The sequence below is a fragment of the Streptomyces sp. NPDC059455 genome, from assembly GCF_042750115.1.
GTDB classification, from domain to species: domain Bacteria; phylum Actinomycetota; class Actinomycetes; order Streptomycetales; family Streptomycetaceae; genus Streptomyces; species Streptomyces endocoffeicus.
In genome coordinates this window covers 9,545-62,450 of sequence record NZ_JBHYVB010000038.1, presented here as the reverse complement: position 1 = coordinate 62,450, position 52,906 = coordinate 9,545, and the positions used below count along the sequence as shown (strand labels likewise).

At 70.9% G+C, this 52,906-nt stretch carries 49 protein-coding genes and 1 pseudogene; 11 read left to right on the top strand and 39 right to left on the bottom strand.

From position 1 onward, the window contains the following. Window positions 1-118 precede the first annotated feature (118 nt). From ACFXB5_RS16375 to ACFXB5_RS16340, 8 genes are all read right to left on the bottom strand, one after another. Window positions 119-688 (bottom strand): cysteine hydrolase family protein, encoded by a 570-nt coding sequence (locus ACFXB5_RS16375; protein WP_385207892.1) that lies wholly within the window; start codon window positions 686-688, stop codon window positions 119-121. Then, a complete protein-coding gene (locus tag ACFXB5_RS16370) occupies window positions 685-2,052 on the bottom strand; it encodes an MFS transporter (protein WP_385207890.1) in 1,368 nt (455 codons plus the stop codon). Before ACFXB5_RS16370 ends, ACFXB5_RS16375 begins: the two co-directional genes overlap by 4 nt. Before the next feature lie 104 nt (window positions 2,053-2,156). Next, window positions 2,157-3,890, bottom strand: coding sequence for a hydantoinase B/oxoprolinase family protein (locus ACFXB5_RS16365; protein WP_385207887.1), 1,734 nt, complete (start codon window positions 3,888-3,890; stop codon window positions 2,157-2,159). Beyond that, a complete protein-coding gene (locus tag ACFXB5_RS16360) occupies window positions 3,887-6,001 on the bottom strand; it encodes a hydantoinase/oxoprolinase family protein (protein ID WP_385207884.1) in 2,115 nt (704 codons plus the stop codon). The genes ACFXB5_RS16365 and ACFXB5_RS16360 overlap by 4 nt, the downstream gene beginning before the upstream one ends. A gap of 159 nt (window positions 6,002-6,160) precedes the next feature. Next, window positions 6,161-7,324, bottom strand: a complete 1,164-nt coding sequence (locus tag ACFXB5_RS16355) for a pyridoxal phosphate-dependent aminotransferase (RefSeq protein WP_385207881.1) — start codon at window positions 7,322-7,324, stop codon at window positions 6,161-6,163. Between the two features lie 10 nt (window positions 7,325-7,334). Further along, window positions 7,335-7,778, bottom strand: a complete 444-nt coding sequence (locus tag ACFXB5_RS16350; protein WP_385207878.1) for an ATP-binding protein — start codon at window positions 7,776-7,778, stop codon at window positions 7,335-7,337. A gap of 147 nt (window positions 7,779-7,925) precedes the next feature. Further along, on the bottom strand, window positions 7,926-8,639 hold the full coding sequence (locus ACFXB5_RS16345; RefSeq protein WP_385207875.1) for a GntR family transcriptional regulator: 714 nt from the start codon (window positions 8,637-8,639) through the stop codon (window positions 7,926-7,928). 105 nt (window positions 8,640-8,744) lie between these two features. Further along, window positions 8,745-9,668, bottom strand: a complete 924-nt coding sequence (locus ACFXB5_RS16340) for an MBL fold metallo-hydrolase (RefSeq protein ID WP_385207872.1) — start codon at window positions 9,666-9,668, stop codon at window positions 8,745-8,747. Window positions 9,669-9,768: 100 nt separating this feature from the next. On the opposite strand from ACFXB5_RS16340, the gene ACFXB5_RS16335 reads away from it, so the two are divergent. Continuing rightward, window positions 9,769-10,695 carry a cupin domain-containing protein gene (locus ACFXB5_RS16335; protein ID WP_385207870.1) on the top strand — a complete coding sequence of 309 codons (927 nt, stop codon included), beginning with the start codon at window positions 9,769-9,771 and terminating at the stop codon, window positions 10,693-10,695. Here the strand turns inward: ACFXB5_RS16335 and ACFXB5_RS16330 are convergent. The 19 genes from ACFXB5_RS16330 to ACFXB5_RS16240 all read right to left on the bottom strand — a co-directional run bounded on the left by ACFXB5_RS16330 (window position 10,679) and on the right by ACFXB5_RS16240 (window position 28,335). Beyond that, entirely contained in the window at window positions 10,679-11,926 is a 1,248-nt protein-coding gene (locus ACFXB5_RS16330) for an SGNH/GDSL hydrolase family protein (protein ID WP_385207868.1), read from the bottom strand. The two genes, ACFXB5_RS16335 and ACFXB5_RS16330, sit on opposite strands and share 17 nt — an antisense overlap. Before the next feature lie 155 nt (window positions 11,927-12,081). Further along, on the bottom strand, window positions 12,082-13,122 hold the full coding sequence (locus tag ACFXB5_RS16325) for an MBL fold metallo-hydrolase (RefSeq protein ID WP_385207865.1): 1,041 nt from the start codon (window positions 13,120-13,122) through the stop codon (window positions 12,082-12,084). Beyond that, window positions 13,119-14,642, bottom strand: a complete 1,524-nt coding sequence (locus tag ACFXB5_RS16320; RefSeq protein WP_385207862.1) for a class I adenylate-forming enzyme family protein — start codon at window positions 14,640-14,642, stop codon at window positions 13,119-13,121. Before ACFXB5_RS16320 ends, ACFXB5_RS16325 begins: the two co-directional genes overlap by 4 nt. A 90-nt stretch (window positions 14,643-14,732) precedes the next feature. Further along, window positions 14,733-15,053, bottom strand: coding sequence for an EthD family reductase (locus tag ACFXB5_RS16315; protein WP_201848986.1), 321 nt, complete (start codon window positions 15,051-15,053; stop codon window positions 14,733-14,735). A gap of 59 nt (window positions 15,054-15,112) precedes the next feature. Beyond that, window positions 15,113-15,490: a hypothetical protein gene (locus tag ACFXB5_RS16310; protein ID WP_201848599.1), complete on the bottom strand. Its 378-nt coding sequence runs from the start codon at window positions 15,488-15,490 to the stop codon at window positions 15,113-15,115. Continuing rightward, window positions 15,487-15,855, bottom strand: coding sequence for a nuclear transport factor 2 family protein (locus ACFXB5_RS16305; protein ID WP_385207858.1), 369 nt, complete (start codon window positions 15,853-15,855; stop codon window positions 15,487-15,489). Before ACFXB5_RS16305 ends, ACFXB5_RS16310 begins: the two co-directional genes overlap by 4 nt. Before the next feature lie 199 nt (window positions 15,856-16,054). Then, window positions 16,055-16,678 carry a TetR family transcriptional regulator gene (locus tag ACFXB5_RS16300; protein WP_385207855.1) on the bottom strand — a complete coding sequence of 208 codons (624 nt, stop codon included), beginning with the start codon at window positions 16,676-16,678 and terminating at the stop codon, window positions 16,055-16,057. A gap of 90 nt (window positions 16,679-16,768) precedes the next feature. After that, complete coding sequence (locus ACFXB5_RS16295) at window positions 16,769-17,917, bottom strand: acetyl-CoA C-acetyltransferase (RefSeq protein ID WP_385207853.1); 1,149 nt, start codon at window positions 17,915-17,917, stop codon at window positions 16,769-16,771. 29 nt (window positions 17,918-17,946) lie between these two features. Beyond that, window positions 17,947-18,738 carry an enoyl-CoA hydratase/isomerase family protein gene (locus ACFXB5_RS16290; RefSeq protein ID WP_385207851.1) on the bottom strand — a complete coding sequence of 264 codons (792 nt, stop codon included), beginning with the start codon at window positions 18,736-18,738 and terminating at the stop codon, window positions 17,947-17,949. Next, window positions 18,735-19,526, bottom strand: coding sequence for an SDR family NAD(P)-dependent oxidoreductase (locus tag ACFXB5_RS16285; protein WP_385207848.1), 792 nt, complete (start codon window positions 19,524-19,526; stop codon window positions 18,735-18,737). The genes ACFXB5_RS16290 and ACFXB5_RS16285 overlap by 4 nt, the downstream gene beginning before the upstream one ends. After that, window positions 19,523-20,299: an SDR family oxidoreductase gene (locus tag ACFXB5_RS16280; protein WP_385146433.1), complete on the bottom strand. Its 777-nt coding sequence runs from the start codon at window positions 20,297-20,299 to the stop codon at window positions 19,523-19,525. Before ACFXB5_RS16280 ends, ACFXB5_RS16285 begins: the two co-directional genes overlap by 4 nt. Then, window positions 20,296-21,528 (bottom strand): acyl-CoA dehydrogenase family protein, encoded by a 1,233-nt coding sequence (locus ACFXB5_RS16275; RefSeq protein WP_385207845.1) that lies wholly within the window; start codon window positions 21,526-21,528, stop codon window positions 20,296-20,298. Before ACFXB5_RS16275 ends, ACFXB5_RS16280 begins: the two co-directional genes overlap by 4 nt. 37 nt (window positions 21,529-21,565) lie before the next feature. Further along, window positions 21,566-22,540 (bottom strand): phosphotransferase family protein, encoded by a 975-nt coding sequence (locus tag ACFXB5_RS16270; protein ID WP_385207843.1) that lies wholly within the window; start codon window positions 22,538-22,540, stop codon window positions 21,566-21,568. After that, the gene (locus ACFXB5_RS16265; RefSeq protein ID WP_385207840.1) at window positions 22,537-23,739 is read right to left on the bottom strand and encodes an acyl-CoA dehydrogenase family protein; all 1,203 of its coding nucleotides are present in this window, start codon (window positions 23,737-23,739) and stop codon (window positions 22,537-22,539) included. The genes ACFXB5_RS16270 and ACFXB5_RS16265 overlap by 4 nt, the downstream gene beginning before the upstream one ends. A 78-nt stretch (window positions 23,740-23,817) precedes the next feature. Then, window positions 23,818-24,963, bottom strand: coding sequence for a thiolase family protein (locus ACFXB5_RS16260; RefSeq protein ID WP_385207837.1), 1,146 nt, complete (start codon window positions 24,961-24,963; stop codon window positions 23,818-23,820). Beyond that, window positions 24,960-25,343, bottom strand: a complete 384-nt coding sequence (locus ACFXB5_RS16255) for an OB-fold domain-containing protein (protein WP_351903183.1) — start codon at window positions 25,341-25,343, stop codon at window positions 24,960-24,962. The genes ACFXB5_RS16260 and ACFXB5_RS16255 overlap by 4 nt, the downstream gene beginning before the upstream one ends. Before the next feature lie 5 nt (window positions 25,344-25,348). Then, window positions 25,349-26,137: an enoyl-CoA hydratase/isomerase family protein gene (locus ACFXB5_RS16250; protein ID WP_385207834.1), complete on the bottom strand. Its 789-nt coding sequence runs from the start codon at window positions 26,135-26,137 to the stop codon at window positions 25,349-25,351. A gap of 94 nt (window positions 26,138-26,231) precedes the next feature. Then, window positions 26,232-27,404: an acyl-CoA dehydrogenase family protein gene (locus ACFXB5_RS16245; protein ID WP_385207832.1), complete on the bottom strand. Its 1,173-nt coding sequence runs from the start codon at window positions 27,402-27,404 to the stop codon at window positions 26,232-26,234. A gap of 127 nt (window positions 27,405-27,531) precedes the next feature. Continuing rightward, window positions 27,532-28,335 carry an SDR family NAD(P)-dependent oxidoreductase gene (locus tag ACFXB5_RS16240; protein WP_385207829.1) on the bottom strand — a complete coding sequence of 268 codons (804 nt, stop codon included), beginning with the start codon at window positions 28,333-28,335 and terminating at the stop codon, window positions 27,532-27,534. A gap of 95 nt (window positions 28,336-28,430) precedes the next feature. Between ACFXB5_RS16240 and ACFXB5_RS16235 the strand changes: the two genes are divergently transcribed. Together ACFXB5_RS16235 and ACFXB5_RS16230 are read left to right on the top strand one after the other, a co-directional pair. After that, window positions 28,431-29,471 (top strand): NAD(P)-dependent alcohol dehydrogenase, encoded by a 1,041-nt coding sequence (locus ACFXB5_RS16235; RefSeq protein ID WP_385207827.1) that lies wholly within the window; start codon window positions 28,431-28,433, stop codon window positions 29,469-29,471. Between the two features lie 249 nt (window positions 29,472-29,720). Further along, window positions 29,721-30,464 (top strand): SDR family oxidoreductase, encoded by a 744-nt coding sequence (locus tag ACFXB5_RS16230; RefSeq protein ID WP_385207825.1) that lies wholly within the window; start codon window positions 29,721-29,723, stop codon window positions 30,462-30,464. A gap of 61 nt (window positions 30,465-30,525) precedes the next feature. Here the strand turns inward: ACFXB5_RS16230 and ACFXB5_RS16225 are convergent, their stop codons facing one another. Next, the gene (locus ACFXB5_RS16225; RefSeq protein WP_385207823.1) at window positions 30,526-31,845 is read right to left on the bottom strand and encodes an MFS transporter; all 1,320 of its coding nucleotides are present in this window, start codon (window positions 31,843-31,845) and stop codon (window positions 30,526-30,528) included. Window positions 31,846-32,066: 221 nt separating this feature from the next. On the opposite strand from ACFXB5_RS16225, the gene ACFXB5_RS16220 reads away from it, so the two are divergent. From ACFXB5_RS16220 to ACFXB5_RS16210, 3 genes are all read left to right on the top strand, one after another. Continuing rightward, window positions 32,067-33,269: an acyl-CoA dehydrogenase family protein gene (locus ACFXB5_RS16220; protein WP_385207821.1), complete on the top strand. Its 1,203-nt coding sequence runs from the start codon at window positions 32,067-32,069 to the stop codon at window positions 33,267-33,269. Beyond that, window positions 33,266-34,294 (top strand): phosphotransferase family protein, encoded by a 1,029-nt coding sequence (locus ACFXB5_RS16215; RefSeq protein ID WP_385207819.1) that lies wholly within the window; start codon window positions 33,266-33,268, stop codon window positions 34,292-34,294. Before ACFXB5_RS16220 ends, ACFXB5_RS16215 begins: the two co-directional genes overlap by 4 nt. 113 nt (window positions 34,295-34,407) lie before the next feature. Continuing rightward, window positions 34,408-35,178 (top strand): SDR family NAD(P)-dependent oxidoreductase, encoded by a 771-nt coding sequence (locus ACFXB5_RS16210; protein ID WP_385207816.1) that lies wholly within the window; start codon window positions 34,408-34,410, stop codon window positions 35,176-35,178. Between the two features lie 49 nt (window positions 35,179-35,227). On the opposite strand, the gene ACFXB5_RS16205 is transcribed toward ACFXB5_RS16210, so the two are convergent. From ACFXB5_RS16205 to ACFXB5_RS16160, 10 genes and pseudogenes are all read right to left on the bottom strand, one after another. Then, window positions 35,228-36,574, bottom strand: a complete 1,347-nt coding sequence (locus tag ACFXB5_RS16205; RefSeq protein ID WP_385207813.1) for an FAD-binding protein — start codon at window positions 36,572-36,574, stop codon at window positions 35,228-35,230. A 265-nt stretch (window positions 36,575-36,839) separates the two neighbouring features. Continuing rightward, window positions 36,840-38,318: an FGGY-family carbohydrate kinase gene (locus tag ACFXB5_RS16200; protein ID WP_385207812.1), complete on the bottom strand. Its 1,479-nt coding sequence runs from the start codon at window positions 38,316-38,318 to the stop codon at window positions 36,840-36,842. Window positions 38,319-38,611: 293 nt separating this feature from the next. Beyond that, the gene (locus ACFXB5_RS16195; RefSeq protein ID WP_385207809.1) at window positions 38,612-39,634 is read right to left on the bottom strand and encodes a LacI family DNA-binding transcriptional regulator; all 1,023 of its coding nucleotides are present in this window, start codon (window positions 39,632-39,634) and stop codon (window positions 38,612-38,614) included. A 203-nt stretch (window positions 39,635-39,837) separates the two neighbouring features. After that, window positions 39,838-41,730: a hypothetical protein gene (locus ACFXB5_RS16190; protein WP_385207806.1), complete on the bottom strand. Its 1,893-nt coding sequence runs from the start codon at window positions 41,728-41,730 to the stop codon at window positions 39,838-39,840. 356 nt (window positions 41,731-42,086) lie between these two features. After that, a pseudogene (locus ACFXB5_RS16185) lies at window positions 42,087-42,506 on the bottom strand (AMP-binding protein); the annotation flags it as partial. Between the two features lie 15 nt (window positions 42,507-42,521). Beyond that, window positions 42,522-42,914 (bottom strand): hypothetical protein, encoded by a 393-nt coding sequence (locus ACFXB5_RS16180; protein WP_385207803.1) that lies wholly within the window; start codon window positions 42,912-42,914, stop codon window positions 42,522-42,524. Continuing rightward, window positions 42,911-43,786 (bottom strand): ankyrin repeat domain-containing protein, encoded by an 876-nt coding sequence (locus tag ACFXB5_RS16175; RefSeq protein WP_385207801.1) that lies wholly within the window; start codon window positions 43,784-43,786, stop codon window positions 42,911-42,913. The genes ACFXB5_RS16180 and ACFXB5_RS16175 overlap by 4 nt, the downstream gene beginning before the upstream one ends. Further along, entirely contained in the window at window positions 43,713-43,931 is a 219-nt protein-coding gene (locus ACFXB5_RS16170; protein WP_385207798.1) for a hypothetical protein, read from the bottom strand. Before ACFXB5_RS16170 ends, ACFXB5_RS16175 begins: the two co-directional genes overlap by 74 nt. Window positions 43,932-43,998: 67 nt before the next feature. Beyond that, the gene (locus ACFXB5_RS16165) at window positions 43,999-45,477 is read right to left on the bottom strand and encodes a GntP family permease (protein ID WP_385207795.1); all 1,479 of its coding nucleotides are present in this window, start codon (window positions 45,475-45,477) and stop codon (window positions 43,999-44,001) included. A 151-nt stretch (window positions 45,478-45,628) separates the two neighbouring features. Then, window positions 45,629-46,630: a Bug family tripartite tricarboxylate transporter substrate binding protein gene (locus ACFXB5_RS16160; protein ID WP_385207792.1), complete on the bottom strand. Its 1,002-nt coding sequence runs from the start codon at window positions 46,628-46,630 to the stop codon at window positions 45,629-45,631. A gap of 98 nt (window positions 46,631-46,728) precedes the next feature. Between ACFXB5_RS16160 and ACFXB5_RS16155 the strand changes: the two genes are divergently transcribed. From ACFXB5_RS16155 to ACFXB5_RS16135, 5 genes are all read left to right on the top strand, one after another. Beyond that, window positions 46,729-48,399 (top strand): ATP-binding protein, encoded by a 1,671-nt coding sequence (locus ACFXB5_RS16155; RefSeq protein WP_385207919.1) that lies wholly within the window; start codon window positions 46,729-46,731, stop codon window positions 48,397-48,399. Further along, window positions 48,396-49,088 carry a response regulator gene (locus tag ACFXB5_RS16150; protein ID WP_385207790.1) on the top strand — a complete coding sequence of 231 codons (693 nt, stop codon included), beginning with the start codon at window positions 48,396-48,398 and terminating at the stop codon, window positions 49,086-49,088. Before ACFXB5_RS16155 ends, ACFXB5_RS16150 begins: the two co-directional genes overlap by 4 nt. Window positions 49,089-49,092: 4 nt before the next feature. Further along, window positions 49,093-49,773, top strand: coding sequence for a substrate-binding domain-containing protein (locus ACFXB5_RS16145; RefSeq protein WP_385207788.1), 681 nt, complete (start codon window positions 49,093-49,095; stop codon window positions 49,771-49,773). Window positions 49,774-49,875: 102 nt separating this feature from the next. Then, on the top strand, window positions 49,876-50,346 hold the full coding sequence (locus ACFXB5_RS16140; RefSeq protein ID WP_385207786.1) for an RpiB/LacA/LacB family sugar-phosphate isomerase: 471 nt from the start codon (window positions 49,876-49,878) through the stop codon (window positions 50,344-50,346). A gap of 105 nt (window positions 50,347-50,451) precedes the next feature. Beyond that, the gene (locus tag ACFXB5_RS16135) at window positions 50,452-51,816 is read left to right on the top strand and encodes an MFS transporter (RefSeq protein ID WP_385207783.1); all 1,365 of its coding nucleotides are present in this window, start codon (window positions 50,452-50,454) and stop codon (window positions 51,814-51,816) included. 115 nt (window positions 51,817-51,931) lie between these two features. Here the strand turns inward: ACFXB5_RS16135 and ACFXB5_RS16130 are convergent, their stop codons facing one another. After that, window positions 51,932-52,747, bottom strand: a complete 816-nt coding sequence (locus ACFXB5_RS16130; RefSeq protein ID WP_201848643.1) for an SAM-dependent methyltransferase — start codon at window positions 52,745-52,747, stop codon at window positions 51,932-51,934. Between the last annotated feature and the right edge of the window lie 159 nt (window positions 52,748-52,906).

Sequence of the window (52,906 nt, the reverse complement as noted above, 5' to 3'; positions counted from 1 at the left end):
CCAGTCCCCTGCCCCCCGCGCCCCGCGCCCCGGGGGCCCGCCACCACTGCGGTGCGGGCGGGCGCGGGGGGCGGTGGGGTCCCGCCCCCGCCCGCCCGTCGATGGGCGTGGGAGCGGTTCACAGCTCGCTGAGCCAGGACTCCACTGTCATGACCCTCGCCCCTCGTCCGGGGAAGACGCGCTCCATGAAGAAGTCATGGACGTCCGCCTCGGCGTCCGCGCAGGCGTCGCTCAGGACGGTGGCCCGGTAGTCGCGGTCCAGGGCGTCGTAGAGCGTTCCCGCGACCATTGCGCTGGTCGCCACGCCTGTCAGCGCGAGCGATTCGACGTGGTGGGCGCGCAGCACCAGTTCGAGTTCCGTTCCGACGAATGCGCTGGTGCGGCGCTTGGTGATGACGACATCCTCCGGTTGCGGTGCCAGTCGCGGACTGATGTCCGTCTCCCCGGATCCCTCATGAAACAGGGGGCCGGCTCGGTGAAACGCCGTGAACAGGGTGTTGTTCTCGGAGACATCGGCTCCCGATGCCCTCAGCTCCGTACGCACGAAGACGACGAGGATGCCATGCGCGCGAGCCGCGCGTACCAACGACCGCATGGGGGACACGGGCGCTCGGCTGAACGGGTAGTTGGCCAGGATGCCTGTCTGCATGTCACCGATGATGAGTGCGGTGTCGGTGCGGCCGGTCACCCGATCTTCTCCGTGTCGTGGGGCTGGGGCAGTGGATCCTGGACGGTTGACTGTTCCGCTTTTCGCCCGGCCGTCAGCAGGATCACCAATCCGGCGGTGAGCATGAGGGCGATGGCCAGGAGGGCGTAGGTGAAGTCGCCGGTCGCGTCCGCGATGGCGCCGGTCATATAGGGGCCGATGAAGCCGCTGACGTTGCTCACCGAGTTGATCAGCGCGATGCCCGAGGCCGCGGCGGCACCGGTCAGGCACAGCGGCGGCAGTCGCCAGAACTGCGGCATGGCGGTGAAGACGCCGGAGACGCTGACGCAGAACGCCCCGATGAACAACACGTCGTTGTGGGTGAAGGTGGCCAGCAGCAGGCCTACGACACCGAAGGCCAGGGGTACCGCCGTGGAGAACACCACGGACCGGCGCGCCGCCACCTTGGCCCAGGCAAGCATGGCGACGATGGCGATGGCCGAGGGGATGCCGGCGAGCAGCACGCTGCTGACATCCGAGATCGTGGACGCGTTCCCGGTGAGCGTGGAGATCATCGTCGGCAGGAAGAAGGCGATGGGGTACAGGCCGAAGACGATGGCGAAGAAGGCGAAAGACAGCGTCCACACGCGTCCGCTGGAAAGCGCCTGACGCACCCCGGTGAGCGCGCCGTGTGCGTTCTGCTGGGCGGTTTCCAGGGTCAGTCGATGCTGGATGGCGTCCTTCTCCTGGGGTGTCAGCCACTTCGCGTCGGCGGGCCGGTCCGGCAGCAGGCCGTAGATCAGGGTTCCGGACAGGACGGTGAACAGGCCCTCGGTGAAGAACAACGACCGCCACCCGGCGTACCCGGTGAGCTGTTCGCCCCAGGACAGCATGGCCGCGGCGAGGGGCGATCCTATGATGCCGGACAGCGGAATCATGATGAAGAAGATCGACATGGCCCATGCACGCTGTCTCCTGGGAAACCAGAAGGTCATGTACAGCAGGATTCCGGCGGCCAGCCCGGCCTCCGCGAAACCGAGCAGGATTCGCATGACGTAGAGCTGACCAACGCTCTGCACGGCCGCGGTCCCCATGGTGACGAGGCCCCAGGAGACCAGGATGCGGGTGATCCATTTCCGCGCCCCGAATCGGCGCAGCATCATATTGCTGGGGATCTCCACGAGAATGTAGCCGATGAAGAACAGGCCGGAGGCCAGGCCCAGCTGTCCGGCGGTGATGCCGAGACTCTTGTTGAGCGACTGTGCCACGTAGCCGAGATTGGCACGGTCGATATAGCTCATCACGTAGGCGAGGCCGATGAGCGGGATGATGCGGATACCTACTTTGCGCCAGACCCGGCGCATGTCGTCGTCTGTTGTCTTTGTCGGGGCGGTGACCTCGGCCATGACGGGGTCCTCTCGGTGAGCGGGGTCCGAGGATGGTGAGGTGGGGGGTGAGGATGGTGAGGGGGCGGGGACGGTGAGGTGGGGGTGAGGGGGCGGGGACGGTGCTAGTGGCGCCCAGCGGCGCGCCGTCGCCGTGTTGCCGCCGCGTCGATCGCGCCGTCGGGGGTGATGACGACTCCGTAGTCGCGGGTCGCCGCGGAGGCGGTGACTTTCCCGTCGAGTACGTCCCGCAGGACACGGTCGGGATCCCGGGTGAAGGGGTCGCCGTGGCCGCCTCCGCCGGCGGTGACGTGCCGGTGGCGTTCGCCTGCGGCGAGGAGCTGGACGACCTTGGCGGGGAGTATCTGCTCCAGTGGGGTGCCGGGGTTGAGGATGTTGGACGACGGCGTGCCCTGGGCTCCTCCCTGGAGGCCGTAGGGCAGGTGGGTGCGCCGGTCGGAACGGATCTGCACCGAGACCGTGGGGGCGAGAACCGTCATGTCGCGGAAGGTCGACAGACCGCCGCGCCACCGGCCGGGGCCGCCGGTGTCGGGCAGATAGCCGTAGCCGTCGATGCGTACATGGCCGGATTGCTCGAGTTCCTCCACCGGTACGTTGGCCAGGTTGGCGCCGAGCGGGCTGACGCCGTCCACACCGTCGCGGTCCGGCCGGGCTCCCCAGGCCCCGCACAGGATGTCCCACAGGACGTTGGTGGTTCCGTTCTCCCCGGTGATGCCGATGGCCACGGAGTCCGGGCCGCCGTCGCCCGCGGCCGGGACCCGGTCGGGGAAGACGGGAGCCAGCGCCCCGAGTACGGTGTCGATGATGCGGTAGGCGACCAGGCCCCGGGCGCCGCGGGCCGAGGGCCTTCGGCCGTTGAGGATGGAGGCCTCGGGGATCGTGAAGGTGAGGGGCCGGTAGAAGCCGCTGTTGGCCGGGATGTCGGAGCCCAGGGCGCCCTGGATGGCCGCGTAGGAGGCGGACCGGGTGAAGGACTCGGTGGCGTTGAGGGCCGAGGCGACCTGGGGGGAGGACCCGGTGAAGTCCACGTGCAGGGTGTCCCCGGTGATGGTGACGGTGACGCGGAAGGGGATGGGCGGCGAGCCCATGCCGTCGTCGTCGATGAAGTCCTCGAACGCGTAGGCACCGTCGGGGGCCTCGGCGAGCGCCGCGCGCAACAGGGTCTCGGAGTAGGCGAGGAGTTCCTCGTTGAGTGCGGCCAACCCGTCGGTACCGTGGCGTTGGGCCAGTTCCTTCAGTCCTTCCCCGCCCGCGTGACACGCGGCGAGCTGCGCTTCCAGGTCGCCACGGAGAAGGTCCGGCTCGCGCACGTTGCGGAGGATGAGCGCGAGGAAGGTGTCGTTGAGCGTGCCCGCGTCGCACAGCCGGGACGGCGGTATTTGCACGCCTTCCGCGAAGATGCTGGTGGACTGCACCGCCATGGATCCCGCGGCCCAGCCTCCCACGTCCACGTGGTTGACGACGGTGACCGAGTAGCCGAGCAGTTCCTGTCCGGAGGTGAACACCGGGGCGATCGCGAAGATGTCGGGCAGGTGCATGCCGCCCAGGTCGGGATCGTTGAGAAGGTAGACGTCGCCCGGGCGGACGGAGTCGCCGAAGGCCGTCAGCACGGCGCCCATGGCTTCGGGGATGGAGCCGAGGTGCACCGGACAGGTGTTGGCCTGTGCGATCACCCGTCCCGAGGCGTCGCACAGCGCGGCCGAGAAGTCCATGCTGGAGGCGACGATCTGGGAGTGCGCGGTGCGCAGAATGGTGATCGCCATCTCGTCCGCGAGTCCGGTCACCGCGTTCCGGTAGACCTCGAACGTGGCGGCGTCGCTGATCGGGCGCGGGCTCATGAGGTTGCCTCCGGGACTGTGGTCGTCCAGCTGATGACGATGTTGTTGAAGCGGTCGCGGTGGGCGGTGGCCGCCGGCGGTACGAGGGTGGTGGCATCCATGTCCTCGATGACGAGGGGGCCTTGCCGGGGCTCCGGTGACAGCGCGGCGCGGGGGATGACCGGGGTCGGCTCGGTCCGGTCGAATCGGCACCCACGGGTCGTTTCGGCACGGGGCGCCGACGGCGGCAGGCTCAGGAGCCGCTCGACGCTGACGGGATTGCGCACCCGCCCGCGGACGCGCAGGTTGACGATCTCCACAAGCTCATCGGTACCGGCGCGGCCGTAGGTGCGGTGGTGCTCGGCGTGGAACCGCTGCCGCACGGAGGCCATCAGGCCGGAGTCCAGCTTCCCGTCGGGGACGGTGACGGACAGCTCGAACCGCTGACCTCGGTAGCGCATGTCGAAGACCCGCTGTACCTCGGTGTGCGCGGAGGGAGCGGCCTCCCGCAGGGCCTCGGTGACTTCCTTGGTCATCCGGTCGAACTCCGCACCGAGCAGGTCGAGCGCGTCGAGGTCCGCCCGGTGGGGCACCACCGCCTGCCGTTCGGTGTCGGCGACGAGGAGTCCCAGACTGCTGAACAGCCCGGTGTGCACGGGGACGATGACGGTGTCGATACCGAGTTCCCGGGCGATGGCCGCGCCGTAGAGAGGCCCGGCACCGCCGAAGGCCACCATGACCGCCTGCCGCGGATCTCGGCCGCGTTCGCTGGTGACGGCCTTGACTGCCTTGGTCATGCTGGACACGGCGACTTCGTAGGCTCCGCGCGCGGCCGCCGGGATGTCGACGCCAAGGTCCTGGGCCACCGGGGCGATGGCCTGCCGGGCGAGGTCCGGCTCGATGGTCACCCGCCCGCCGGCCAGGGCCTGCGAACTGAGGTAGCCCAGGACCACATTGGCATCGGTCAGCGTGGGGCTGGTCCCTCCGTTGCCGTAGCAGGCGGGACCGGGCCGGGAGCCGGCGCTCTCCGGTCCGACCCGCAGGGATCCGGCGACGTCGGTGGAGATGACGCTGCCCCCGCCCGCACCCACTTCGGCGATGTCGATGGAGGGCACGCGCAGCGCGTATCCGGCCCCCTTGCCCATGCCGCGGGTGATGTTCATACCCCCGCCGACCTCGTAGTCGCCGGCGACGAACGGCTCCCCGTTCTCGATGAGGGATGCCTTGGCCGTGGTGCCGCCCATGTCGAAGGCGACCACCGAGTCGATCCCCATGAGCTGGGAGAGTTTCCGTACGGCGATGACGCCTGCGGCGGGCCCCGACTCGATGATCTGTACCGGGCGCCCCACCACTGAGGGCGCGTCGAGGAGGCCGCCGCTGGACTGCATGATCATCAAGGGCGCGGAGACGCCGGCTTCCCGCAGACCCTCGCCGAGCGCGGTGACATAGTCATGGACCTGGGGCCCCACATAGCTGTTCACGACCGCGGTACTGGTGCGCTCGTACTCCTGCATCTGAGGCGTGATGTCGACGGAGGCGGTCACATACGCGCCGGGCAGGAGGGCCCGCAGTTCGGCGGCGACTCGGCGCTCCTCCTCGGGGCGGACATAGGAGTTGATCAGACACACCGCCACCGCCTCGATGCCCTCGGCCCGGATCTCGGCTGCCACCCGCGCCAGTTCAGCGGAGTCCGCCGGAGGCTCGAGGCGGCCGTCGGCGGTGATGCGCTGGTCGATCTCGTAGCGGTGGCGCCGGGAAACGAGCGGGGTGGGCCGCTGCCAGGAGAGGTCGTACAGCAGGGGGCGGCGCAGGCGCCCGAGTTCCAGGACGTCCCGGAATCCCCGCGTGGTCAACAGGGCGGTACGCGCTCCCCGCGTCTCCAGAATGGCGTTGGTGGCCACCGTGGTGGCGTGCAGCATCGCCGTGACCTGGTGCGGGAGCGCGTCCGCCGCGGAGAGCGCGGCCCGGGTTCCGCCGAGGACGCCGCTGCCGAAGTCCGGCGGTGTGGAGAGGACCTTCACGGGGACGACCCGGCCTCCCGGGCCCAGAGCGATGACATCGGTGAAGGTCCCACCGATGTCGGCGGCGACTCGCCAGCTTCCGTCGGGATCGGTCAAAGCGGGTCCTGGCATGTTCGGCTCCTTGAAAGGCGGCCCTGGAGGGCTCCCTCGCGCCGCCCCTCCGGCAGCTGCGATGACCATAAGGCAGATGTGAGATCTCAGCAATGAGTGGTTAAGATCTTTGTTGTTCCTACGGCACCTCGCCGTACCGCGCGCCAACTTCCGTTCCCGTTACTCCGCGACAGGCGGGCGGGCCACTACGCCGTCCCCACTCCCCCGCCTCAACTCCCCGAGCCGCCGCCCCACTTCCTCGAGGTCGGCGGCGGATCCCCCGTACACCATGCGGACGTGGGTATCCGGCCCCGCGAAGGCGTCTCCCGCGATGGCCGTCATGCCGTGATCCAGCAGCAGCCGCTCCAGCCGGCGCCCACGGAATCGAAGAGGGGTGCAGTCGGCGAAGACGAAGACGCCGGCGTCGGGGCGCACCGAAGCGAGGCCGGCGCCCTCCAGCCCGCCGCGGAGAATGTCACGCCGGGCCCGCATAGTGGCGAACTCTTGTTCGATCCAGTGTTGCGGGCCGGTCATGACGGCATGCGCCGCGGCCTGGGCCACGTCACCGACGTTGATGGCGTCCCATTCGAAGGCATGGTGTATCGGCTTCAGCAGGTGGGCGGGGGCGTGCACATAGCCGACCCGCCAGCTGGTGAAGGCGTAGTTCTTACTGAGGCTGGTGACGGTGACCAGGTCCGGATGGTGATCGCGCAGCAGCATTTGCGGCACATAGCCGGGCCCGTCCCATACATACCGCTCGTAGGACTCGTCGGAGAAGACGGTCAGACCGTGGCGGGCGGCGATGGTCAAAAGCTGACACAGCCGCTCCCGGCTGGGCACATAACCGGTCGGATTGTTGGGGTTGCAGACCAGCAGTGCCCGGGTGGCCGGAGTGATCGCGGCCTCAACAGCCGCCGGGACATGGTCCCAGCCGCGGCTCTCGTCGGACGGTACGTACACCGGCCGGGCTCCCGCCAGGCGGACCATGCCGTCGAAGAAATAGCTCGGAGCGGGGATCACGACTTCGTCGCCCGGCGACAGCAGAGCCCTCAGCGCCACGCTCATCCCGTGCTGGGCGCCGTGGGTGATCAGCAGCTCGCGCCCCGGGTCCACGGCGAGCCCGTACGCGGCCGCCAGACGTGAAGCGATCGCCTGGCGGAGTTCTTCGGAACCGCGGCTGCTCCGGGGGAACACCTCACCCGCGGCAGTCCGCACCGCCTCCACGACGTGTTCCGGCATGGGCAGCATCGGCACGCCGCGGAAGGGGACCATGGCCGCATGGCTCGGCGGTGCCATCCGGGCACGGTCGGCGAGTTCGAGAGCCGGCAGACGTTCCAGCTTCATCAGGTTCCCTTCACGGATCTTGGTGCGCCGGGCAGCCGGGCAGCCGGGCCCAGACGGTCTTGCCGTCGGGATGCCGTTCGGCCGTGAGACTCCCGCCGAATTCGGTGAGCAGTGCGTCGACGATCGCCGCTCCGCGGCCGTGGGTGGCCTCCGGGGAGGCGGCCGTCGGCCTCGGAACGTCGCGCGAGTTGTCGCGGACACCGAGTTCCAGCGTTCCGTCCTCGCCGATCCTGAGGATGACGACGATGCTCGGCGTGAACACGCCGGCGTGATGCACGGCGTTGGTCACCAACTCCGAGGCGATGAGGCCGACGGTGTGGATCAGCTCGCCGCCCTCGGGGATTCCCCACTCGAGGAGGGTCTCCACCAGGGCGCTCCGGACCACGGGCACGTCGGCGGCGGAAGGTGGCAGAGAGAATGTCCGGTCGGTCCGGCAGAGCGCTGTGGCGTTCATAGCGATCATCTCGATGTGTCAGGAGGCAGGAGTCGGTTTCCACCCCCCCCCAACTAAGATCTTAGATATCCTCTACTGAGATCTTACATTCGTCCGCAAATCCGCTTCAACCCCCTGGGCACACGAAATGAATCCGGCCCTCCGGGATCAGGTGACACTGATGCTGACCTCGGCGAGCGACGCATGAGACACGAGCTGGTCGATGATCTGCTCCTGGGCGGTCCGCGTTCTGGCGCCCATGGCCGCACGGGCCGCGGCCGGGTCACGGTCCCGGATCGCCTCGAGGATCTCCCGCCGCTGGTGCACGGCCGGTTCCGAGAAGGGCAGGGACTTCAGCGTGATCCGCAGGACTCGCTCCAACTCGTCGAAGACCCGGATGATCGCCTGAGCCAGCATGTCATTGCCGCACCGGTTGGCGATGATCGCGTCGAACTCGAGGTTGGCGCGCAGGAACGCGTCGAGACTGGCCGGGTCCCCCGTCTCGTACGTGACCGACAGGAGCTCCTCCATCCGGGCGAGATCACGCTCGGGGCAGCCGATCTCCGCCGCGAGACCCGTCGCCTCGACCTCCAGCAGCCGACGGAAGGCACAGAGGTCACGGGTCCCCTTGAGGGTGACCGGCAGGATGCGGTAGCCCGAGCGCGGCAGTGCCTGCACCAGACCGTCCCTCTGCAGCCGGGTCAGGGCCTCCCGGGCGGGCATCGTGCTGGCACCGGCCCGGCGCGCGAGGGTCGACTTGGTGACATGAGCGCCGGGCTCCAGCTCGAGTTCGATGATCTGGCGCTTGATGGTGGCGTATGCGCGCTCGGTGGCGCTGAGGCTCGGATGATCTTCGCTCAGGATGGCCGGCAGGTACTTCACACCCCCCACCTTAGCGTAATTGCGATCTCACGACCTTCGCCCCGAGATCTCAGTCTGGATCCGACTTCGACGACAAGGGAGTCGTGCCACGGTGATGTTCCGACATCACGACGCGCCCGGCGCCCCCGTTGCCCATGGGCCCAGGGTGAATCCGGCGTCTCCCCGCTGGACCTCCACGGCTCCCGCGGCACCCGCGAAGTGTGCGGGGACGAGCAACTCCCTCTGGTCGGCCGCGCGTTGGAGAATGCGCAGGCGGCTCGCCACCGCTTGTTCCGAGTCCAGGCAGGCGTTGCTGTTGCAGCAGGGCTGGAGGATCTGCACCGGGCTGTGCAGCAAGTCCCCGACGAAGACGGCCCGGTCGCCACCGGAGGCGAGCCGCAGCACGGACGAGCCGGGGGTGTGGCCGGGCGCGGATTCCAGAGTGAGGTGCTCGTCGATGCGGTGGGAACCGTCCCATCGCACGGCCTGTCCGGCCCGGTGGATGGGCGCGACGCTGTCCTCGTAAATCAGGCGGCCGTCCGCCTGCGAGCCGTTGCCATACATGCCGTCCGGACCGAAGTGGAAGTCGTCGGCGGCCGGGATGAGGTACTGGGCGTTGGGGAACGCCGGTATCCACTCCCCGTCCGCCTCGACGGTGTTCCCGCCGACATGGTCGATGTGCAGGTGGGTGTTGACGACGACGTCGACGTCCTGCGGGCGGACGCCGGCCTTCGCCAGACAGCCGAGAAGATCGCCCTGCCAGTGGTGGAACGGCGGCGAGCCCGGCCGTTCGCGCCCCTTGCCCACTCCCGTGTCGACCAGGACGGTCCGCCCGCCGCTGCGCAGCACCCAGGTCTGCAGCGCCAGCACCAGCCGGTCGGTATCCGGCTCCCAGTGGTCCGGCGCCAGCCAGTCCGCATTGTCCTTCCACACCTCGCCGGCGGTCTCCGCGACCAGGTCGGAGACGGGCACGAACGGGCCCTGCCATTCCACGACCCGGATGACCTCGACATCGCCCAGCACAAGGCGGTGCACACTCTCGTTCGTCATGCACTCGACCCTAGGAAGGCCGTAAGAGCCTCTCAATGCGCATCCGGCTCACTGAGATACGTATCCGTCTCATGTCTCATACGGAAGATACTCTGCATGAATGGATGTGGTGAGCGACGCGATCTCCGCCATGCGTCTGGGACACCCCTCGTCCCACCGGCTGCGGATGAACGGCGGTGGGTGCACGCGGCTTGACCCGTTCGGCGGCGCGGGCTTTCACGTGGTGCTCAAGGGTGGTTGCCGGCTGCTGCCCGACGGCGGTGACCCGGTGTCCCTCGGCGTGGGTGACGCGGTGCTGCTCCCCCATGGGACAGGCCATGTGCTCGCCGACTCCCCGAGCGAGACGGAGATCCTCTGCGGGCAGTACCGGCTCGACTGCAGCCGCATCCACCCGCTTCTCGCGGAGATGCCCCGGGTCGTCCACCTTCCCAGCCGCGTGGGCGGCCACCTCGAACTGCGCGCAGCGATCGACCTGCTCGCCGGTGAACTGGACGAGAGCCGGCCCGGCTCCTGCATCGCGCTGCCGAACCTGCTCGACCTGCTCCTCGTCTACATGATCCGCTCCTGGATGACCGAGGCCACCAGCGGAGCCTGGCCCCGCGTCCTGGGTGACCCGGTGACGGCCGCCGCGCTGCGGGCGCTGCACTCGGATCCGGCTGCCCCGTGGACCACCGAGCGCCTGGCCATGGAGGTGAACGTCTCCCGCCCCACCCTGGCGCGCCGGTTCACCACCCTGGTCGGCCGCCCTCCGATGGCGTACCTCACGTGGTGGCGCATCATCCTGACCGCCACTCTGCTCCGGGACACTTCGGACACCCTGGCCTCCATCGCCGGCCGGGTCGGCTACGGCAGCCCGTACGCACTCTCACACGCCTTCCAGCGGGAGTTCGGTACCACCCCGGGGCGGTACCGCAAGGCCGCGGGCCGAGCACCGGCCGACCAGTCACCAGCCGAAGGAGGTGCCGGGCCCCCGGCGCGGGCCGGGGGCCGGGGTGGAGGGGGTCAGGGGGTCAGCGGTCGCAGCTGAGGGCGCGGAGGGAGATGGCGTCGCTCATGACCCGCATACCGGTGTCATTGGGGTGGAGGTGGTCGCCGCTGTCGTAGGCGGGGAGCATTCGGGTGGGCGCCGCGGGGTCCCTGACGGCCTTGTCGAAATCGACGACCGCGTCGAACTCGCCGCTGGTGCGGATGAAGGCGTTGACCTGCTGGCGGACCGTCTCGTCGACGACCTCGTACTCCCGCCAGCCCTCGTACGGCATGACCGTCGCCCCGACCACGCACCTGCCACGCGCGTGGGACCTGGCGATGATCTGCCGGTAGCCGGCGATGAGGTCGTCGGCCGTGGGGCCCGGCGTGGCCTTGATGTCGTTGATGCCCTCCAGCAGGATCGTCGTGCGCACACCGGCCTGGGTGAGCACATCCCGGTCGAGTCGCTTCAGCGCGCTCTCGGCCGAGCCGTCGGCGAGGACCCTGTTGCCGGAGATTCCTTCGTTGGCCACGCCCTTGAGCCGGGAGCGGGGGTCGGCGAGCAGCCGCCGGGCGAGGAAGTCCGGCCAGCGGCGGTTGGTGTCCTGAGTGGAGGCGGAGCCGTCGGTGATCGAGTCGCCGAAGGCGACGACGGCGCCGGTGCCGCGCGGGGGCCGCACGACGGCGGCGTCCAGGTAGTACCAGGAGGTGATCTGCTGGGAGTAGGCGGCGGCGCCCTCCTCCGCGGCGTGGTCGCCGACCGGTGCGACGTATTGGGTCGCACGGGCCCCCTTGTGGCCGGTCGCGAGGGTGCCCGCACCGCGCACATAGAGGCTGATCGCGAGGTCCGACTGGGGCTGGACGCGGCCCGGCAGCGGATCGCTGTACACGACGCCGCCCGCCGGTACGGTCACTGACGACGCGCCGCGGAAGGTCAGCGTTCGGTTGCTGCCGGGCACGACCGCCGCCCCGGACTCGCGTACCCCGGCGTAGGCGTGGCCGAAGGTCACCGGCTGGTCGCCGTAGGCGTTGGAGAGCCGGATCCGCAGGTCCCGGCCGCCGACGCTGGTGTGGACGACGAACCGGTAGGTCAGGTCCTGGGCGGCGGTTCCCGCCGGGTAGGCGCTGGAGGCCCAGGTGACGACGGAGGAGCGCGGGGCGGGAGGCGTCGCGGGCTGGGCGGTGGACTGGGCGGCGTAGGACTCGGTTCCGGTGGCCACGAAGGCCCCGAGGGCGGCGGCGGTCGCGGCCAGGAGGCCGATGGCGCGTGCGGGTAAGCCCGGTCTCTGCATGATGCGGCCTTTCGTTCTCTCGACAGTTCAGTGATCGGATGAATTGATACGCAATTCCGATCCGGCTGTCGAGAGAGAACGCCAAACTGCCCGGGATTAGCCGCTAGTCACCTCATGGTCATCGGATCTATTCGATGGACGTATGTACGGCGTCGTCATCGCACGCGCGTGTACCGATGCACACCGTCGGCGTGGGCCACCGCCGCCTGGCCCCGCAGTACGAGGACATCCAGGTGCGCGGCCGTCTCATTGATCGCGAGCATCTGGTTGAAGGCGCTCAACTCCCCGAACGGCACTGCCCGGCGCGTCCAGGCGAGCTTCCGCGCCACCGCGTGGGCGTCGAGCGTGTTCTCGCCCAGCGCCGTCAGGCTGCCGGCCAGCCGGTCGTCGTGGTGGGCGAGCAATTCGGCGACCCGGGTGTGGGTGGAGTCGGCGACCGGTCCGTGGGCGGGCAGCAGGCGGGCGTCGGCGTAGCGGGTCATCAGCCGCAGGGAGTCCAGGTAGTCGGCGAGCGGACGGCCACCGGGCTCGGCCAGTTCGAAGCCGATGGACGGGGTGATGTGCGGCAGGACGTGGTCCCCGGAGAACACCAGCCCCCGCTGTTCGTCCAGGAAGACCACATGGCCCTTGGTGTGTCCGGGGGTGGGGACGACCTGCAGTTCGCGCTCGCCGAAGCGCAGGGTCTCCGCGCCGAGCCAGTGATCGGGGGCCTCCCAGACACTCGGGTCGTGGCCGCCGTGGTCCATCGCCTCGATGCGGTCGGCGAGTTCCCCGGCGCCCGCCGCGCGCAGGGTCCGCAGCGAGCCGACGGGCTGGTCGCTGCGCAGCCGGTCGAGCATCTCCAGGCCGGGGCGCTCCCCCGCACCGAGATAGACGCGCGAGCCGAGCAGCCGGCGCAGTTCCACCGCCTGGGTGTAGTGGTCGCGGTGGATGTGGGTGACCAGGATGTGGCTGATGGCGCCGAGGTCGCGGTCGATGGCGGCCAAGCCCTCCTCGAGCGCCTTGCGCGCCTCGGGGATCGCCCAGCCCCCGTCGATCATGACGATGCCGCCGTCGTCGGCCAGACCCTCCAGCAGATAGACGTTGACGGCTCGCAGGCCGTCCTCCGGCAGGGGCAACGGCACTCGGTGCACCCCCGGCTGTACGGTCTGGATTCCGGCCGTCGCCCATGGAGCCTGGTCGAACCGCGCTGTCATGCTTCTCCTTCGTGGGCGTGCAGCCTGAAGGCCAGGTCACGGGCCCCGCCCCGGTCGAGCTTGCCGACCTTCGTCTGGGGCAGTTCCTCGACGCCGTAGACGTACTCGGGCCACTTGGTCTTGGACAGACCGACGCTCTCCAGATGGCCGGTCACCTCGGCCAGATCGACGCCGTCGCCGTCCTCCTCGGCGACGACGAGCAGCGCCACGCGTTCGCCGAGGACATCGTCGGGGACCGGCGCGACACAGGCCCTGGCCACGCGCGGATGACTGGCGACCGCGCGTTCTATCTCGGTGATGTCGATGTTGCGGCCGCCCCGGATGATGATGTCCTTCTCGCGGCCCATGATGCTGATGGTGCCGTCCTCGTGGGTCATCAGCAGGTCGCCGGTGGGCAGATAGCCGTCCTCCGTCAGCGCCGGCGGATCGGTTCTGCCCTCGCGGGCGTACCCGAGGAAGAGCGAGGGGCCGCGGACCTGCGCCCGGCCGGTCACCCCCGGTCCGGCCACCTGGCCGTCGGGGGTGAGCGCGCGCACGTCCGTGCCCGGGAAGGGGCGGCCGTCCCTGCCGAGCCGGATTTCCTCGGGGTCGTCGGGGCTGGGCGAGGTGTGACCCAGGCATTCGGACATGCCGAAGACGCGGAGGATCTTCGTGCCCAGGGAGCGTTCGGCGCGGGCCAGCGCGCCACGGTCCATGGGCCCGCCGCCGACGGTGATCGACCGGACGCCCCGGAGGACGCCGGAGCCGGCCGCCTCGGTGCCCATCTGCAGCGCCATGGTCGGTACGCACATGGTCCAGCGGACACCGGCGTCGGCCATGCGCCGCATCGCCACCGCCCGGTCCCACTTCCCGGTCAGGACGAGCGGCCCGCGCAGCAGGAGGGAGAGATAGACCCCGAAGCAGTAGGCCGCCGTGGACGACAGCGGCACGATCGCCGCGACGGCGTCGCCCGGCGACAGGCCGTTGACGTTGACGGTGCTCGTGGCGGCGTAGCGCAGGGCTCGCTCGGACTGTACGACACCCTTGGGCCGCCCGGTGGAGCCGGAGGTCAGGCCGATGAGGGCGCCGTCCGACCACCGCGCCACCTCGCGCTGGTGGGGTGTGGACCGGCAGGTCCAGCCGTCGAGGACGCTCCGCGCCGGGCCGGGGAGCCGGGTGGGTACCGTCCACTCGTCCATCGCCGAGGGCTCGGCGACGACGGCGTCGGGGCGGATGTCCTCCCACGCGGCGTCGAACTCGGCGGGGGTGGTGTGCCGATTGACCACCGCGAGAACCCCGCCCCGCAGGCCCACGGCCAGAGTGGCGGCGACGGTACGCCATGAGTTGTCGGCCTGGACCAGGACGGTGCCGACCGATCCGCCACCTGCCGACTCGTCGGGCGCGTCGGCGGACAGCGCCTCGGCCAGCCGGACGGCCTCCTCGAGCAGCTCCCGGGCCGTATGGCTGCCGGTGTCGTCGATCACGGCGATGAAGTCGGCTTCATCCGCCTGCTGCTGGAACTCCCGCACTACCTGTCGCATCCTGCCCCTCGTTGCGCTGTGCCGAACTCCGTTTGCCGAACTCTGTGGTGCTTGCCCTGCCGCTGGACCGGGCCGGGCGGCCCGGAATCCTCAGGCGGCGAACATCTCCGCCTCATGCCCCATGACCGCGATCCGGCGGCCCTTCATGTCGCCGACCTGGGCGACGGCCGCGGCCCACTCGGGGCTCGCGAGGGCCTTCTTCAGGTCCTCCGGGGAGTCGAAGCCGAGCACGGAGAGCCCGTCCCAGCCCTCGGAACGCGGCTCCAGAGCGGCGTCGATGTCGATGTGGCGCCAGGCACGCAGGCCGGGCAGGCGGTAGGTCAGCTCCGCGTGGTCGCCGCGCCACCAGGTGATGAACTGCTCGTGCGTCCACTCCGGGGGACGGGCTGCCAGCAGGACGAGGTTGTACATGACAGTGCTACTCCGCACGGGGTCGATGGGATGTGAGTGGTGGGCGGGTCCGATACCGGTCAGGTGAAGCGGATCTCGGATGAGCGCCCGATCAGCAGGCGCCGCAGCCGGCCTTCGCCGTTCACCCGCCCGGCGGCGACGAAGCTGGCTTCGGGGACGCCCGCCCGTCGTACCTCGCCCAGGAAGAGCTCGTCCTGGCCGAGCGTGGTCGCCGACAGCAGATGGTGGGTGCGGGTGCCCTTCTCGCGCTGTTCGAGGTAGCCCACCAGGGCGGCGCGGTCCCCGGCGAAGTCGGTGGCGTTGCCGTCGCCGGTGGAGAACAGGATGGACAGCGAGAAGTCGTCGCTGATCAGGTCGAGGATCCGGGACGGCTCGTCACCGTCCAGTATCTCGAACCACGCGGTGAGGAAGGGGGCCGCGGCCGGGGTGTCCGTCATGCCCGGCTCCCGTCGCCCGCCCAGTCGACCAGTTCGAACGAGGTGGTGAAGAATGACTGGTAGCGCGCGATGAGCCCGCCGGGCGAGATCACCGCGGCCGAGAGGAAGGAGCCGGTGTACCGCCCGCCCTCCGTCACCACCCCGTACACGGTCTCGAGGTCGCCCTCCCGGCTGTGGCGCAGGATCTCATGCGACCGTTCCTTGGGGTTCCGGCCGGCTATGTACGCGGCGAAGTCCTCCTTGGACTCGCCGGTGACCTCATGGCCCGGCAGGGCGATGAGGAATCGGAAGTCGGGTTCGAGCAGGTCCAGCGTCCGTTCCGGATGCGGGCTGTCCATACTGGTCAAATAGGTGAGCAACGCCATGACTGCGCCCTTTCGATCGGCGGTCGAGCGCTCCCGGGGACCCGGGGCCGCCATGGACCCCGGATCAACCTGAGTTCAGTTCAATTCACGTTGGATGTTAATCCCGGAGAAACACGGCTGACAAGGGCCCGTAGAACGCGAAACGGCCCCCGGCGGATATCCGCCGGGGGCCGGAAGCGACAAGGGGCCGCTCAGGGGGTCACGTGGCGACCATCCGCACACACGCGCCCTCGATCAGTTCACTGACATCCGACAGCGGCGTCGGCCCCGACGGCCGGTACCACCGCCAGACGCTGACGATCAGGCCGAGCACGCCCGAGCCCAGCAGTTGCGCGTCCCGGAGCGGGAAAGCGCCCATGGACATGCCCCGGACCAGCAGGTTCGTCCAGTTCCGCTCGACGAGCTGAACCAGCTTGCGGGCCTCGACGCGCTCGGCCTCCTCCCGCTTGGACTTACGCGTGCCGGACAGCAGATCCATGTGGTTGTGCAGGATCCGCATCTGCAGGACCTCTTGGTCCGAGACGTCATAGGCCGCGCGGACGGCCGCCCGGAGCGCCTCGGTCGGGTCCTCGACGTCCTCGGTCGCCTCCGTGAACTTGTCGTGGGACCGCTGGAGCTCCAGCCGCATGATGGTCAGCAGGCAGTGGGTCTTGGACTCGAAGTAGTGGTACAGCGCCGTCTGCCCGATGCCGACCCGCTCCGCCACGGTGGACCACTTGGTGGCCTCGAACCCCGTCTCGCCGAAGCAGTCGACAGCGGCCGCCAGGATGGCGGCGCGCTTGGACCTCGGTCCCGCTTCCGGTTCAACGATTCTCGTCGCCATGCCTCGTCTCCTGGCTGCAGCCCACCGTGTCCGTACCCGAGAGTAGCCCCAAGCTGAACTCAGTTACCAATCGACGTGAACAGACCCGGGTCAAAGGCGCTCCAGCACGGTCGCGTTCGCCATGCCGCCGCCCTCGCACATCGTCTGCAGACCGTAGCGCCCCTGGGTCCTGCGCAGTTGGTGGACGAGCGTGGTCATGAGGCGGGCGCCGGTGGCGCCGAGCGGATGTCCGAGCGCGATGGCGCCGCCGAAGGCGTTGACCCGCTCCGGGTCGGCGCCGATCTCCTTCTGCCAGGCGAGGACGACCGAGGCGAACGCCTCGTTGATCTCCACCAAATCGATGTCGCCGATCGACAGCCCGGCCCGGTCCAGGACCTTCTCGGTGGCGGGGATCGGGCCGGTCAGCATATGGATCGGATCGGAGCCGACGACGGCCATGGTGTGCACCCGCGCGAGCGGGGTCAGGCCGTGGCGGCTCACCGCCTCCTCGGAGGCGATCAGCAGGGCGGCGGCTCCGTCGGAGATCTGGCTGGAGACGGCGGCGGTCAGCCGGCCGTCCTCAGTGAGGGTCTTCAGCCCGGCCATCTTCTCCAGGGTGGTGTCGGCGCGAGGGCCCTCGTCGGCGGTGAGTCCGAAGGCCGGAGTGATCTCGTCGTCGAAGGCGCCGCCGGCCTGGGCGGCGAGGGCGCGCTGGTGGCTGGTGAGCGCGAACTCCTCCATGTCCGTCCGGGTGACGCCCCACTTCTCGGCGATCAGTTCGGCCCCGCGGAACTGGGAGACCTCCTGGTCCCCGAAGTGCTCGCGCCAGCCGTCCCCCGCGTACGGGCTGCCCATACCGGCCTGTTCGCCGACGGTCATGGGGCTGGCGATGGGCACCAGGCTCATCACCTCCACCCCGCCGGCGACCACCAGATCGGCGGCCCCGGAGCCGACCGCCTGGGCGGCGAAGTGCACGGCCTGCTGGGAGGAGCCGCACTGGCGGTCGATGGTGGTGCCGGGGACGTGCTGCGGCAGCCCGGCCGACAGCCATGCGGTGCGTGCGATGTTGCCGGTCTGCGCGCCGAGCTGGCTGACGCACCCGAAGTACACGTCGTCGACGGCGCCCGGGTCGGCTCCGGTGCGCTCCAGCAGGGCGCGCAGCGCATGGGCGCCGAGATCGGCGGGGTGCACGCCGCTGAGCGTGCCCTTGCGGCGGCCGACGGGGGTGCGGACGGCTCCGACGATGAATGCTTCCGACACGGTGGGGCTCCAGGGGTTTCGGGGAGGTGTCAGGTGCTGGGGGCGGCGCGGGTGAAGTCGGGCGCCCGCTTGGCCAGGAAGGCGGCGACGCCCTCGCGGCCCGCGGCGGAGGAGGCCGCGGCGGCGATCGCATGGGCCTCGCGGTCCAGGTGCGTGCCGAGGTCCGAGGTCAGCCCGGTGGCGACGAGACGGCGGGTGGCGCCGAAGGCGGCAGTGGGCCCGTCACGCAGGGCCTCAGCCGTACGGACGGCCTCGGCGGTCAACTGGTCGGGGGCGACGACCCGGCTCACCAGTCCGATGGCCTCGGCTTCCGCCGCCTTGACGCGGCGGTTGGTCAGCAGCAGGTCCAGGGCCCGCTTGGGACCGACGAGCCGGGGCAGGAACCAGCTCACTCCGGCATCCGGTGAGTAACCGATTCCGGTGTAGGCGGTGGTGAACGAGGCGTTGTCGGCGGCGAGGGTCACATCGGCGGACGCGGCCAGGCCGATGCCCGCACCGGCGACGGCTCCCTGCACGGCGGCCACCACGGGCGCGTCGCCCGCCGCGAACGTACGCAGGGCCTCGTGGAGCGCGCCGGTCACCTCGATGAGGTGCTTCTCCAGCGCCTCGCCGGAGAGCCGGGAGAACTCCCCGAGGTCGCCGCCGACGCAGAAGGACTTCCCCTCGCCGGTCAGCAGCACGGCCCGTACCGCCTCGGCGGCGCAGGTGCGCGCGGCGTCCAGCAGTCCGCGTGCCATCTCCAGGTCGATGGCGTTGCCCGCCTCGCCGCGGCGCAGGGTGACGCGGGCCAGGCCGTCGTCGATCTCGATGCCGACCCTCATCGCGCGGTCCATCCGCCGTCGACGGTCAGCACCTGGCCGGTGCAGTATGAGGAGGCGTCCGAGGCGAGGAACAGCAGCGCGCCGTCGAGTTCGTGGGCCCCGCCACCGCGCCGCAGCAGCGTGTTGCGCTCGACCCAGCGGCTGGAGCGCTCGTCGCCGAAGAGGTCGGCGGTCATCTCGGTGCGGAACCAGCCCGGGGCGAGCGCGTTGACGCGAGTTCCGGACGCGCCCCACTGACCGGCCAGCTCCCGGGTCAGCCCGATCAGCCCGGCCTTGGACGCCGCGTAGCTCGCGCCGCCCAGCGGGGCGGCGGTGACCAGGCCGAGGATGGAGGACACGTTGATGACGCTGCGGGGCGGCGCGCCGTCCCCGGCGGGCGCCTCGGCCACGAGGCGTGCCAGATGGAAGGGGGCGGTGAGGTTGACGCCGAGGACGTCGGCGAAGGCGTCCGGGGATTCGTCCTCGGCGCGGGTCTCGCCGGACGTGGCCGCGTTGTTCACCAGGATGTCGACGCGGCCGGTGGTGGTCCGCGCGGTCTCGACCAGCCGTGTACGGTCGGCGGCGAGCGAGACGTCGCAGGCGACGGGGTGGATGCGCTCGCCTGCGTCGGCGAGTTCCTTCAGCCGGTCGATCCGCCGGGCGGCGGCGAACACGGTGGCGCCCGCCTGCGCGAGGACGGCGGCGAAGCGTGCGCCGAGCCCCGCGGACGCGCCGGTGACCACGGCCGTCCTGCCCCGCAGCGAGAACAGCTCCGCGGCGGGTTGGGGCACGTTCCCTGGCTCGGTCATCCCTCCACCCCGATCGGCAGGGCGGTCGCGCCGCCGTCGAGCACCAGGGTCTGGCCGGTCATCCAGGAGGAGGCGTCGGAGGCCAGGAACAGCGCGGCGTGGGCCACGTCCTCCACGGTGCCGAGGCGCCGCAGCGGCAGCTTGGCGGTGAGGATCGGCTCGCGGACCTCCCACACCGCCCGTGCCAGCTCGGTCTTGATCAGTCCGGGGGCGATGGCGTTGACGCGGGCGTGCGGCCCGAGTTCGTAGGCGAGCTGCCGGGTCATGTGCAGCATGGCGGCCTTGGTGGCGTTGTAGTAGCCGATGTGCGGATCGACGATGAGCCCGCCGACGGAGGCGATGTTGACCACCGCTCCCCCGTGTTCGGCCATCCAGGCCCGCCAGGCACACCGGGTCCAGGCGATCATGCCGTACTGGTTGACGCGGACGGTCTTCTCCGCGCGCGGCAGGTCCAGATCGAGCAGATCGCCGTGGTACGGGTTGGTCGCCGCGTTGTTGACGAGGATGTCGAGGCGGCCGAAGCGGGCCATGGTCTCCTCGACGCACCGCTCGGCCTGCTCCGGTTCACCGGCGTTCGCCACCACCGTGTGTACGTCGCCGTCGCCCTTGACGCGCAGCAACTCCTCGCGGGCCTCGGCGAGTCCGGCCGGTTTACGGGCCGCGATCACCACATGTGCGCCGGCCGCCCGGTAGGCGGTGGCGATGCCGAGGCCGATGCCGCGGGATCCGCCGGTGATGACGGCCACCTTGCCGTCGAGGCTGTTGGCGCTCACGCTGCCCCTGCCTTCGTATCGGTCTTCTTCTTGTACGGCGCGAGTTCCTGGCGGGCCACCGTCCGCAGATGCACTTCGTCGGGGCCGTCGGCGATCTTCAGTGCCCGGGTGATGGCGTACAGGCGGGCCAGTACGGTGTCGTCGCTGACCCCCGCCGCGCCGTGCGCCTGCACCGCGCGGTCGACGACCTTGTGGGCGACCTCCAGCGCCGCGACCTTGATCGCGGCGACCTCCATACGGGCGGCTGCGTTGCCGGCGGTGTCCATCAGCCAGGCCGATTTGAGGACGAGGAGCCGCAGCTGCTCGATCTCGATGCGGCTGCGGGCGATCCACTCCCGGACCACGCCCTGGTCGGCGAGGGGTCCGCCGAAGGCGATGCGTTCGGTGACGCGCTCGCACATCAGCCGCAGGGCGCGCTCGGCGAAACCCACGGCGCGCATCGCGTAGTGCATCCGGCCGGGACCGAGCCGTCCCTGGGCGAGTGCGAAACCCTCGCCCTCGCCGACGAGGATGTTCTCCACCGGCACGCGGACGTCCTCGAAGAGCACATCGCCGTGTCCGAGGCGGTCGGTGTAGCCGAACATCGGCAGGTCGCGCAGGACCGTGACGCCCGGGGTGTCCCTGGGGATGAGCAGCATGGACTGCTGCCGGTAGGTGGGCGCCTCCGGGTCGGTCTTGCCCATCAGGATGATCAGCTTGCAGTCGGGGTCGAGGATCCCGGAGGTGTACCACTTGCGGCCGTTGACGACATAAGCGTCGCCGTCGCGGGTGATGCGGGTGCGGATGTTACGGGCGTCGGAGCTGGCGACCTCCGGCTCGGTCATGGCGAAGCATGAGCGGATCTCCGCCTCGAGCAGGGGCCGCAGCCAGCGCTCCTGCTGCTCGGGGGTGCCGTACAGCGCGAGCAGCTCCATGTTGCCGGTGTCGGGCGCCGAGCAGTTGAACACCTCGGGGCCGATGATGGATTCGCCCGCCAGTCCGGCGAGCGGCGCGTATTCGAGGTTGCTGAGCCCCGCGCCCCAGTCGCCGTGCGCCATGAAGAGGTTCCACAGGCCCTCCGCGCGGGCCTTCTCCTTCAGCTCGGCCATCACCGGCGGCAGGGCGTGCGGGTCGTCCCCTTCGGCCAGCTGCCGGTCGTACGTCGCCTCCGCGGGGAAGACGTGTTCGTCCATGAACGACCGCATGCGGTCCTGGAGTTCACTCGCCCGTGGCGAGTATCCGAAATCCACGATTGCTCCTGTTCGGTGGGGGCGTACCGCTGCCGGATCAGCCGAGGATGTCGCGGGCCGTGCGGATCATGGCGGCGATGGTGGGCGGCAGGCGTTCCTGGTCCGGGTCGTGGTGCTTGCCCTCGCGGTGCCGGCGGAGGTTATGGCCCATGATCGCGGCCATCTTCATGCGGCCGAGTGCCCGGAACCAGTCCATCGCGGGCAGCGCGGGCCGCCCGGCACCGTAGGTGTCCAGCAGTTCGGCCTCGCCGGGCAGTCCGGGCACGGCGTGGCCCAGCTGGGGGAAGTTGTGGTGGTCGGCGAAGAGCAGGAACCAGCCCAGGTCGATGCGCGGGTCGCCGACGCTCCAGATCTCCCAGTCGACGACGGCCACCGCCCGCTCGCCCGCGCACAGCACATTGCCGAGCCGGAAGTCCCCGTGCAGCAGCACCGGCGGGAGGCCGCCTGGTACGCCATCGGCGAGACGTACCAGCAACTCCTCCCCGCCGGGCCGCAGTTCGGTGGGAACGGCACGCAGGGTGCGGCTCCATCGCTCCAGCTCGCCGGAGGGGTCGAGCGGTGCGGGCGGATCGAGCCCGGGGGTGTGCACATCGGTGCCGTGCAGCCGCCGCAGGACGGACGCGATCTCCAGCATCCGGGCGCGGGCCGTCGCGTCGGGCACCTCGTGGTCGTCCAGTACCGGCTCGACGGCCTCACCGTCCGCGAAGTCCATGGCGAACCAGGCGGGTTGGGTCTCGTCGACGGCCACGACGCCCGGTACCGGCACCGCGGACCCGGCCAGCGCGCCCAGCACCCGTGCCTGGCGCAGGACGTCGTTGCGTCCGACGGGCCGCTGCCCCGGTGGCACGGCCTTGACGACGTACCGGGCGTCCCCCGCCGCGACCTCGTAGGTCAGCCCGGAGTGGCCGCCCGGCAGCACCTCCAACTCGCCGATGGCCGCGCCCGGGTGGTGGCGGGCGAGCCGGTCGCGGACCCGGGCGGCCAGCTCCGGCACCTCGGTGGCCATGCTCATCGGACGGGCTCCTTGGGCAGGCCGAGTACGCGCTCGGCGAGGATGGTGCGCTGGATCTCGTCGGTGCCGCCCGCGATGCTGTAGCCGGGGGCGCCCAGCAGGTGCTCCGTCCAGGCGTAGGTGCCCCACTCCCCCGTGTCCGCCACGAGGCTCGGCCCCAGCAGCTCGGACACCAGGTCGCTGGTGCGCCGCATGGTCTCGGTGGCGTACAGCTTGCCGACCGATGCCTCCGCGCCCGGTTCGCGCCCGGCGACGAGGGCGGCGGTCACCCGCAGTCCCATGAGCCGCTGGACGAGGGTGCGGAGGTGGAGGTCGGCGGCCCGCTGCTGTTCGCCCCCGGTGAGGGGGCGCGACAGGTTCCCGGCCAGGTCCAGCGCCCGGTCGGCGTTGTCCAGGCCGAGGCTGCCGGAGTCGAGCCGTTCGGCGGCCAGCACGCTGAGCGTGACCCGCCACCCCTCGCCGACCGGCCCGAGCCGGTCGGTGTCGGGCACCCGCACACCGTCGAGGTAGACCTCGTTGAAACTGGTGCCACCGGTCATCTGCCGGATGGGCCGTACGGTGACACCCGGCGCGTCCATGCGCACCAGGAAGACGGTGATGCCGGCGTGTTTGCGGACGTCCGGGTCGGTGCGGCACACCGCCACGCCCCAGGTCGCCACGCGGGCACCGGAGGTCCACACCTTGTGCCCGGTGAGCACCCAACCGTCGCCGTCACGCACGGCCTTGGTGCGCACCGCGGCGAGGTCGGAGCCCGCCTCGGTCTCCGAGAACAGCTGGCAGGCCAGCTCGTCGGTGCGCAGCATGGGCACGAGCCAGCGCCGCTTCTGTTCCTCGGTGCCCCACAGGCCGATCGCGGGGGCGACGAGCGCTTGGGTCACGGGGAAGATCTCGGGGCGGTGCGGTACGTCGAAGGCCGCCTCTTCGCCGCGGTAGAGCTGCTCGTAGTACGCGGGCAGCCCTCGTCCGCCGTACTCCTGTGGCCAGTTGAGCGCGGACCAGCCCTGGTCGTAGCGGGTGCGTTCCCACTCCTGGACGCGGGCGGTGTGCTCGCGCTCCTGCTCCTCGGTCCAGTTCTCGAACACGGCGACGGAGTCGGAGCCGCTGCCCCACTCCCCGTCGGCGGCGCGGGGCCGGGCCGCGCCGGCGAGCCACGTCCGGGCCTCGGCGCGGAACTCATCGGGTTCCGGGATACCGCTCATCTCTTCCTCCACCTCCGATCGGGGGGCCGTTCAGTGGGACATTCCTCCGCACCTTCGGCGCGCCTTTCAACGGGACCTTCAACGGGACAGGACCGTGCAGGCGCTCACGCCCGGGGCGCCGTACACATGGGTGAAGCCGATCCTGGGGCGGTCGGGAACCTGGCGCTCGCCGGCCCGGCCGCGCAGCTGCTGGACGACCTCGTAGACCTGGCGCAGTCCCGAGGCGCCGATGGGTTCGCCGTTGGCGATGCAGCCGCCGTCGGTGTTGACCGGCAGTGTCCCGCCGATCCCGGTGGCACCGGAGGCGATCAGCCGCTCCTGCTCGCCGTCCTCGCAGAACCCGCACTCGGCCATGTGCATGACCTCGGCACCGCTCTCGGTGTCCTGCAGCTGACAGACGTCGACATCGCCGGGGCCGAGCCCCGCCTCCTCGAAGGCGGCGGCCGAGGCGTCACGGCTGACGCTGGTCAGTGTGCCCCCGGGAATCCACGGGCTGAACACCTCGAACGATCCGAAGCGCCGGGTGCGTACGGCCGCCGAGCGCAGGGTGACCGGTGTGCCGTCGATCGCGCGGGCGGCCTCGGGCGAGCAGAGGACCAGCGCCGCCGCGCCCGCTCCCGGGGAGCAGAACATGAAGCGCGTCAGCGGATCGCTGACCATGCCGGATTCCAGGATCTCCGCGGCGGACACCGGTTCGCGCCGCCATGCCTCGGGGGTCAGACCGCCGTTGCGGTACGCCTTCTCGGCGACCAGGGCGAGGGTCCGCGGGGTGATCCCGTGGTCGTGCATATAGCGCTGGATCTTCATGCCGAAGAACTGGGTGGTCACCATCAGCCCGTCGCTGCCGTACTCCGCGCCCAGGCCCCAGTCCTCGGGCCTGGGGTCGAAGGCGCCGCGCGGGTGTTTGTCGAAGCCGACGGCGAGGACGACGTCCGCCATGCCGGACCGGATCGCGTTCACGGCGGAGACCAGCGCGCTGCCACCGGTGGCGCAGCCGTTCTTGACATTGACGAACGGCAGTCCGGTCAGGCCGAGTTGGGCCACCAGGGTGTCCGCGAGGCCCGCGCTGTCGCTGCCGCCGAACGCGGCCCGCACCCGCGACCACCCGATCCCGGCGTCCGCCAGCGCGGCGTTCACGGCGGTGACGGCCAGCTGCCGGCCGGTCGCCTCCGACCGGCCGAACGGGGTGCGTCCCGCGCCGCAGATCAGCACATCGGTACTCAAGAGCCCTCCTCGCTCAGGGGCGTGGGCCTGGCCCGGGGCACCCCGGGACCGGCGGTCACGGAGAGCGGCATGCCGATGCGGACGGCGTCGAGGTCGTCGACGTCGAGGACGGCGGCCACCCGCACGCCCTCCGCCAGCTCGACGTAGCCGAGCGCGAACGGCTCAAAGCCTCCGGGCGGGGCCTGGTAGGGCGGCGACTTGGGGGCGTACCGCTGTACCGTCCAGGTCCACAGCGTGCCCGTGCCCTGGAGGGCCGCCGGATCGGCCGGCCCTCCGCAGCGCGGGCACGTGTCGTCCGCGGGGTACACCGCCACCGAGCAGCCGGAGCAGCGTGCGCCCTGGAGCCCGCCGGCGGCTGGGCTCCGCGGATCCGTGGTCATCCGGATCAGCGCCCCTGCCACTTGGGTTCGCGCTTCTCCAGGAACGCCGACACGCCCTCGTTCGCATCCTCGGAGTTGAGGGCCACGCCCACGGCGAGGTGCTCCATCACCATCAGCGACTGGGTGTCGGCGTCCAGGCTGCGGTCGATCGTCATCTTCGTGAGCCACATGGTGAAGGGGCTCTTGTCGGCGAGGTGGCTGATGAACTCATCGACCGTCGCGTCCAGCTCCTCGGCCGGGGCCGACTTGTTGATCAGCCCGAACTCGGCGGCCTCGACACCGGAGAGGAGCTTGCCGGTGAGCATCAGCTCCTTGGTCTTACGGATGCCGATCATGCGCGGCACCCGGTAGATCGGACCGGCCCCGCCGAAGAGCGCGCGGCGGATGTGGAAGTCGCCGATCTTCGCGTCGTCGGCGGAGATGGCGAAGTCGCAGGAGATCATGATCTCGAAGCCGCCGGCGGTGACATGGCCCTCCAGGACCGCGACCGAGGGGGTCTTCATCGAGTACAGGCGGTCGCACACCTTCGCGGACTTCACCGCGACGTCGATCGCGTTCGACTTGCCGACGTACTCGGCCTTCAGGCTGTCGAGGTCGAACCCCGAGCAGAAGGTGCCGCCGCGGCCGCGCACGACCAGGACCCGAAGCTCGGGGTCCTCGTCCACCTCGGTGATGATCTCGTCGAGCCGGTCCAGGATCGGCACGGTGACGCAGTTCTTCTTCCACGGACGGTTGAGCCACACCCGGGCAACGTGCCCGTCGCGCTCGAACTGGATCTCTTCTTCCGTTGTCATCCCTCACCCCTCTGAAACTGAACTGAATTCACTACAACTTTGATTCCATTGTCGCACGGTGTCAAGCCCTTGATCGAGACATACCTATTCCGGTTCAGGCGGCGGGGCGGGTGGCGAGACCGACGAGCTCGGCGAGCCGGGTCCGGTGCTGGTCCGCCGTGCCGAACAACACCTCGGCGCCGCGCGCCCGGCGCACATACAGATGAGCCGGGTGCTCCCAGGTGAAGCCGATCCCGCCGTGCAGCTGGACGTACTCGGCCGTCGCCAGGCGGAAGGTCTCGGAGCAGACCACGGCGGCGGCACAGGCGGCCACCGGCAGCTGCGGCGAGGCGACGGCGGCGCAGGCGGTCGCGTACGCGGACCCCGAGCGCGCCGCCTCCAGCGCCACCAGTACATCGGCCAGCCGGTGCTTGACGGCCTGGAAGGACCCGATGGGGCGCCCGAACTGGTGGCGCTGCGCCACGAAGGCCACCGTGGCGTCCAGAGCGTGCCCGCTGCCGCCGACCTGCTCGGCCGCCAGCGCGGCCCGCCCGGTGTCCAACGTGGCCGAAACCGTGCCCTCGGCCTCCTCCGCCGTGCCCACGGCGGTGGCCGGGGCACCCCCGAACTCCACCAGCGCCTGGCGCCGCGTCTCGTCCAGGACGCGGCGCGGCGTCCGCCGGCAGGTATCGGGGGCGGGCTCACAGGCGAAGATCCGAGGTCCGGCGGGCGTTCCGGCCCGCACCAGGAGCAGATCCGCAGCGGCCCCGTCGAGCACGAAGTCCGCCCGCCCGCGCAGCACCCAGCCGTTGCTCCCCTGTTCGGCGGTGACGCCGGGCCCACCGGGCCCACCGGGCCCACCGGGCGCGTCGAGGCCGAACCCGGCCACGGTGGCGGTGAGCGTGCCGTCGGCGATCCGGGGCAGATAGCGCTCGCATGCCGTACGGTCGCCGCTGAACAGCAGAGCGTGTGCGGCCAGGACCACCGTGGGCAGCAGCGGCGCGCAGTACAGGGCGCGTCCGGATTCCTCCAGGGCCACGGCCAGCTCGGCGAAGGTGAAGCCCGACCCGCCGTACTCCTCCGGAACGGCCAGGCCGTGGACGCCGATCTCGCCCGCGAGCCGCGCCCAGAGCCCTTCGTCGTATCCGCGCGGGGTGGCCAGATGCTTGCGCACCTCCTCGACACCGCTCGCCTCGGCGTAGAGGTCCCGCAGGATGGTACGCAATTGTCGCTGTTCATCCGTTTCGGACAGCAGCTGGGGGTCGATCTCGGGGTGGCGACGGTGCATGGGATCTCCATCGTGCTGGTACGGCGGGCATGGAGCGCAAGAATTGAACTCAATTCATGACCGTAAGCATGGGACTCCAGGCAGGCAAGACCGTCCGGCGCCAGGATCGGGGCGGGTCCGGATCCGCTCAGGCGGTGAACCGGCCGCCATTGGCGAGCAGCACCGCGCCGACGAGGTTCGCCGCGGCATCGCTCGCGAGAAAGAGGGCGATCTCGGATATCTCCTCGGGCGTGGCGTACGGGCGCACCCGCGGGTCGGCGAAGGACGACCGCAGCACCTCGGGGGTGCGGGCCGCCATCCCCGTCTCCGTCGGCCCCGGCGCCACCAGGTTCACGCGGATCCCGGACGCGATGACCTCCTTGGCCACGGCTTGGGCCAGCGCGTGCACACCCGCCTTGGAGGCGGCGTAATGGGGGTAGCCGACGGGCGCGTCGAAAGCCGACGACGATCCGATCACCACGATCGCCCCGGCCCCGCGGGGCCGCATGATCCGCACCGCGGCGCGCAGCACATGGAAGGTTCCGTCCAGGTTCACGCGCAGGACCCGCCGCCAGGAGGCGTCGTCGAGGGAATCGGTCAACTCGACCGGCCGGCCTTCGACGGCCGCGTCCGCGATGCGCCGCTTCGCCTCGGGATCATCGACCCCCGCCGCGTGCACCAGGACGTCGAGGCGCCCGTGCCGGCGCAGTACGTCCTGGAAGGCACTGTCGACGCCCGCCGCGTCCGCGACGTCGAGTGCGACCGCCCGGGCGGCGGGCAGTTCCTCGGCGACGGCCGCCGCACCGTCGCCGTTCACGTCCGCCAGGACGACGGCCCGCGCCCCTTCCGCGGCCAGTTGCCGGGCGACCGCCGCGCCGATGCCCGAGGCGGCTCCCGTCACCATCGCGACCTTGCCGGCGAACTTCCCCGTGCGGACCTCTTCGCGCGTCACGGCGATCCCCTTCCGTTGCCTCAGACATCTATTGAACCGACTTCACCTCTGTTACCGTGGCAGCCGCGGCGCTGACAAGACCCGGGACGGTGAAGATGAGGGCACTGCGACTGACAGCCTGGGGCGAGGCTCCGGCACCGGCTGAGGTCGAGCGGCCCGTCCCCCACGGCGCCGAGGTGCTGATGCGGGTCGAGGCCGCCGGTCTGTGCGGCTCCGACCTGCACGTCATCGACGCTGCTCCGGGCGCGCTCCCCTACCGGCTGCCGTTCACCCTCGGCCACGAGGTCGCCGGGCAGGTCACGGCCCTGGGGCCCACCGCCGACGGGGTGCGGGCAGGTGACCGCGTGGTGCTCTACGGGCCGTGGGGCTGCGGCTCCTGCGCGCGGTGCGCCGCGGGCTCCGACAACTACTGCGACCGGCGGAACACCCTCGCCTGGCACGGGGCGGGACTGGGCCGGGACGGCGGAATGGCCGAGTATCTACTCGTCCCCTCCGCCCGCCATCTGGTGCCGATCGGCGATCTGCCGGCCGACCAGGCCGCCCCGCTCTCCGACGCGGGCCTGACGTCCTACCACGCCGTGGCCGGGCTCCGGAACACACTCGGCGAGGGCACCACCGCCGTCGTCATCGGCGTCGGCGGGCTCGGTCATCTGGCCATCCAGATCCTCCATGCGACCACCGCGAGCCGGGTGCTGGCGGTCGATGTCCGGGAGGACGCCCTGGCTCTCGCGGACCGCTCCGGCGCGGACTTCGGCACCCTGATGCGGCCGGACACCGCCCGCGTCCTCAGGGCGCGCAGCGGTGGCGTGGGGGCGGACGCCGTGTTCGACTTCGTCGGCGCCGCACAGACGCTGGAACTCGCGACCGGCATCCTGCGCCCCGGTGGCGAACTCGCCGTCGTCGGAAGCGGAGGCGGCAGCCTGACGGTGTCCAAGCCGGGTGTCCTCCCACCCGGCTTCCGGCTGTCACTGCCCTTCTGGGGAACGCGCCAGGAACTGGCCGCGGTCGTCACGCTGGCACGTTCGGGGGCGCTCCACGTCGAGACGGAGCGCTTCCCGCTGTCCGCCGCTCCGGAGGCGATCGACCGGCTTCGCCGGGGCCAGGTGCGGGGCCGGACCGTGCTCGTACCGGACTGATCACACTCGCGGTGGACTGATGGCTCCGGCTCATGGACGCGGGGGCTCACGGACGCATGGGCTCATGGACGCGTCGGCTCACGGACCCGGGGCTCACGGATCTGGGGCTCCACGGATCTGGGGCTCCACGGATCTGGGATCTGGGATCTCACGAATACGGGCCTCATGGACGCGAGTGCTCTCGGATGCGAGGCCTCACGGATCTCACGGATACGGGAACTCACGGATGGCGCGGAAGGGAAGTTCAGCATGCGCTTCGACGGAAAAGTAGCGATCGTCACCGGCGGCGCCCGGGGCATGGGTGCCACGCATGTACGGGGGCTGGTCGCGGAGGGCGCCCGGGTCGCCGTCTGCGACCTGCTGGACGATGAGGGGCAGGCCCTGGCCGGGGAGCTCCCCCACACGCGGTACTGCCACCTCGACGTCACCGACGAGGCGGAGTGGCGGTCCGTCGTCCGTACGGTCGAGGACACCCTCGGTCCCGTGGATGTCCTGGTCAACAACGCGGGGATCATGCACTACGGCGGTGTGGAGGAGCAGTCGCCCGAACACTTCCGCCGGATCATCGACGTCAATCTGGTGGGCGCCTTCCTCGGCATGCACACCGTCCTCCCCGGCATGCGCGACCGCGGCCACGGGGCCGTCGTCAACGTCTCCTCGGCCGCCGGCATGACGGGTTTCGCCGGTGGCATCGGCTATGTGGCGAGCAAGTGGGGGGTGCGCGGGATGACCAAGGCCGCCGCATTGGACCTGGCAGGCAGCGGGGTACGGATCAATTCCGTACACCCCGGGGTCATCCGCACGTCCATGGGTGAGACCGCCTCACCCGAACTTTTCGCCCATCAGCCGGTGGCGCGGATCGGGGAACCCGAGGAGGTCACCCGCATGGTGCTCTTCCTGGCCAGCGACGACGCCTCCTACACCACGGGCGGGGAGTTCCTCATCGACGGCGGCCAGACCATCGGGCATGGCCGCCACTCCACCGCGGATTAGAGCGGCGCCGAGAGCCCGCGGCCGTGCGTGGCAGCCTGCCGCCACCACGGCCGAACGACCTCTACACATCCTTGCGAACGGTGAGCAGGGAACCGATCCCGATCAGGCAGACCAGCATGACGAAGAACGCCGGGGAGAGCAGGTTCCCGGTCCGGTCGACCAGGAAGGCCGCGATGTACGGAGCCGTACCGCCCGCGAGGACGGTGCCGATGTTGTACCCGATCGCCATACCGGTGTAGCGGACCCGGCGTTCGAACAGATGCGGCCACAAACTCGCCGCCGGGACCTGCACGAACGCACTGCTCAGCATCAGGAGCATATAGGCCAGACCGGCCAGCGCCAGGCTGTCCTGGCCCATGAGCACCATCGCGGGGTAGGCGGTCACCAGGAAGCCCAGCAGCCCGCCCATCAGGACGCGTTTGCAGCCGAACCGTGCGGCGAGCCGGCCGGCCGGCACCATGAGCAGCACGGTGACGAGCACGACGCCCGCGCTCAGCCAGTAGACCTGCGTGGTGTCGTATCCCAGGTTGGTGGTCATGTAGATGCCGATGTACGTCAGCCCGAGGAAGATGGCGCCGCCCTGTGCCATGGCCAGGCCGACGGACTGCAGCAGCGCCGTACGGTGGGTGGCCAGGACCTCTCGGATCGGAGCCGCGGGGATGTCGGCGCGCTCTGCGGCCTGCTTGAATTCCGGAGTGTCCTCGATCCGCAGCCGGGCCCACAGGCAGAGGATGGTGAGCGGCACGGCCATCAGGAAGGGCAGCCGCCAGCCCCAGTCGCCCATCTGTTCCTTGGTGGTGAGGGCGGAGATCGCTCCGGCCGTCGTGGCCGCGAACATGAACCCGAGGTTGGACCCGATGGGCGTGACGGCGCCGAGGAAGGCTCTGCGCTGGGGTGGCGCCGACTCGTAGATGTAGGTGTAGGCGCCGACCGACTCGCCGCCCGAGGAGATGCCCTGCACCAGCCGGGTGATGAACAGGAGCACCGCGGCGAACACGCCGATCTGGCTGTAGGTCGGCAGCAGTCCGGTGAGGCTGCTGGCCACCCCCATGCACAGCACCGAGGAGACCAGCGCCTTGCGGCGTCCCCATCGGTCACCGAGCCATCCGAAGAAGACACCGCCGATCGGCCGCACCACGAGGCCCGTGGCGAACACCGCGAGCGCCGCCAGCGTCGACGCCGCCGGATCGTCGCTCGGGAAGAACTGCGGAGCGATCGCCACGGCGAGATAGCCGTAGACGCTGAAATCGAAGTACTCGATCAGGGTGCCGATGCTCCCGGCGAGCATCGCGCGGCGCACCGTACGTGGATCGTACGACGGCGACTCCTCCGGCGACGCGGGCTCCTCCCCCGGCGGCGCGGGCTGCTGTGTGGTGCTCATGATGTGGCTCCCTTCCCCGCGGCACGGTCCGGTACCCTGCCGACGCCCGGGACGCTACAGAACTGAACTCAGTACAGCTAGCCGTCGAACAGGGTTTTCTCAGGAAGCACTGCAGGTGCCGTGGTCACGGGTTGAGTATCTGAATTCGATTCGGTTTACTCATACAAGGTGGAGCGGCATGTCGCCGCGCTGGTCGGCAGTACCGAGTTCGGGAGTGCAACGTGCCCATCGGGTTCGAGATCGAGGACAAAGTCGCGGAGATCGCGCGGCGCACCACCGAATTCGTACGGGAGGTGGTGATCCCCGAGGAGCAGGCGTGTGACGGCAATGTCCATGCCGGGCCGGAGCCGCTGCGCCGCCGACTTCAGGACGCGGCCCGCGAGGCGGGGGTGTTCGCCCCGCACGTCGGCGCCGAATGGGGCGGACTCGGACTGGACCTGTGCGGGCAGGCAGTGGTCTTCGAGGCGGCCGGGTACTCGCTGCTGGGGCCGCTCGCGCTCAACTGCGCGGCTCCCGACGAGGGCAATACGCATCTGCTCGAGGTGGTGGCCACGGAGGAGCAGAAGGAGCGGTATCTGCGCCCGCTGGCGGCCGGTGAGGCGCGCTCGTGCTTCGCGATGACCGAGCCGGCGCCGGGCGCCGGATCCGATCCGCGTGCGCTCACGACGACCGCGACGAAGATCGACGGCGGCTGGCGGATCGACGGCCGCAAGTGGTTCATCAGCGGCGCCGACGGAGCGGCCTTCGCCATCTGCATGGCCCGCACCAGCGGCGGCCCCGGCGACCCGGGCGGCGCGACGATGTTCCTCATCGCCGCCGACAACCCCGGCATGAAGATCGTCCGGAATATCGACACCCTGGACCAGGGCCTCTTCGGCGGGCACAGCGAAATCGCCTTCGAAGGCTGTGAGGTCGGGGACGAGGCCGTACTGGGCGAGGTGGACCAGGGCTTCGGGTACGCCCAGGTGCGCCTGGGGCCCGCGCGCATGACCCACTGCATGCGCTGGCTCGGAGTGGCCCGGCGGGCGCAGGACATCGCCCTGGAGCGCGCGGCCGACCGTTCCGCCTTCGGCAAACCGCTGGCCGAACTGGGCATGGTGCAGCAGATGCTGGCCGACTCCGAGATCGACATCGAGACCAGCCGGGCGGTGCTGTGGCGGGCCTGCTGGGAGCTGGACCAGGGCCGCCCGGCCGCCCAGCACACCTCGATCGCCAAGACCTACGTCTCCGAGGCGGTGAACCGGGTGGTCGACCGAGCCGTCCAGATATGCGGTGCGCTCGGCATCTCGGGGGACGCCCCGCTGTCGCGGCTGTACCGCGAGGTGCGTCCGTTCCGTATCTACGACGGCCCTTCCGAGACCCATCGCTGGGCCATCGCCAAGCGCGCGGTGCGGGCGGCGCGGGAGCGGAGGGCCACTCGGTGACCAGTTCCGGGACGACGGTGGCCGGAGTCGACGTGGCCGCGTTGCAGCGCTACTTCGAACGCCACGTACCCGAGTGCGCGGGCCCGCTCGGGATCACGCTCCTGCAGGGCGGGCGCTCCAATCTCACCTACGCGGTGACCGACGGGGCACACCGGTGGGTGCTGCGCCGGCCGCCGCTGGGGGTGCTGACACCGACCGCGCACGACATGGACCGCGAATACCGCGTCGTCGCGGCGCTCGGCGACACCGCGGTGCCGGTCGCCCGGTCCGTGCTGTCCTGCACGGACCCGGAGGTGATCGGGGCGCCGTTCTGTGTCGTCGACTTCGTGGAGGGCATGGTGCTGCGCGACGGCGACGAGGCCGCCGCCCTCCCGCCCGACGACGCCCGGCACGCCGCTGACGCGCTGGTGGACACCCTGGTCACACTGCACTCGGTGGACGCCGCCACCGTGGGGCTCGGCGACTTCGGCCGACCCGACGGCTATCTGGAGCGCCAGGTGCGGCGATGGCGCGGGCAGTGGGACAAGGTCGCCACGCGGAGCCTGCCCGACCTCGACGAACTGCACGGCAGGCTGGCCCGTTCCCTGCCCGCGAGCGGCACCCCGGCCATCGTGCACGGCGACTACCGCCTGGACAACGTCATCCTGGCACCCGGCGAGTTCGGGCGGATCGCCGCCGTCCTCGACTGGGAGATGGCCACGCTCGGCGATCCGCTCGCCGACCTCGGGATGCTGCTCATGTACTGGGACCGGACCTGCGAACCGGTCCTCGGCGCGCGCCACGTCCCGACGGCCAACTCCGGATTTCCCTCGGGCCGCGAGGTGGCCGAGCGATACGCCGAGAAGTCCGGACGGGACATCGATGGCCTGCCCTTTTACCAGGCACTGGGCTGTTTCAAGCTCGCCGTCATCGCGGAGGGCATCCACGCCCGCTTTACGGCGGGACAGACGGTCGGAACGGGATTCGAGCGGGTCGGCTCCGCGGTGCCCGCGCTGCTGCGCTCGGGGCTGGAGCTGCTGCCGTGACGGCTGACACCGGAGATGCCATGCGTGATGCCACGCGAGACGCCGCGCGGGTTTCCGCCCAAGACGCCGCGCGGGTTTCCGCCCAAGATGCCACGCAAGATGGAGGAGAGCCCGTGCGAGACCGACTGTCCGGACAGATCGCCCTGGTCACCGGCGCGACCGGCGGTATAGGAGCCGCCGTCTCGCGGCGGTTGGCCATCGAGGGCGCCACGGTGGTGGTGACCGACGTGGACGCCGACCGCTGCGGGCAGCTGGCGGAGGAGTTGACGAAGGAGCTGGCGGCCGAAGGAGCGGCGGCGCTGGGTCTCGCGCTGGATGTGAGCGACGAGGAGGCGTGGCGCGGCGCGGTCGAGCGTGTGGTCTCCGAACTGGGCGGTCTGTCCGTGCTCGTCAACAACGCGGGTATCGCCCAGATGCGCACCGTGGAGACGGAGACCCAGGAGTCCTGGGACAAGGTCATCGCGGTGACCCAGGGCGGTGTCTGGCTCGGCATGAAGCACGGTGGCCCCGCGATCGAACGCTCCGGTGGCGGTTCGATCGTCAACATCGCGTCGATCTTCGGCACGGTGGGCGGCTTCGGCAGCCAGTTCTCGTACCACGCGGCGAAGGGTGCGGTGCGGCTGATGACGAAGAACGCCGCGCTGCACTGGGCCACGCGCGGCGTCCGCGTCAATTCGATCCATCCCGGTTTCATCGAGACCCCGCTCTCGCGCGAACTGTGGCAGGGCACGCCCCGTCACACCGCGATGGTCGAGGGCACCCCCATGGGGCGGCTCGGCACGCCGGAAGAGGTCGCGGGGGCCGTCGCGTTCCTCGCCTCCCAGGACGCGAGCTTCGTGACCGGCTCGGAGCTGTACGTGGACGGTGGCTGGACGGCACGCTGACGGGACACCACCCGTCGTGGCGGACGAACCGGGTGGGGGCGGCGAGCGGTCAGTCCGTCGCCTGTGACGCCGTCGCGGTGGCGGTGTCCGCGGCGGTCAGTCCGAACACCAGGGCCGAGGCGATGCCACCGGCGTAGGCGCGGTGCCACAGGCCACCGGTGTCCGACCCGGCCGCGAGGAGTCCGGGGAGCGGTTCGCCGTCCCCGCGCAGTACGCGGGCCCGGTCGTCGACGCGGACACCGTGAAACGGGAAGGTGATGGCCGGTACCGTCTCGATCACGTAGTACGGCGGTTCGTCGAGCGGGAGGCGGTCCAGCTGCCGGCCGGGCACCGGCTTCAGCCCCGCCGCGGCGTGTTCGTTGAACAGCTTGACCGCGTCGCGCACGGCGCCGCCCTGGTACCCCCATTCCTCCGGGAGGTAAGCCAGTTCGTCGAGGTCTTCGGCGAGTCCCACCCGGCCGCCCCGCTTACCGGCCAGAGCGAACTTGTCCACGGCGACCGCGCCCTCGACGTACGAGCCGACGACCCAGTCACGGAACACCCGGGCGTCAGCGATGAGAAGGCCCCGGCTCTCGGGCTGCTCCAGCAACGCCATGGCCGTGAGGTGGTCGCCCAGCGTCTCGTCCACGAACCGGTCGTTGTCCACGTTGAACAGAAGGGCGTGCTCGCTGTAGTAGAGCGACAGGTCGACGAAGTCCGCCGGGTCGGCGAAGGAGATGCCACTGGGGATGAGATGGCCGTAGAAGCCCGCGTCATCGTGGCCGGTGGCGGCACCGACCTGGGTGGCCAGACGGTAACCGCCGCCGCGGCTGAAGGAGTTGGAGCGGAGCTGCATGCCTCCGGCACGGGGGTGCAGATGCGCGGCGCGGAGTTCCGGATCGCCCTGAAACCCGCCGGTCGCGATGAGGGTGGACCCGGCACGCACGCGCAGGTGCGTGCCATCGGCCAACCTCAGCTCCGCTCCCGCCACCCCCCCGTCCTCGACCACCAGCCTTTCGGCGCACGTTTCCAACAGCAACGCGCCACCGCCTTGGCGGATGGCTTGTCGACAGGTGGCGACGTACTGATGGGTGTCGAACTGGTGCCCGCGACCGAAGCTGAGGACGCGCTGCGCGTCTTTGATGTCCACGCCGAGGGAACGGATCCATGAGATGCCCTCGGGGAACCGATCCACGAGGGCGCGCTTGAGCGCGGTGTCTCCATATGGATTGTGCTGGTCCATGATGTCGTGGCTCGGCGCGGTCCATGCGTAACCCGCGAAGAGCGCGGAACCGCCGACGTCCGTACCGATCTCCACGACCGTGACGGACAGCCCGTTGCGAACCGCGCGGGCACCGGCGGTCAACCCCGCCATACCCGCACCGATGATGAGCAGATCGACTTCTTCCGCGCGCAACGCGACTCCCCTCCGGTCCTGGGACGACCCTCTCAGCAAAACCGAATCCAGTTCAAAGAACAAGTACTGGGACCCGATCAACCAGCCAGAACCGATACCACCGAGACCGAAGTGGATTCTCTTGATGAGGGTTTCGGCAGTAGTGAGCAGCCAGCTCGGCGATCGAGGTGAAGGTCCGCGTTCCGCCGCTGCCGCCGATGACGCGGACGCCGTCACCGGTTGTGGTGTCGAAGTCGAAGACGGGGCGCCGCGGGCGCGTGGGCGCTCAGCGCTCCTGCAGTGCGGCCAGCGCGTGGACGGTCGCGGCGGTGTCCGGGTACAGCCGCCGGTAGAGGGCGTACAGCTCGTCATAGCGCCCGGTGTGTTCGGCGCGAGGCGTCACCGTCTCGCGCACCGGGTTCCAGTCGTCGATGGAGGCGTCCCCGACCAGCTGAGCGGCCAGCAGCGCGTCGCCGTAGCCCGCGCCGATGGTGATGGCGCGCAACTCCTGTGGGCGGCCGGTGATGTCGGAGACGATCTGTGTCCACAGCGAGCCCTGGGTGCCGCCACCGACGGCGACCACACGGCGGATGTCGCCGCCGACCGCCTCGATGACCTCGATGTTCTGGCGGACGGCGAACCCGGTGGCTTCGAGTGCGGCCCGGTAGAGGTCGCCGCGGGTGTGGGACAGGGTCAGCCCGGCGATCACTCCGCGGGCGTCGGGGTCCATGATCGGGGTTCGTTCGCCGGAGAAGTACGCGAGCATCAGCAGGCCGTTGGCGCCAACGCCCGACTCGGCGGCCAGCGCGGTGAGTTCGGCATGGTCGCCGTCGGCGAACAGATCCTTCAGCCAGTTGGCCACCGCGCCGGAGGTGGCCATGCCACCGGCCAGATTCCGGGTCCCGGGCAGCGCGCCGACCGTGCCCCACAGGGACGGGCTGGTCAGCGGCTCGGGCACGGTGTGGATGAGGAACATGGTGGTGCCGTACATCAGCATCAGATCGCCGATGTTCTGCGCACCCACGCTCAGGGCCTCGGCCCAGGCGTCGATGGTGCCGGTGGTGACGGGGATTCCGGCGGGCAGACCGGTCGCCGTGGCGGCCTCGGGAGTGAGGGCTCCGGCCGCCTCGCCGGGCCAGCGCAGCGGCGGCAGCTCGATCCCGGGGGCGACCTCGGCGGCCCAGGGGGCGTACCACTCGCAGGCGAGCGTGTCATACAGCGGAGTGCACTGACTGGCCGAGTGGTGGTCCAGGACGTAGTTTCCGGTGAGCTTACGTACCAGCCAGGAGCTCGGCATGTAGAGGCGCTTGGCCCGCGCGTAGAGCTCGGGCTCCTCCTCGGCGATCCACGCGATCTTCGGCCCGGCGGCCTGGGTGGTCAGGGCGGAGCCGCCGCGGCGGATGATCTCGTCGGCGCCGAGCCGCGCCTCGATGCGCTGGATCTGGTGGACCGAGCGGGTGTCCACACCGTAGAGCACGGCGGGGCGCAGCGGGGCGTCGTGCTCATCGGTCAGCAGGACGCAGGGGCCCATGCCACTGACCCCGACGGCGACCACGGTGGTGTCCTCCGCGGCGGTCAGCTCGCGGGCGAGTTCGGTGAACTCCCGCCACCAGACGGAGGCGTCCATCTCGAAGTGGCCGGGTCCCGGCCTTGCGGGGGTGTGCTCCCGGGTGGCCGAGCGAATCAGTGCGCCATCGAGACCGACGAGGACGCCCTTGGTGCTCGAGGTGCCGATATCCACTCCGAGGACTGCGTTGCGAGGCATGGCGAGCACGCTGACAGAAAACGATTTCACCGTCAAGGGAGGGCACGCGAATGGCCTTTGCCCTGGCGAAAAGCCATATCAGCGGCGCGCTTCGGCACCCCGCGATCGACCACATGTCTCATCCCTTGACACCCCCTGAAGCCCGCTCCACATTGCGGTGAAATGGATTTCAGACGTGCCGCGCCGCGCCGCCGGTGACTCGGGGTTGAAGTGACGCTGTGAGGTGCCGGGATGGCCCATCAGGGCCGGGCAGGTCCTCAAGGCCGGGCAGGTCCTCAAGGCCGGGCAGGTCCTCAAGGCCGGGCAGGTCCGGCCGTGCTCTCCCGGACCTGCAGCTTTGTGCGCAGCACCACGGTCTGCACCGGCGACACACTGCCGTCCATGCGCTGCAGGAGGAGGTCGGCGGCGGTGCGCCCCAGCTCGTACGAGGGCAGTTCGACCGCGGTGAGGGACGGCCGCACCAGCGACGCCCAGGGAACGTCCCCGAAGGAGAGCACACCGACCTCGGGCGGGGTGCGGCCGGCCTCGCGGAGGGCGTCGAGGACACCGATGGTCATGAGGTTGTTGGCGACGAACACGGCATCGGGCGGCTCGGGCAGCGCCAGCAGTTCGCGCATCGCCGCGCGGCCACCGCCCACCCGGAAGTCGGCATGCCGTACGTAGGTGTCGTCGGCCGCGGCCGCGCCGCCCCGGGCGGCGCGCAACGCCGTGCGGTGGCCCGCGAGCCGCTCCTCGGAGGTGGAGGCTCCTTCGGGCCCGGTGATGCAGGCGATCCTGCGGTAACCGGCCTGGAGGAGGTGGCGGGTGGCGACCTCGGCACCGTGGTGGTCGTCGACCCGGACCGCGTCCACCTCGGCGTCGCGCGGACGACGATCGACGGCGACCACGGGCACACGCCGGTCGGTCAGCGGCCCCAGATCCGTCTCGTCCTGGGACGCCGCCGCCACGATCACGCCCGCCATCTGCTCACCGAGCGCGACCTCCAGGTAGCGGCGCTCCTTGTCGGTGTCCTCGTCGGAGTTGCACAGGACCACGGAAAGGCTGGTGCGCTGCGCGGCGTCCTCGACACCACGGGCGAGCGAGGTGAAGAACGGGTTCCCGATGTCCGGGATGATCAGCGCGATCACACTGGACCGTTGCTTGCGCAGCGACCGCGCCACCCGGTTGGGCGCGAACCCGAGGGCCGCCGCGGCCTCTTGCACGGACAGGGCACGTGCCGGTGTGACCTTGCCGCCGTTGAAGACACGCGAGACGGTCGCCGGAGAGACACCGGCGGCTCGCGCCACGTCATGGATCGTCACCAACTGTGTCCGCATCCTTTCACCGTGTACGGTCGCTCTTCAGCCTACCCTGCCGATGAAAAGGATTTCACGCTGGTATTGAGGGGGTAGGGGCGAGGCTGGTGGTGGGCCTACCCGGCCTCGCGGGTGGCGGGCGTACGCGGCCAAGCGGTCGGTGGGCGAACCTGCCCCACGGGCGGCGGGCGGCGGGCAGTGGGCGGGGGCGGTTCGTACCGGCGTCAGTCCTGCGTATGGGGGGTGTCCCGGCGGGAGGCGGCCCTGCGCGAAGTGGTCCTGGGCCATGATGGCGGCGTACCGACGATGTGGCCGAGCAGATGCAGTGGCGCGGCGCCGACCCCGGCCGCCTCGACCGCGTCCCAGTAGGCGTGCGCATAGGACGCGTCGACCAGCCCGTGGACCAGCGGCAGCCCGGACACGGCGGTGTGCAGCAGGGATTCGAGTCGGCAGGAGGCGACCGTGCCCGGCAGCCAGGACCGTTCCGCGTAGCCGGAAGCGGCGGCCGGTGGCAGGTCGTCGGCGATGTGCCGCTCGGTGTCGCCGACCGCGAGCAGTCCACCCCCGACGGTCAGCACATCACACCGCTCCCGCATCCGGGCGAGGGCGCGTGCGGTGTCGAAGCAGTGCGGGAAGGAGTCGTCGACCACGACGGTGCCGGGGCGTAGCCGGTCGATGTCGAGGACGGCGGTGCCGCCGCTGCCACCGCTGACCGCGGTGATGATCAGGTCGGCCTCGTACACCGCGCTGGGAAGGCCCGGAGCGGACTCGGCCGTCGCCACCGACCCGGCCAGCCCGTTCCCGCGCAGCTCCGCGGCGAGCGCCCGCAGACGGGGCGCGCTGCCCGCGACATCGCACAGCAGCAGGTGGGCGGGCGGGCGTGGGCCGCGGGTGAGGAGCAGGTGGAGGGAAGAGGTGCCGATCGAGCCGAGTCCGACCATGGCGACGGTCAGGTCGCTCAGGTCGCGTCCGGTCGCGGCGAGGGCGGCGTGGACGGTCTTGACCACGGACACCGCTGTGGCGGCGTGGCCGGTGGTGACCACCGTCGCCCCGTCGGTGGCGCGTGCCACCTCGAATCCGTAGCCGGTCAACGCGGGGATCATGCCCGCCGGGGAGACACAGCGGACGCCGAGGGAGGCGGCGTGGCCGACGGCGCGGGCGGTGTGGCCGGTGAGCGCGCTGCCAGCGGCCAGTTCATCCGCGAACAGCGGCAGTGCGACGAACGCGGAGCGGCCCAACGGCGTGCCGATCTCCTCCAGGAGGCGGGGCCCGCCGTCCGGGAAGAGCAGATGCCGCATGTGTTCGCGGGGCAGGTCCGCTTCCGGGATCCCGGCGAGTGCCGCGAGGTGGCCGGGGGCGGGGAGATAGCCGATGAGCGCGGCGTCCGTGCGGGATGTGCGCGGGGCAGGGGCCAGAGCAAGGCGCGGACGTGGCGTGGCCGCCTGGGTGAGCTCGTCCCGCAGGAGACGGGTGAACGCGGCGAAGGCGGGCGCGTCGAGGGCAACGGCCGAGGCCCGCAGGGTGACACGCAGCCCGTCCCCGACCGGCCGAACGGCCAGGAACACATCGGTTCCCACCGGAGGCGGGGCGAGTTCTGTGTCGTGATGGTCCCAGTCGAGGGTGAGGGTCGCGCCGGTAGGTGAGCCGAGGGCGGAGAAGTCCAGGTAGCTGAAGAGGAATTGGGTGGCCCTCGGCAGACCGAGGGGGGTGAGTGGGGCGATCGCGGTGGGCGAGCTGCCGGAAGGCTCACCGCCGGTGGCACGACTGAAGCCGCCGCCGGTGCCGGGGACGGTGTCGCCGCCGGTGCCGTACGACCGTGCCGCACCGGCCTCCTCAGTGAGCGGGAGCAGGCTGGAGTGCGTACCGCCGGTGCCGCCGCTCGTGCCACGGCCGCTGTCGCCACCGGTGCCGTACGACCGTGCCGCACCGGCCTTCTCACTGATCCGGAGCAGGCCGGAGGACGTACCGCCGGTGCCACCGTTCGTGCCACCGCCGCTGTCGTCACCAGCGCCGTACATCCGTGCGGCCACGGTCTCCTCGGTGATCCGGAGCAGGTCCTCCCGGAAGGAGTGGAACGACCGGCCGCCGGACGTGGCTCCGGCACCCGCCTCCGCCACGCCGGGGCGCAGCGGTACGGCGGCCGCCAGGGAGCCGAACAGTCGGCTGATGTCGGGGAGTTGGTGGTCGCGTCCGGTGACCGCCAGGCCGAGGACGAGGTCCCGCCGGCCGGTGAGGCCCGCCAGAGCTCGGTAGTAGGCGGTCAGGACGGGGGCGTACGGCGTGGCACGGACGGTGGTGGCGAGGTGGCGCAGCCGGCCGTCAGCTCGGCGTCGAGCGTGAACCCCGCCGACCTGAACTCCGCCGAGCCGACCTCGGTGGCCCCGGCGCCCGCGGTCTCGCCACTCCGTGCACCCGAGCGGCGCAGGTCGGGCCGCTGGTACGGGGTGGCGTGGCGGGCCTGCCAGGCGATGGCCGCCGGGATCCGCCGTACGGCCAGGGCCAGGGCGAAGTTGGCGGCGGACAGGAGTGTCGCCCGGTGGCGATCCGCCGTCTCCAGCCACAGCGCAGGACGCTTGGCGAACGACAACGGCTCCAGCCGCACCTGTTTGGCGCGCGCGGCCAGCGGGGCCCGATGGGTGCCGATGAGGCCCATGTCGTGGAAGTACGGCATCCAGCTCGCCACCACATCGTCAGGTGTGATGGCCGCGGCGAGTCGCATCTGCTCCAGGTTGGCCAGCACGGCGGAGTGGGTCAGCTCGACGCCCTTCGGGGCTCCGGTGCTGCCCGAGGAGAACTGGACGAAGGCAACATCGCCGGGCGTGGCCTCCGGCAACCGGGCGGGTGGGCGACCCTGCCGCAACTCGTCCAGTCGCAACGGCTCGACGGCAGCGGGAGGCCTGGTAGTGGGTCAGACCGTGGTCGACCCATTGCTGGCGCTCTCGCGTCCCGTTCTGCCATAGGTGCCCGGCCGGTCACGCAACCCGCGGCTCACCATGATGTCGACGAGTTCGACGAGGTAGTCGGCGGAGAGTTCACGCTCGTAGTAGCCGGTGACGGCGAGCAGAGAGTCCAGCGGATGGTCGTACGGAGTGCCGGTGTCCAGCAGGAAGCGGACGTGGTTGCGCAGGATGCGCAGCTCGTCCTCGTAGCCGTACGGGACTCTGCGGACGAGCCAGTCCACGGACACGTTGGTGAGTTCGCCACTGACGGCTCCCCGTGCCCGCAGCAGGCGCACCTGTCGCTCCGGGTATGGATCCGCCCGGATGACCAGGTCGAGGAGGGACTGACCGGCGGTGTTCACGGCGTTGATATCGGCGCCCGCGTCGAGCAGGGACCACAGGAGGCTCCAGTGCTCCTCGCCTTCGACCCGGCGGGTGGTGGGGTGGGGGCGGCCGGGGCCCGCGGCCGTGAACTGGGGTGCGTTGCCGAAGGCCGCCTGGGCGAGCGCGGATCGGCGCCCGCCGTGAGCAACGCTTCGACGGCCGCGGCCGAACGCGCCGCCACGGCGTGGTGCAGGGGTGTCGCGCCGTACTCGTCGAGCGTGTCGACGTCAGCGCCCTCGCCGAGCGCGGCACGCAGCGCGCCCACGTCCCCGGCGGCGCACGCCCGCAGCAGGGCGCGGCCGCGCGGGTCGGGCGTACCGCGGGGCGGGAGTTCGAGAATGGCGAAGGCCACTTCCTGGTGCGGTGGTGCGGCGCTGGCCAGCATGATGAACCGTGCTCCGGGGAGCCGCGTCGCCACGCCGCCCAGATAGACGTCCTTCGCGAACTCCTCCGTCAGGAAGTCCATCGGGCCGAGGACACCGCAGAGCAGCTGGACGACGGAGCGCCGCCGCGGGTCCTGTATGCCTCGCAGGAGGGCGAGCCATTCGTTCCCCGCTTCGCTGTCCGAGCCATCAGAGCCTTCCGCGCCGTCCGCACCATCCCCACCATCCGCAGCCGTGCCGAACACATTCTCGCCGAACTCGGCCGCCTCCGCCGCCCACTCCTCCTCGTCGAGTTCCGTCAGCCATTCCTCGTCGGGGAGTTCGTCGCCGAGGAGGTCCAGCGCCTCGTAGACAGAGGGCGCGACACCGATGACGTCGAAGGAGGCATCCTCCTCATCCTCGAGCTCCTCGAACCCCTCGTCCTCGCCGTCCTCGTCCGCCGCGCCGACGCCGGGTGCCGGGGGCACCGAAGAGTTCCGCGAGGTCCGCGTCGTCGAAATACGTCCCCTCGGGGTTGTACTGCACGACCACATAGCGACCGCCGGTCAGCTCCTCCCGCAGCTCACCCGACTCGGCCTCCGCGAGACACCGCAACAGCTCGTCAAGATCCATGGCCGGAGTCTCGCAGGTGGGTCCGACAGCCACCGGGCCGCCGGACCCACCGCGGGCGACCGGCCTCTCAGGCGAACACCGACAGCAGCAGGGCCATCACCAGGCCGAGCACACTGACCAGGGTCTGCACGGCGGTCTGGGTCTTGGTGGCCTGGGTGAGGTCCATTCCGAACGACTCCTTGACCAGCCAGAACCCCGCGTGGTTGACATAGTTGAGGCCGAGCGAACCGGCCCCGATCGCGACCACGAGCAGGGATGCCTCCAGGCCCCCGCCGTCGCCGATCAGCGGGGCCACGATGCCGGTGGCGGAGACGATGCCGACAGTGGCGGAGCCCGTGGTCAGCGACAGCAGCAGGGCGATGAGCCAGCCCAGCAGGATCACATTGATGTGGGCGCCCTCGGCGGCCGACGCGATGGCATCGCCGATGCCCGAGTCCTGAAGTACCTGCTTGAACGCCCCTCCCCCGCCGATGATGAGCAGGATGGCGGCGATGGACTTCAGGCTGTCGGTCAGGGAGGCACGGGTCTCCTCACCCGAACGGCCGGAGTGGCCGGAGCGGGCTGCGCGGGCGGAGCCGACCATCGTCACACCGAGGGCGAAGACGAAACCGGCGAGCATCGCCACCAGCGGTTCTCCGGCGAACACGAGCGCGGCGCCCAGCCCGCTCGACTCGTCCAGCACCGTCTCGGCCAGGGTGCGCAGCAGCATCAGGACGACCGGCACCAGCACGGCCGCCACGGCCAGCCCGGTGGGCACACCGGTCCGGCGGGGCACGTCCGCACTCGTGTGCGCGCCAGACGCGCCAGACGCTCCGGCCCCCGCCGTGGCGACGGCCGGAGCGGGCTGACGCTCAGCCCCCGTGAACTGCGCCACCAGCTCGGCGTCCGGAGCGACATCGGGAAGCCGGGGCGCGATCCAGCGCGCGTAGACGGGCCCGGCCAGGATGACGGTCGGCACGGCGCAGACGATGCCGACGCCGAGGGTGAGACCGAGGTCGGCGTGCAGGCCGGTCATCGCGGTCAGTGGGCCGGGGTGGGGCGGCAGCATGCCGTGCAGGGTGGACAGCGAGGCGATGGCGGGCACACCGAGGAGCACGTACGGGCTGCCCTTGGTGCCGCCTTGCTCCTCCATCCTGCGGGCGACGCTGAAGATCAACGGCAGCAGCACGATCAGGCCGACCTCGAAGAACATGGGCACGCCGATGACGAACGCCGCGGCACCGACCAGCCAGGGCAGTCTGCGGGGCTCGGCGCGGGCGACGAGGGCGCGGGCGATGGCGTCGGTGGCGCCCGAGTCGGACAGCAGACGGCCGAGCATGGCGCCCAGGGCGAGGGTGACGCCCACGTCGCCGAGGGTGCCGCCGGCGCCCTCCTCGATGGATTCGGCGAGTTTCGCGGCGGGCTCCCCGGCCGCTATCCCCGTGCCCACGCTGACCAGGATCAGCGCGACGAACGGATGGACCCGCAGCCGGGAGTTGATGAGATAGATCAGTGCTGCGATCGCCACCGTGAGGATGAGCAGCAGCCACCAGGTGTGTGCGGTCATGCGATGCCTTTCCAGGACATATGGGTTCGTACCAGGGCATGCGGGGGGGGTCGTACGCCACCAGGGCATGGGTGGGCACGGGATGGGGGTGGTGTGGTTGTGGTTCAACGGCGAGAAGGGCGTGCGGTGGCCGCCCCGGCGGAGTGTTCGGTCAGTCCAGTCCCAGGTGTCCGACCAGCTCCGCCACGTTCTTGTCCTGCCGGGCCAGATACGTGGCGAACGCGCCACCCGTGGTGAAGGCGTCGGTCCAGCCGTGACGGGTGAGCTCGGCCTTCCACTGCCGCGAGGTGTGCAGCGCGGTCAGCACCTCGATCCAGCGTTCGCGGTCCGCGGAGCTGATGCCGGGCGGGGCGACGATCCCCCGCCAGTTGTCGAAGACCAGGTCGATCCCGGCCGCCTTCAGCGTCGGCACCCCGGGCAGCGCGGCCACGGGCCGGTCGCTGGTGACCGCGAGCACCCTGAGCTGCCCGGCCGCGATCTGGTCGAGGAACTCACCGATGCCACTGGTGGCGAAGTCGACCCGGCCGTCCAGCAGCGCGGGGAGGAGGTCGCCGCCGCCGCCGTCGTAGGCGTCGTAGCGCACCGTCTTCGGCTGGATGCCGACGGCGCGGGCCAGCGCCATGGGCAGCAGGTGGTCCGGGCCGCCCAGCGACGAGCCACCGCCGACCGTGACGTCTCCCGGGTGCTTCCGCCACTCGGCGACCAGGTCCGCGATGGTGCGGTACGGCGAGTCCTTGCGGACCACCACCGCCTCGGGCTCCTCGATCAGGCGGGCGATCGGGGTGGTCCGGGCCACGGTCACCTTCGCGTGGGCGACATGCGACGCGCCCAGCACACCGAGGCCCATCTGGAGGGCGAGCCGTCCGTTGCCCCGTTCGTCCACGATGCGCCGCAGGCCGACGGTGCCACCGGCCCCGGGCAGGTTGAACACTTCCATGTCCGAGGTGGTCCCGGTCTCCTCCAGCACCCGGGCCACGGTCCGGGCCGTGGTGTCATAGCCGCCTCCGGGTGTGTTCGGCACCAGGATCCGCAGCCCGTCGTCCCGGGTGTCGCCGGTGCCCGGCCAGGTGCCACAGGCGCCGACGAGCAGGGACAGCACGGCGGCCAGGGCGCCGGACAGGACGCGGGTGCGGGTGCCGGTGCGGCGTCTCATGGCACCTCCCTTTCGCTTCCCATACGGCGGACGCCATGATTGTGCGGCCTGGTGGACAATGCGCCCAGGTTGTGTCAGCAGGAGAGATTGAGTTCATTGTGGTCGCCGCGTTCCGTCGCCAAACACTCGCGGGCGAGATGCTGCTCCTCCAGCTCGCCATCGTCGTGGTGGTGCTGATGGCGGTGGCGGCGGTCTCGCTCGCGCAGTCGGAGGCCACCTTCAACCGGGTGGAGGGCCGCCGGGTCGGTGCGCTCGCCGAGCAGCTGGCCGCCCAGCCGCTGGTGCGCAGCAGGCTGGTGGGCCCCTCGCCGGCGGAGGCACTGGCCCCGCTGGTGTACTCGGCACGGGTGCAGTCGCGGGTGACGTCCGTCACAGTGGCCGACCGACGCGGGCGCGTGGTCAGCTCGACGAATCCCACCGTGCTCGGCGACCGGCTGCCCCTGGGCGAGGGGGTGGGCCGGGGCCGTGGCTGGTCGGGCACGCTGGACTGGGACGGCAGCCGCGAGCTGGTGGCGCAGGTGCCGGTGCTCGGCGCGACGGGGGACGACCTGGGGCGGCATCTGGGCACCGTGATGATCGGCGAAACGTCTCCCACGGTGTGGCAGCGGCTGAGCGGCGCGTCCTCGTACCTGCCCGTCTATCTCGGCGTGGCCAGCGCGCTCGGTGTCGTCGGCTCCTGGCTGCTCGCCCGGCGGGTCAAACGGCAGACGCTCGGCCTGGAGCCGCGCGAGATCACCGGGCTGGCCGAGCACCGCGAGGCGATGCTGTACGGCATCGCCGAGGGCGTCGTCGCCCTCGATCCGCAGCACCGGGTGACCCTCGTCAACGACATGGGCAGACGGCTGCTGGACCTGCCCGAGGACTGTGTGGGCCGGAACCTGGCCGAGCTGGGCATCGAGGGACGGCTGCTGGACGTCCTGGCCGGGGCGCGGAAGGAATCGGCGGACCCGAAGGACGAGGTCGTGGTCCGGCACGGCCGGGTCCTGGTCATGAACCGCATGACGGTCGTCAAGGACGGACGGCCGCTCGGGTCCGTCACCACCCTGCGGGACCGCACCGAGCTGGCGAGGCTGGAGCGCGAGATCGGCTCCTTCCGCTCCACCTCCGAGCTGCTGCGCGCGCAGACCCATGAGTTCGCCAACCAGCTGCACACCATCTCCGGGCTGATCCAGATCGGCGAGCAGGAGGAGGTGGTGCGCTACATCCGGGCGCTGAACCAGCGCCGTCAGTCGCTCGACATGTCCATCGGCCGCCGGGTCCGGGACACCGCCATCGCCGCGCTGCTGATGGCGAAGGCGTCCCAGGCCGCCGAGCGGAAGGTGGCCCTGCGCCTCTCGGACCGCACCGCGCTGGACCGGCTGACCCCCGAGGACGCCGCCGATGTGGCGACCGTGGTCGGCAACCTGGTCGACAACGCCATCGACGCCGCCACGTCCGAGCCCGGCGGTGAGAACAAAGGCGGCGGGTCGGGCGACGAGCCGTGGGTGGAGGTCGAGCTGCGGCAGGACCACACCAGTGTGGAGATCGTGGTGCGCGACTCCGGTCCCGGTGTCGCCCCCGGACTCGCCCAGGAGGTCTTCGCCCACGGCTTCACCACCAAGGCCGCCCGGGAGGGCGAGCGCGGCATCGGACTCGCGCTCACCCGGCTCGTCTGCGAGCGCCGCGGCGGCGAGATCGCGGTGACCAACACCAGTCAGGGCGCGATGTTCAGCGCCCGCATGTCCGTCAGCCACCCCGCCGACGCGGTGGCGGAAGGAGCGACCCGATGACCGAGTCGGCCGGCACGATCGATGTGCTCGTCGTGGACGACGACTTCATGGTGGCGCGCGTCCACCGCACCTTCGTGGAGCGGGTGGCGCCGTTCCGCGTCGTCGGCACCGCCCACACCGGCGAGCAGGCGATCGAGGCGGTCGACGCGCTCCGGCCCGACCTGGTCCTGCTCGACCTCTATCTGCCGGACCTCTTCGGCCTGGACGTCATCCCCCGGCTGCGCTCCGCCGGGCACGACTGCGACGTCATGGTGATCACCGCGGCCCGGGAGGCCGACGCGGTACGCGGCGCGGTCCGTCAGGGTGTGGTCGACTACCTCCTCAAACCCTTCGACTACGAGGATCTCCAGCCCCGCCTGGAACGCTATGCGACCCAGCGCGGACGGCTGCTCACCACGGTCGTCCGCGGCCAGGCGGATGTGGACCGCGTTCTGGCCGGGGCGTTCGCGCCCCCGGCGGGCGCTGCCCTCCCGAAGGGCCTGAGCGTGGAGACCGCCCAGCTCGTCGAGCGTGCCCTCCGCGAGGCGGACGGCACCGTCTCCGCCGCCGAGGCGGCCACCGCCATCGGAATCTCCCGGGTCAGCGCCCGCCGCTATCTGGAGTACTTCCACGCCACCGGCCACGCCGATGTCTCCCTGCGCTACGGCACCGCCGGCCGCCCGGAGCGCCGCTACAGCCGGCGGGCGTAACGCCTTGGTCGACGGCATCATCATCGCTCCCCAGGGGGCGGGCCGCGGCAATCTGCGCGCGCTGGAACAGGCGCGGGTGCCACTGGTCTTCGTGGACCGCACCGTCGACGGGTTCGATGTGCCCAGCGTGACCGCGGACAACGCGCAGGGGGTCGAACTCGCCGTCGCCCATCTCGCCGAACAGGGCCACACCCGCATCGGCTACATCGGCGGACCACCGTCCGTGTCCACCGGACGGGCGCGGCTCAGCGCGTTCCTGGAGGCGATCGCCCGCCACCACCTGGACGACGACCCCGTGCTGATCACGGCGGGGGACTTCCGCCGGGCGAGCGGTGGTACGGCGGCGGCGAAACTCCTCGCGCACCACCGGCCGCCGACCGCGTTGCTCGCCGCCGACAGCCTGATGGCGGTCGGCGCCCTGACCGAGGTGCGCCAACGGGGCTTGCGGATCGGCGAGGATCTGGCCCTGGTCGCCTTCGACGACATCGAGTGGTTCGGCGAACTCGATCCGCCGCTCACGGTGGTGGCCCACGATGCCCGCGCCTTGGGGGCGACCGCGATGCGGCTCCTGCTCGATGTCATCGACGGCGGCACGGCCGAGTCGGTCGTCCTGCCGATGCGGCTGATTCCCCGCCGGTCATCGGCGGCACGACCGCACACCGCTGCCAGTCATCCCTCCGCCTGACGACCCGACCCGCCCATCCCCTCACACTCCGCGGACCCGCCGCCTCGGCGCGGCGTTCGTGGAGCGACCCACCCTGCCCGACGCACAGACGAAAGGCTGACCATGCGCATCGCACTCGGCAACGACCACGCGGGGCTGACCCTCAAGGAACACGTCCGCCAGGTGTTGCGACGTCTGGGACACCAGGTGGTCGACTTCGGTCCCGACACCGACACCCCCGTCGACTTCCCCGACATCACCTTCGCCACCTGCGACGCCGTACGCAGCGGGGAAGCCGACCGCGCCGTGCTGGTGTGCGGGACCGGCGCGGGGGCGCTGATGGCCGCCAACAAGATCGCGGGCATTCGATGCGGTCTCGGCCATGACGTGTACTCCGCCCACCAGGCCGTCGAGCACGACGACGCCAACGCGCTCGCCATGGGCGCGTGGCTCATCGGACCGGCCATGGCCACGGAGGTCCTGGAGTCGTTCCTGGGCGCCACGTTCGACAACGACGCCGACACCGTACGCCGCGTGGCCAAGCTCCGCGATCTGGAGCTGCGTTCGGCCCGGGAGCTCGCCGAACACATCTGACGTCCGCCGACCACATCTGACGTCCCCGGCACACCTCGTCCCCACCCAGCCCACCTCCTCCCCAGCACCTCGTCCCCGGTACACCTCCGCTCGAAGGAGACCGGTATGAGCGCTCCTACCTCACCCTCTTCGCCCCCGCCCCCGCCCCCGCCTCCCGCACGAGGACGCGTCAGGACAGCCCTCGCGTCCGCCGTCGGCACCTGCGTCGAGAACTACGACTTCGTCGCCTACGGCACCGCGTCCGCCCTGTACTTCGGCGATGCGTTCTTCCCCAACTCGGATCCGGTGGTCGGCACCCTGCTGGCCTTCGTCACCCTCGGCGTCGGCTTCCTGATGCGCCCGATCGGCGGGGCCGTCGGCGGCTATCTCGGAGACCGCCACGGGCGTAAACCGGTCCTGGTCGGCGCCCTGCTGACGATGGGCATCGCCACCGTTCTGATCGGCATGCTGCCCACCTATCAGCAGGTCGGAGTGGCCGCGCCCGTACTGCTGGTGATCATCCGCTGTGTCCAGGGGCTGGCGTTCGGCGCCGAGTGGGGCAGCGCCGTGATGATGACGTACGAGCACGCGCCCCGCACCCGCCGCGGTCTGTACTCGGCGATACCGCAGGCCGGTAACCCTCTGGGCATCGCGCTCGCCAACATCGCCTTCCTGCTCTCCGCCACCCTCGACTCCGACTGGGCCTGGCGGCTGCCCTTCCTGGCCAGCGCCCTGCTGATCGTGGCCGGAGTGGTGATCCGGATGAAGCTCACCGAGTCCCCGGAGTTCGAGGCCGCCCGGGCGAAGGGCACCACCGTCCGCAACCCGCTGCTCAGCGTGGTGCGTGAGGACTGGCGCAATATCCTGCGCATCATCGCCCTGCGTGTGGTGGAGTCCTGCGCCTACTACCTGACGGCCACCTATCTCCTCTCGTACATCACCGACCGCGACGACGGCGACCGTGGCGTGGCGCTCGCCGGTGTGGTCACCGCCAGTCTGCTCGCCACCGCCACCACCGTGCTCTTCGGCGCGCTCACGGACCGCGTGGGCCGCCGCACGGTCTACCTGGTGGCGTGTGTGCTGGCCGCGGCCTTCGGCTTCCCGATGTATCTGATGGCCAACACGGGCGCTCCGGTGCTCATCGTGCTGATCTTCCTGATCGGCATCGGGGTGATCCACGCGGCGCTGACGGGCACTCAAGCCGCCTGGTTCGCGGAGCTGTTCAACACCGCCACCCGTACGTCCGGTGCTTCGCTGGGCTACCAGACGGCGGCGTCGGTGGCCGGTTTCGCGCCGTTCCTCGCCGTGCTGCTCGCGGAGTCCTTCGGCTGGGCGGGCCCGGCCGGACTGTATGTGTGCGTCGCGCTCGTGGGACTCCTCGGGGTGCTGTCCACCCGCGAGACCTGGAGCCCCGCACAGCGCGCGGTCCTCCCGGCCGGTCACGGTCAGCCGCGGCGAGCGGCCGATCGCGAACGGCACCCGTCACGCTGAGCCGAGGGAACGGCATCCCTCCCGCTGAGCCGAGCGGACGGCACCCCTCCCGCTGACCCGAGGAGCAGTCGGCCGGTGGGCCCGGACACGGCGCCGGACCCGCCGGTCAACGACGTCAGGGCTTGCGGGCCACCGCTCCGTACATCGCGATGTCCTCGTCCTTGATGTCCTCGGTGACGGTGGCGTCCGGGCGCCACTTGTGGACCTGGGTGAGGCCGGGCTCGACCAGCTCGAGGCCGTCGAAGAACCGCTCGGCCTCCGCCTCGGTGCGCAGCCGCATGGGCATGTCGCGGGCCGCGTACTCCCGGGCGACGCGGGCCACCTCGTCCGGCGCGAAGTCGGCGGTGCCGATGGACATCGCCAGGTAGCTGCCGGAAGGCAGCGGCTCCAGGAGGCGGTTGACGATTCCGTTGGCGTCGTCCTTGTCCAGGACGAAGTGCACGATGGCGATCACCGTCAGGGCGACCGGCCGGGTCAGGTCGAGGGTCTCGCGGAGCTCGGGGGCCCGCAGGATGGTGGCGGGCTCGCACATGTCCGCTTCGACATAGGCGGTCCTGCCCTCGGGGGTGCTGGCGAGCAGGCCCTGGGAGAGCGTGAGGACGATGGGGTCGTTGTCCACGTAGACGACCCGGGAGTCCGGTGCCACCGCCTGGGCGATCTCATGGAGGTTGGGCGAGGTGGGGATGCCGGTGCCGATGTCGAGGAACTGCCGGATGCCCGCCTCCTCGGCCAGATAGCGCACGGCACGGTTCATGAAGTCGCGGTTGGCCCGCATGTGGATCGGCAGGGCGGGCCACTCGCGGGACATGGCGATGCCCGCTTCCTTGTCGGCCGGGTAGTAGTCCTTACCGCCGAGGATGTAGTCGTAGATACGTGCCGAATGCGCGCTCTCGGTGTCGATGCGGTCGGCCGACCATCCGTTGTCGCTCAAGGCGTCCCCTCCCAGTGGATCGTCAGTTCGCTGTTGGTGCTGCTCCCGGGGCGCGGGGGGGGGGCGGGGGCCCCCCGCCGCCCCCGGACGGGTTGGGGGGTGGGGGGGAGCCCTCGGTGGTGGTGCCGCCCGGCCACACCCCCCCACCCCCCCCCCCTG

Bases quoted from the DNA above. Each gene is read 5' to 3' on its own strand.
- ACFXB5_RS16150 (WP_385207790.1), top strand. From the start codon at position 48,396: ATGACCGAGTCGGCCGGCACGATCGATGTGCTCGTCGTGGACGACGAC.
- ACFXB5_RS16135 (WP_385207783.1), top strand. From the start codon at position 50,452: ATGAGCGCTCCTACCTCACCCTCTTCGCCCCCGCCCCCGCCCCCGCCT.
- ACFXB5_RS16315 (WP_201848986.1), bottom strand. From the start codon at position 15,053: ATGTACAACCTCGTCCTGCTGGCAGCCCGTCCCCCGGAGTGGACGCAC.
- ACFXB5_RS16270 (WP_385207843.1), bottom strand. From the start codon at position 22,540: ATGAGCATGGCCACCGAGGTGCCGGAGCTGGCCGCCCGGGTCCGCGAC.
- ACFXB5_RS16265 (WP_385207840.1), bottom strand. From the start codon at position 23,739: ATGAGCGGTATCCCGGAACCCGATGAGTTCCGCGCCGAGGCCCGGACG.
- ACFXB5_RS16160 (WP_385207792.1), bottom strand. From the start codon at position 46,630: ATGAGACGCCGCACCGGCACCCGCACCCGCGTCCTGTCCGGCGCCCTG.
- ACFXB5_RS16370 (WP_385207890.1), bottom strand. From the start codon at position 2,052: ATGGCCGAGGTCACCGCCCCGACAAAGACAACAGACGACGACATGCGC.
- ACFXB5_RS16355 (WP_385207881.1), bottom strand. From the start codon at position 7,324: ATGAAGCTGGAACGTCTGCCGGCTCTCGAACTCGCCGACCGTGCCCGG.
- ACFXB5_RS16245 (WP_385207832.1), bottom strand. From the start codon at position 27,404: ATGCACCGTCGCCACCCCGAGATCGACCCCCAGCTGCTGTCCGAAACG.
- ACFXB5_RS16290 (WP_385207851.1), bottom strand. From the start codon at position 18,738: ATGAGGGTCGGCATCGAGATCGACGACGGCCTGGCCCGCGTCACCCTG.
- ACFXB5_RS16195 (WP_385207809.1), bottom strand. From the start codon at position 39,634: ATGCGGACACAGTTGGTGACGATCCATGACGTGGCGCGAGCCGCCGGT.
- ACFXB5_RS16340 (WP_385207872.1), bottom strand. From the start codon at position 9,668: ATGACGAACGAGAGTGTGCACCGCCTTGTGCTGGGCGATGTCGAGGTC.
- ACFXB5_RS16250 (WP_385207834.1), bottom strand. From the start codon at position 26,137: ATGACAACGGAAGAAGAGATCCAGTTCGAGCGCGACGGGCACGTTGCC.
- ACFXB5_RS16165 (WP_385207795.1), bottom strand. From the start codon at position 45,477: ATGACCGCACACACCTGGTGGCTGCTGCTCATCCTCACGGTGGCGATC.
- ACFXB5_RS16285 (WP_385207848.1), bottom strand. From the start codon at position 19,526: ATGACCGAGCCAGGGAACGTGCCCCAACCCGCCGCGGAGCTGTTCTCG.
- ACFXB5_RS16255 (WP_351903183.1), bottom strand. From the start codon at position 25,343: ATGACCACGGATCCGCGGAGCCCAGCCGCCGGCGGGCTCCAGGGCGCA.
- ACFXB5_RS16200 (WP_385207812.1), bottom strand. From the start codon at position 38,318: ATGCCTCGCAACGCAGTCCTCGGAGTGGATATCGGCACCTCGAGCACC.
- ACFXB5_RS16365 (WP_385207887.1), bottom strand. From the start codon at position 3,890: ATGAGCCCGCGCCCGATCAGCGACGCCGCCACGTTCGAGGTCTACCGG.
- ACFXB5_RS16325 (WP_385207865.1), bottom strand. From the start codon at position 13,122: ATGACAGCGCGGTTCGACCAGGCTCCATGGGCGACGGCCGGAATCCAG.
- ACFXB5_RS16330 (WP_385207868.1), bottom strand. From the start codon at position 11,926: ATGCAGAGACCGGGCTTACCCGCACGCGCCATCGGCCTCCTGGCCGCG.
- ACFXB5_RS16170 (WP_385207798.1), bottom strand. From the start codon at position 43,931: ATGGATCTTGACGAGCTGTTGCGGTGTCTCGCGGAGGCCGAGTCGGGT.
- ACFXB5_RS16360 (WP_385207884.1), bottom strand. From the start codon at position 6,001: ATGCCAGGACCCGCTTTGACCGATCCCGACGGAAGCTGGCGAGTCGCC.
- ACFXB5_RS16235 (WP_385207827.1), top strand. From the start codon at position 28,431: ATGAGGGCACTGCGACTGACAGCCTGGGGCGAGGCTCCGGCACCGGCT.
- ACFXB5_RS16305 (WP_385207858.1), bottom strand. From the start codon at position 15,855: ATGGCGTTGCTCACCTATTTGACCAGTATGGACAGCCCGCATCCGGAA.
- ACFXB5_RS16300 (WP_385207855.1), bottom strand. From the start codon at position 16,678: ATGGCGACGAGAATCGTTGAACCGGAAGCGGGACCGAGGTCCAAGCGC.
- ACFXB5_RS16335 (WP_385207870.1), top strand. From the start codon at position 9,769: ATGGATGTGGTGAGCGACGCGATCTCCGCCATGCGTCTGGGACACCCC.
- ACFXB5_RS16350 (WP_385207878.1), bottom strand. From the start codon at position 7,778: ATGAACGCCACAGCGCTCTGCCGGACCGACCGGACATTCTCTCTGCCA.
- ACFXB5_RS16140 (WP_385207786.1), top strand. From the start codon at position 49,876: ATGCGCATCGCACTCGGCAACGACCACGCGGGGCTGACCCTCAAGGAA.
- ACFXB5_RS16230 (WP_385207825.1), top strand. From the start codon at position 29,721: ATGCGCTTCGACGGAAAAGTAGCGATCGTCACCGGCGGCGCCCGGGGC.
- ACFXB5_RS16320 (WP_385207862.1), bottom strand. From the start codon at position 14,642: ATGCGACAGGTAGTGCGGGAGTTCCAGCAGCAGGCGGATGAAGCCGAC.
- ACFXB5_RS16225 (WP_385207823.1), bottom strand. From the start codon at position 31,845: ATGAGCACCACACAGCAGCCCGCGCCGCCGGGGGAGGAGCCCGCGTCG.
- ACFXB5_RS16310 (WP_201848599.1), bottom strand. From the start codon at position 15,490: ATGACGGACACCCCGGCCGCGGCCCCCTTCCTCACCGCGTGGTTCGAG.